The following is a 56,122-nucleotide window of genomic DNA, read 5'->3' as shown; positions in this document are numbered from 1 at the left end:
CCGCCCATCCTTCATGGATCTCCATGACAGAAAACCCTCAAGGCTTCTGGCGAAGGAAAGCGATCCTGGCAGCACTGTTCATTGCGGTGGTGCTGCCGGCGGGGGTCGTCTCCGCAACCGCGGCCTCTCCAGAGGTCGCCTGGAACGTGACGTTTAAGCTGGAGAATGAGAACAAGTTTGATGCCGTTGCACCCTCTGCAGACGGAGGTCTCATCGCCATCGGTTCAACCCTGTCAAGAACCAGCGGCAAGGAGGAGGACGTGATGCTCGTAAAGACCGACGGGGCGGGTAACCAGGTCTGGCTGAAAAGGCTGCCCGGGATGGCGCCTGCCTCCGTTGCTGCGGCCGCTGACGGCGGGTGCATCGCCGGTGTATACAGCGTCTCGATCAACGAGACGGATGGGGGGGGCGAATACCAGGGCACCTCGTTCCTGATCAGGCTGGACGCCGCGGGTGAGGAGGAGTGGCGGGAGGCTCTCCCGGGGATGAAGGTCTCGTCGGTTGCAAAGACGCCTGATGGCGGATATCTTGCCGCCGGCTGGCTCTGGAACCCGGCGGGCTCGGAGAACGAGACGACCGGGGTTCTGCTGAAGACCGACGGGAACGGGACGCCCATCTGGAACAGGACGTTCCCGGGCACCGCGGTGAACACCGCGATTGTGACCTCTGACGGCGGCTACCTCGTCGGGGGGACGTCATCGCCTTTCACCTACGATATGGGGGACGGATTCCTCATCCGGCTCGATGCCGACGGCAACACCCTGTGGTCGAGGAACTACCAGGTTCCGGTCATCTTCGATCTTGAGGAGACCGCGGACGGCGGATTTGTCTACTCCGGGAACTACTGGTATGGGCTCGTCGATCAGGACGGAGATGAGGCCTGGGCTAGGAAGATGGAGGGGTTCACCGGTTACGCTGTCGGCATCCAGCCCTCCGGCGGCTACCTGGTTGCAGGTACGAACGCAGCGAGTGGAGAGGGTTTTGTCTTCGGGACGGACGCTGACGGGGCCATACTCTGGAAGATGACGTTCCCCGGGAACCGGGTGTATGCCGCTGCCAGCGTTCCTGGCGGCGGTTATGTCCTGGCAGGCATCCAGTTCATCTCCACCGGCAACAGCACCGCCTGGCTGGCAGGGATCACGGAGCCTGGAGAAGAGACAGAAGAACCGGTGCCGACGGCGACCGCACCCGGGTTCGGTGCGGCGGCGGCCGGGGCGGCGCTGGTCATCCTGATCGCGACACGGTATCGTCGGGGGTAAAAACCCCGGTCATTTTTTCCCAGCGGGGGGACTCACAAAAATGGCGCCCCTTTCCAGATTTCTCAGTGCTGCCAATATGCAAAGATCTGCGATCTCTCGTAAATGCGAGGCCATCTCGCACCAGAACGATCAAACCAAAACAGGGATGCGATAGCCGGGAATCGAACCCGGGTTAGAGGCTTGGGAAGCCCCTGTCCTGCCGCTAGACTACTATCGCATTTGTGCTATCAGGTTTTGCCCTGAGAGCAGGTGAACTACCCCGCGCCTCTCGGGCGGGGGGCTTCCTGTTTCATCCCCCTCCCCACCGGGAGCGAGTCCACAGGCCCAACGGCGCGTCCCGCGCCTGGTATTGTTGGATGGATAAACAGAAAAACGTATCGTATTGAAATTGATTACGGGAAGGGCGGTTCCGCTTGCATCCCCGCTCCGCCCCTTCACCCCGCTGGAGAGTCCGATACTCTTAAGATTCTTCCCGGTAAACAATGTAGAGCACTGTATGTGCTGGCTATGGTAAGTCCGACGTGCTCCCGGAAGCACTGCCCGCAAGGGCTCGGGATTACAGAGAATAGTCAGGAAACGGACTCTTTTCTGGACTTACATAGTTAATACCTAACGGAGGTGCATGAATGGCAAGAATGTACGCTCGGCGCCGGGGAACCAGCGGTTCAGTCCGCCCCTATCGTAAAGAGGCGCCCGAGTGGTCAAACACGGATGCAGCGGAGATCGAGAAGATCATCATCGAACTCCGCAAAGACGGCCTCTCGGCCAGCCAGATCGGGCTTGTCCTGCGCGACAGGCACGCCGTCCCTGACGTCAGGCTCGCCACAGGCAAACGTATAACGGAGATTCTCCGTGAGAACGGTCTTGAATCAGAGATCCCCGAGGACCTCCGGAACCTGATGGAGAAAGCGCTCAGGCTCAGGAAACACCTTGCTGAGAACAAGAAGGACCACCACAACCTCAGGCAGCTTCAGATCGCCGAGTCCAAGGTCCGCAGGCTGGTAAACTACTACGTCAAAAGCGGACGGCTGCCGGCCGACTGGACATACAAACCGGAGACCGCGGAGATCCTGCTTACCCGCTGATCGACCCATGTCGCTTGACGCCGCTGCTGCAACCCTGGCCAACCGCCTGCTCGAAGACGAGTTTGTGGAGGTGCTGGCACACCACGATGCCGACGGCATAGCCGCCGCATCCATCCTCTGCCAGGCCATGTTCCGCGCGGGCGGTCGGTTCCGCCTGAGGATCCGCCCCGAGATCACGCCGGAAGAGATCCCCAGGGAGGGCAGCGTGCTGTTATGCGACTTTGGATCGGCGCTTCCGGACCTGCCAGACGACGTGATGGTGGTCGACCACCACCAGCCGCGTTTCGAGGGCGAACTCCACGTCAACCCGCACCTCGCCGGGATCGACGGTGACCGGAGCCTCTCAGCGGCCGGTGCCGCATACCTTGTCGCCCGGCAGATGGGGGACAACCGTGATCTCGCGGGGCTCACGCTCCTCGGGATCATCGGCGACGGCCAGGTTATCGAGGGGCCAAACCGGGAGATCGCAAACGAAGGGATCGCAAACGGGTTCATCACACCCGGCCGCGGCCTCCTCCTCGCAGGAAGAGGACTCGTCGAACAGATCACACTCGCGATCGACCCCTACCTCCCCGGACTCTCCGGAGAACCCGATGCCGCCCGCACACTGGTTGCAGCAGTCACCGGTGAGGACGAAGTGGATATGGAGACGCTCCTCTCCCGGATCGTCCTTACTGCCGCCAGGGAGGCGTCAGTCACCGCCCTCTGCAGCCTCTGGGGGACCACCTACAGCCTTGGCCGCGAGGTGATCGACGAGGCAGGTGACCTCACCGCCGTCGTCGACGCCTGCGGCAAAGCCGGAAAAGGTGATATCGGTGCATCGCTCTGCCTCCGCTCGAGCCACGCGCTCCAGGAAGCCCGGGAGATCACCGCACGTTACCGGCAGTCGGTCATCGCAGGCGTCCGCGAAGCGCGTCGCCTGGACGAACGCGTCGCCCTGTATGAGGTGGACGACGAGAACGTCGCAAGCGACGTCGCGGATGTGCTCGCCTACGACCTTCTCCAGGACGGCCCCGTCTTCGTCATCGGGATGAGCGGCGACCACTGCTCGATCTCAGCACGCTGCCCGCCGGGCGTCGACCTCAACCTGGACGCGCTCATGCGGACGGTTGCCCGGGCCTGCGGCGGCCACGGCGGCGGCCACCGCCAGAGGGCCGGTGCCCGGATCCCAGCCGGAGGCCTGGAGAGGTTCAGGCAGGAACTCCTGGAGGCGATCCTCGCATGATCCGTGTTTTGGGCGTCATAGAGACCCGGCACAACCACCCCGGGTGTGTGGCCGCGGCGCTCGAGCCCGACAACCTCAACCTCATCAGGACGATCCAGGTCGGAGGGGGTGTGCAGGCCCTGGTGGATGGAGCCAGGCTCCGGTCGATCATCGCGACGGTGGACGACTACCTCATGAACCTGGCAATAGCAGATGAGGTCTGCAACGCCGCCATGCGGCAGCAAAAGGGTCAGGAAGTGAATTCAGGCTCAAATGGGATGAAAAATTGATATTGATGAAGTGATACCATGGCAAAGAAGAAACAGGCTGGAAGAAGGCTTGAAGGCTGGAAAGCCAAGAAGTGGTACCGTGTCTACGTACCGGAGACCTTCGGCAAAGTCGAGATCGGCGACACCATCTCGGCCGACCCCGAGAACATGATCGGCCGCGTTATGACCACCACCCTCGGTGAGGTCGCACAGGACTACTCAAAGTCCCACATCAAGATGAAGTTCAAGATCAAGAACGTGGCCGGCGACGCCGCCTACACCGAGTTCGTCGGGCACGAGGTGACCCGCGACTACCTGCGATCGATGGTGAAGCGGCGGACGTCCCGTATCGATACCATCCTCCCGCTCCTCACCAGGGATGGCAAACTCCTCCGGGTCACGGTCGTCTGCCTCACGCTCACAAGGGCCGACCAGAGCCAGGTCCACGCCATCCGCCAGACGGTCGCACAGATACTCACCGCAAAGGCAGCGGAGAGCGATTTGGATACCCTGGTCAGGGAGATCGTATCCGGCGACCTCGCCCGGGATATCTTCAAGGCCGTCAAGACGATCTACCCGATGCGCCGGGTCGAGATCACAAAGTCCAGACTTGAGCAGATTGCGGCCGTATAGGGCCCACTGCTCAACCACATTTCACCCGCACCACTGGCAAGAGTAATCAGGTTTTAGATCATCATCTCTTCACTATGATTGCCCAGAAGGTTCTATTCCTGGTACTGGACGGGATCTCAGACCGCCCATGTGAAGCGCTGGACGGGAAAACGCCTCTTGCCGCTGCACGAACACCTGTCCTCGACCGGATCGCCGCTGGAGGCGTATGCGGGATCATGGACACCATATCCCCCGGTATACGCCCCGGATCCGATACATCCCACCTCGCGCTGCTCGGCTATCCGCCGCAGGACTACTACACCGGCCGCGGACCGCTCGAGGCAGAGGGAACCGGGATCCATATGACCGCCGGTATGATCGGGTTCCGCTGCAACTTTGCCACCGTTGACGAGAACGGTGCGGTCACCGACCGCCGGGCAGGGAGGATCTCCGGGACGGAGCCCCTGGCGGAAGCGATCCGGGATGGCGTCGACCTCTCATCGCTCGGTCTTGAGTTCCGGTTCAACTCTGGCGTCGGCCACCGGGCTGCCCTGGCCCTCGTCGGGGAGGGGCTCGGGGATAAGGTCTCCTCGAACGACCCGAAGAAGGAGGGTGTCCGCCCGCCAGAGATCCGGGCCTGCACCGACGACCCCGCCGACGCAAAGACCGCCCGCGCCTGCAACGAGTTCGTCCGCCAGTCGGCGGAGATCCTCTACCACCACCCCCTCAACATCCAGCGAATGAAGGAGGGACTGGCGCCCGCAAACTACCTCCTGATCCGCGGTGCCGGGAAGATGGGTGAGTTCCCGCAGTTCTCAGAGCGTTACGGGCTTTCCGGGAGCGTGATCGCGGCTGCCACACTGATCGTGGGGATCGGGAAGGTCGTGGGGCTTGAACACATCCCGGTGCCGGGAGCGACAGGGTCGGTCAACTCCGATGTGGCCGCCAAGGTGCGGGCAGCGCTGGCGGAACTCGGCCGGAAAGACTTCGTCCTGATGAACATCAAGGGCGCAGACGAGGCCGGCCACGACGGTAACGCCACCCAGAAACGGGATTTTATAGAGGTTATCGATGCGGCGCTCGAACCGCTGCTCGATCTCGACGAGACCCTGATCGTGGTCTGTGCCGACCACAGCACGCCCTGCCCGGTCAGGGATCACAGCGCCGACCCGGTGCCGGTCGTCATACGTGGCCCCGGAGTCAGGGTTGACCGGGTCAGACGGTTCGACGAGGTCTCGTGTGCGGAGGGTGGGTTGCACCGTATCCGTGGCTCTGACCTCATGCCGATCGTCATGGACCTAATCAATAAGAGTCATAAGTATGGCGCATGAAGGTTATACCGGGTAAATGGAATCCAGGGTAGACCACAACCGGATCAGTGGCTGCACCCTCCCCGACCGCACCGAACTCCAGGAGAGGACGCTCAAGACCGAACAGGATATCATCGTCGGCGAGAAGTGCCGGATCGATTACGGTCTCTCGGGAAAGGACGTCGTCGTCTGTGAGTTCAGCAGGATCAACGGCAGCATCGTTGCGGCAGGCGATGCCAGGATCGATAACTGGTGCGAGGTCAGCGGCGACGTTATAGTGGACGAGGACGCCTACCTTGGGGAAGGGGTGAAGATCCTTGGCAAACTGGTCGTCCGTGGAGACCTGGACATAGGCGACAACGTCCAGATAGAGCGCGGGTTTGAGGCGAAAGGCTGGATCTCCATCCGCAACCCCATGCCGGTCATAATCTACATCGTGATGTACCTGGTGGCCATACTCGGGATCGAGAGGGAGGACGAACTGAGTTCAGTCCTCGAAAAGATCTTCGGCGACGATGAGGCTCCTGCCGCCACGCCGCTTATGATCCCGGGCGGTTCCGTCCTGGATATGCAGACCTTCTCCGTCCCGGATAGGATGGTCATCGGCTCTGGCTGCCGGCTGCACGGGAACATCCGTGCGGCCTCGATCGTGGTGAGGGAGGATACGACCCTGTTCGGGAGTATCAGCCTTCGGGAGGATGGAAGCATCGCGAGGGGTTCGGTCATCCACGGAGATCTCCAGAGCGAGGGTGATCTGAGGGTAGAAGAGGGTGTGCACATCCTTGGAAACGTCTCCTGTCGCCGCCTCACGCTGCACGAGGACGCCCGCATCGATGGGGTCATCCGGGCACCGGGCGGACTGAAGATCGAGAGGGGGTCGGCATGAGGGTTGCGGATATTCTTGAGGTCGAGGGCTGCAGGCTCATAGAACCCTCTTTTGCTGACCTGACGCTGGATTCGTGCACGGACTACCTCTTCCAGATTCGGGCGGACGAGGCTCGCCTCCTGGTCGATGAGAATGAGGAGGTGATCGCGCTTGCGCTCCACGACAGGAGAGGCTGGCACGTCGCCTCGTTCCTCTACCGCGACCCGAACCTTGCCATCATAGAGTATTTCGAGGCGATCGGCGGGGAAATCTACCAGGAAAGACGGGAGACCTGGGCGAGTGCCGTCCGCGAATACTACAGCATGGAACTCCTGGAGACAACATCACCCGCCCTGGAAGACCTGCGCCCGGGCCGGGTAGAGTATATACGTGACCTCCTCCAGGAGGTCTGGGGCGACCGGAGCGGGGAACTCTGTCTCGACTGCTGCTGTGGCTCCGGGGTCGGCACCGCAGCGCTCCGTGCGGGCGGTCTGCGCGCGCTCGCCTACGACAACGACCCAACGCTCCTGGCGCTCGGCCTCTCGAAAGGGCGGCTCCTCCCATCCGATACCATCTGCATCGATGCACGGGAGGCTGACCGCTACATTACAGACGCTCCTCTCGGGATCATCCTCATGGCAGGGCAGATCTACCCCTACAACGCCAGTCTCTGGCAGGATATCATAACCACCCTCCTTGACCTCACCGACGAGACGCTGGTCACCCTCGGCACGGAGGAGGAGGCGACCATGGTGGAGTCGTGGTGCGCCGGACGGGATACCAGGGTCTTTGAGAACCGGCGTGACCCGTTATACGACAGGTGGTGCTGCGTTTCACGCTGCGAGAGCCCATCAAATCAACGATCTGGCTTATAAACTCTTCTCTCTTTTTCGGTAGTATGCGCGCCTCTGGCGCACCTTGCCAGTTTATCTGGTTTTTACCGGAGATGTACCAGGTCTGCTAATTTTTTTGCGCCTCGGTAAGAGGTGTTCCGTCAGGTATATATACCTGGCCCCAAAATGGTTCATGGCCTTTAACACCGAGTTTTTGGCAAAAGAAGACGGATTTGAAGAGATTGAACCAGGGTTCTCTCTCACGGAGTTCCTAAGTTCGCCCTATCTGGACACCATTGCACAGACTATTGAACGAGAATACTACTCCAGACAGGTCTCTCGGTTCCATTATCCGGTTATTCTTATGATCAAACTACTTGTCATCAAGTGTTTCAGGAAACAGTCCTATGTCCGGACAGTTCGTCTCCTGACAGAGGATGATTGTTTCAACCTTGGTGCAGAGAAGACTGAAGCAGGGTATCTATTGCCCAATCCTGCAACACTCCACAGTTTTGTGAAATATCGTCTCGGCGTCGAAGGTGTGGAACGGCTCATGCATCTTGTAGGTGAGGCAATTGTTCTCTGGGCACAGAAGGAGAGGGTTGGGATCATCGATTCAACTCCAATCGAAGCATCCCGGTATGACAGATATGCTCTTTTTCACCCGCATTACCAGGTTAAGATGGATAAAGCGCATATCTTCAATCTCGGACCATACCCACTCACCATGGTCTACTCGAATGGGACTGATGCGGATTTAACCCACCTTTTTCCACTTATCGAGAGAGTGGAGGCGCTGAAACCCAAACTCAGTCTTGTGCTGCTTGATACCGGATACGACTCATACGAGGCACATGCACACCTCTGGTATCATCTGAATGCTCGACCCTGTATTGATACCCGGGATGGGGCAGTGATCCAGGAAGAAGGGACGGAAACACGCATCCGGCATTGGGTCAACAAACTCTGGAGAGCAGGGGGAGATATCCATGCTCCCCTGACTCAACAGTTGCGATTCCTATACCAGCATGGAAGAGTTGAACAGGTCGGGATGCATTTGCGAAACAAGAATCTTCTCGACCCGGAATTCCCAACTCTCATACAAAGCCGCGGTGAGTGTGAACGGATACATGGCCGGATTAAGGCTTCTGTAACCTTTCACCTCAAAGGGATCCGACATGAGAGCCGGAAACTCTATATGACTCTCAACTTCGTTGCATATCAAATTCTCCTTCTGTTCGGGTTGCGTGCGGGACTGAAGAATCCAACGCACCTGAGTGCACTGGTCTGAGGGAATCTGATACTCAGTCGGAGTTGAGGGAACTTTCCCCCCCACAGAAATATGGGGGGACATGATGAGCGGGAGCTGTCTTCAGTTTTCCAGGTTCTGCCACAATTTGCTCTCAAGGCTCGAGGTATCGTCTCTATGAGAGGGTGGGAGATGAGGTGGAGGATTCTAATTATGCAGAGTGAGGGGGATGAGGGGGGATCTGCGTGGTCGCTGAAAGTTGCCATCAAACCAGTGAGGGCATTGGATTGATGGCCTCTTTACAACTCCCTCACGTTTCGACAGGATTTGGGACCGTATCCGGTTCTGTCATGTGGGGGAGCGCCGGCCCATCATACCATTAAGGAGATAAAAATGTAAGGGGTCGGGTAATAGAGTGCAGGGACCCGGGGAGGGCCCGAGGTTCTACGGCTGCAGGGTGGCGTAGAGGGTGCCGATGCCCTTGAGAGTCCTGTAACCCTTCTCGGTGATAATATAATCTCCCCGCTCGTGCCGCTGCAGGATCATCCCGGCATCCTGGAGTTTCTTGAGGTGAAAGAGCAGGTTGCCTCCGCGGAGACCGGTCAGGTTCGAGAGGGCCGAGAACGTCCGTGTTTCGGCGGCGAGCGACTGGACGATCCGGAAGCGGTGCCGGTTTGCAAGCGGCTCGAGGATATCCCTGACCAGGATCTCGTCCGAGAGGTCCGCAACGGACGAAGAAGTCTCCTTATTGCTCCGGTAGATCCCGAGCGAGCGCATCAGTTCGATCTGTTTCTCAAAGAGACGGTTCGTCTCGGTAAAGCAGGTGGAACAGGTGTCGAACTTCCCCCCCTTCCGCATCTCCGCGAGCCGGTCGCGGTAGGACCGGACGACCTCTTCGCTCACCTCCCCGTCCCGGATATGCTCTGCGGAACTCTTGAGAAACTCGTAGAAAGCGGCATAACACCTATCCCTCATCGGGCATTGGCGGATCATCCGCTCCTGGAGCCTCTGTTCTGCGTCGGAGAGGTGCTGCTCGACGAAGACCCCTGCATACTCTTTGCGGAGCCCGTCGATGGCCGTATCGACGTGCTGTCTGTTCGCGTACTCAATGAACCGCCGGAGTTCGCTCCTGAGTGCCGCAATCTCGGACTGGACTTCTTTAATCTCCTGGCTGTAGCGTTCTGTCCCGTCAGTCATTGGATCCTCCATGGTCGATCAAGACCGTGCTGTTACGGTTATGAGAGTGTAGCACGAGATTATTGTATAGTTTAATGACGGGTATCTATATTATTCTAACCGTCCAACGGGAGGATCGGCGAAACACGTTCCCGAACGGCGTCGCGCCGGAGCGTTCGTACCGGATGAGAACGCAGAGCAGGCAAGTGGCCTGTAAGAGCGCACGTTTCGGTTATGCCGATCACGGCAAAGGCCGCCGGGGATATCGCCAAGATGCTGGAGGCAAAGAAATGAACGTTAAAGAAGAGATCCATGCCCAGATTGCCGGCGCCCTCGTCGGCGCGAAGTTCCCGATCAGGACGCCCGAAGAGCTCCTTGCCGCATTCCCGGCGGGAGCGGCGACCAGGTGCAAAGCAGGCGACGTGGAGATGACCGCCGGTGAAGCGGTCACCCTTCTGAAGCCCGAGGACTTCCCCTTCACAAGCCCCGGACAGGTGGCCGACACCATCCTCTCCCGGGCGGGGATGTAACCCTTTTTTCCATGCCGGTTTCCGGGCAGGGTCATTCCGGTTGCGCGGGGGGAGCTCCTGCAGAGAGGACGTAGTCCCCGTCGATCCGCACCTGCCCACGGCCGCCGAACATGAGTCCTCCGTCGTAGGGGCGGAGCAGGCGGACGATGTTCGGGTTCTCCCGGTCCGGCCCCTGCTCGATGGCGAGCGTCTGGCTGGTCCAGAGGTTCTCCCGGACAAGGAAGTTTCCGAGGGCGGCGTTCCCCAAGCCGGTCGCCGGGTCCTCCAGATATCCGAACGTCGGGGCGAAGACCCGGGTATGCAGGTCGTTCTCCGAAAACGCCGTCTCGCGGGTATAGATGACGACCGCGTCGACGGAATGGGCGAGAGCGAACGCACGGAGCGTCATGTAGTCGGGAGAGCACCGGATGCAGGCGTCGAGCGAGGCCAGGGGGACGAGCAGGGTTTCGAGGCCGGCGTTCACGACGCCGGGGTGTATCGCGGGATCGATATCCCGGATGCCGAGACCGAGGGCGGCGGCGGTCTCTGCAGCGTCCGGGCGTGCGCCGGAGAACTCCGGTTCGGGAGCCCGGATATACACCATGCCGTCCTCGCCCGTCCGGTTCAGGACCGTGACGATACCTTTGTTCGTCCGGAGGAGCAGGCTCTCCCGGTCACGGAACCGGTCGTCGCAACGCACCACGTCGTCCATGATGGCTATCGTCGCATGGCCGCAGAATTCGACCTCCCGTTCGCAGGAGAAGTAGCGCATCGAGAGATCAGATTCGCCCGGCGTGCCCTCGCGGAGAAAGCCCACTTCCGAGACAAAACCCTTCAGTTCGCGGGCGATCTGCTGCATATCGCGGTTGGTGATCTGCTCCCCCGGGGAGAGGCGGACGTATCCCGCGGGGTTTCCCGACGACCCGGCGGCTGCAAAGGCATCGATCTTTTTGAACCGGTAGCGGTTCATGAGTCCATCCATTAATGTGCCGGCGATTCCAGCTATCGAGCGATTGTACTCCTCCGGAAGGGAAGAGTTTGCCATCTGCTCAGGGCAATACCCGGCCACAGCATGTAGCGACCCCCGGGACGGCGATCGTCCGGGCGAGGTTCACGAAAAAAAGTAGGGTTAGTTCTTTCTCCCCGCAACCAGCAGCAGCCCCGCAATCAGCAGGGCGCCGCCGGCAACGGCCGGAGAGAACGGTGCGGTCTGTGTGGGCGTCGTGATCGGGTTCAGCGTCACGTAGAGGTCGACCGTCTCACCCTTGCCGGGGTAGCGGTCGATGGTGCCGGTGTAGGTCTGATACCCTTCCTTTGTCACGGTGTAAGTCCTGTATGGTGTTCCGGTTGTGTAGACCTCCACAGAAAGGACGCCCTGGCTTGTGACACCCTTGACCTCGTTGTCGAACTGAACCGTTGCCCAATCAACGTTGACATGGACGGTGTACCAGCCGATATCCCCGCCGATTATCGGTGCTGTGGCGGGCTGGACGGGGTTGAGGGTCGCGTAGAGGTCAAATACCTCCCCTTTGCCCGGAACAGAGGTGACCTCCCCATTGTATGTTGTGTAGCCGTCTTTCTCCACGCGGAAGGTCTGGTAGGGCGTTCCTGTGGTGTAGATAGGGACGTAGAGCACACCGGCCTCGATCGTTCCCTGATACTCGTTGTCGAAGTAGACATCTGCTCCATTCACGTTGCAGTTCACCGCATACCATCCGTTGTCTCCGCCTATGGGCGGTTGGGCGCTCGAGGGCAGGAGAATAAAACAGCAGGCGAGAAGAGAAAAGATCATCAGGTTGCGTAAAACGCTCTGCATGCAGAGCCTCTACTTTAACTTGCGGGGGTGAAGGGGGCGGAGCGGGAAGTCCCCACCGTTCACGATGGGGATGAAAGCGGAGCCGCCCTTCCTTCCTGCGATAGATATATTCCTCTTAAGTATTCTATTATCATTCACCCAACATGAGGTATAAACTTGATAGGTCTGCACATTGGGTACAGGTACGTCAGGACAGGTAAGCCTCGATGCGCTGAAGGAGTATGTTGACTCGCAGATAGAGAATTAAATGATCGTTTCCTACAAGTACCGAGCGTATCCAGACGCAACCGTGGAAACACGGCTGAACACTGCACTTGATACCTGTAGGTGGCTCTACAACAAACTTCTCGAAGAATGCAACACGGCACGAGAGAATGGAATCTCTACGACGATGCAAGGAATGCAGGCGCGGATCGTCACGCTGAAAGAGGAGAATCCTGGCACTCAAGGACGTATACTCTAAAGTGCTCCAGATGGTCAACTACACCCTCTGGAGCAACATCGCTGCACTCTCGCAGACAAAGAAGAGAGGACGGAAGATCGGCAAACTCCGATTCAAGAGTGCAGCCCGGTACCGGACGCTCAATTATAATCAGTCGGGTTTCAAGATCGATCGCGAGCATAGTTCGATTACGTTCTCGAAGATCGGAACGATTCCGTTCAACATGCACCGACCCTACACCGGGAAGGTGAAGGGTGTCCTGATCACCCGTTCCGGCGATAGATGGTATGTGATCATTCAGACAGAGCAGGAGGTCTACAAGTCAAAGCGTGAAGGGCAGTCTGTCGGTATCGATGTCGGTCTGAACTCGTTTGCGGTCGATAGTGACGGTGCAGTGATCGAGAACCCCAGGTTCTATGAACATTCTCTGGGCAGGATCAAGAAGATCCAGCGGAGTCTTGCCCGGAAACAACGGTTCTCGAAAAACTGGAAGAAGGCAAAAAGGAAACTGGAGAAGGTCTATGATCATGTCACCAACCAGAAGAACGATTTCCTGCACAAACTCTCCCGTCAGTACGTTGACACCTATGCGACGATCTGTGTTGAAGACCTGAATATCAAGTATTTGAAAGAGAACGGCAAATCTCGCGGGCTCCGGAGAAGTATCCACAGTGCGTCGTGGGGACGATTTTATTCTTACCTCTCGTACAAGGCTGAAAGTGCTGGTACGGAACTCGTCAAAGTCGATCCCCGCGACACGACACAGATGTGTTCGAACTGTGGAAGCATCGTGAAAAAGACGCTCTCCGAGAGAGTCCACGAATGCCCATACTGTGGGTTTGTTGCCGATAGAGATTACAATGCTGCGGTAAATATCCACCGCGTGGGGATGGAACAGCCCTTTGAGCCTGTGGAGCCAAGACCTCTACGTCACATATCTGTGGTGCAAGTGTTGGCCATGATAGCCGGGAAGCCCCGCCCGAGAGGCGCGGGGTAGTTCACATATATCAGGTGTAATCTGCATGAAAACAGCCAGACGCATATATACCGTCTTATTCATCTCCGTCTTTGCCACGATGCTCGGGCTTGGTGTTGTCAGCCCGCTTCTCCCCCTATACGCGGAGAACCTGGGTGCGACCGGGATCTGGCTCGGCATCATCTTCTCAGCCTTCGCGCTCTCCAGGTCGGTCTTCATGCCGATCATCGGGAGGCTGTCCGACCGCCAGGGGAGGAAGTGGATCATCCTCATGGGGATGTTTGCGTATGCCGTCCTCTCCCTCGCCTACATCATCGCCGACAGCGTCTACTCACTCACGGTTGTCCGGTTCGCCCACGGTATCGCCTCAGCGATGGTCGTCCCGATAGCAATGGCCTACATCGCCGACCTCTCGGAGCATGGAAAGGAAGGGAGTTATATGGGGAACTTCTCCATATCGATGTTCCTCGGCATGGGCGTAGGGCCGCTCCTCGGTGGTTTCCTCAACGACGCTTTCGGGATGAACTCGGTATTCTACACCATGGCCGCACTCTCGGCGTTTGCCACACTCCTGGTCGCTGTCTCACTCCCCGAAGCGAAACGCGCTTCTTCCGCGATCAAGGGCGCGGAACCCGCCCCGATGAGGGATATCTTCAGGCTGCCGGTCATGCGGGGTGTCATGGTCTTCACCCTGATCAGCGCTCTCGGCCGTGGAGGGACGATGGTCTTCATCCCCGTCTTTGCCCCGCTGATCGCGATCAGCCCGTCCAGTGTGGGGGTCATCCTCTCAGTGAACACCTTCATCATGGCGCTCCTCCAGGTGCCGGTAGGAAGGTTCACTGACAGGGGGAACAAAGTCGCCCTGATCGTCGTGGGATCGGCCATAGCAGCGATTGCACTTCTCATAATCCCCTTCTCGAGATCGTTCTGGCACCTGCTCGTGATAACCTCGCTGATCGGTGTCGGCGGCGCCATCCAGCAGCCGTCGATCATGGCGCTGACGGTCGATGCCGGCCGGACGCTGGGGATGGGGACGTCGATGGGCGCCTACAACACCATCTTCGGGATAGGCATGATCATAGCCCCGTTGATTGGGGGTCTCTTCATGGACTACATTGGTATAGATGCCGTATTCTACGCAGCCGGCGCTATAAGCCTCCTCGGGACAGCGATCTTCGCGGTTATGATGCAGAAGGCAGCAGGCGAGATAAACGGGGGACAGAACGCCGGGATGGTGGCGGGCCCGGCCCCGGATGACCTGCGGGAACAGCCTTGATCGGTGCCGGGATGGGGCATAACCCGCCCCTGTCTCTTGCGTCTCTCGTTGAACGGTGTTCGTCGACCACCCCCCGGCGCGTTCCGCGCCTCCTCCCGCCCCTTCACCGGGGCGGGCAGTGCGTGATGATAGCCCCGGATACCGTGCCAAGGGATCGGGATCTCAGGGAGTCTCCGTTGAGACCGCGAATTAGTGGTCTCCTCCCCCCGAGACTGTATCGATGGGGAATCATCCCCACGTGGTGGGGCTCGCCGTGGCGGGGAGGCGGAGATGCTCCCGGGCACCTTCTTCCCGTGATTGACAAAACCCGATCAGAGCGCGCCTCGATCAATTACAGTTCTACCGCTCCTCATCGACGGCGCACTCGAGTTCCGCCACGATCCAGGCCGCATCGTCCGCCCGGCGGACAAGGTCCCTGATCTGGATCAACCGCTCAGCACCGATGAAGTGCTCTGCCATCACTCGAGCCATATCGGTGAGTTCGATACGCCCTCCCCGCCGCCTGACCAGTCCGTAGTCAAGGAGTGTCGGGAGGGCGGGTTCCAGCGTCCCGACCATCATGCGGTTCATCCGGATGATCTGCTGCTCGTCGCCGTCGCAGACAACGGCGTTTGCGACGAACTCCTCGGTGCTCTGTTCCAGGTCATACTCCGGCGCGACCTCCTCCATCTCGCCCCGCAGGAGGGCGATGGCAACCTCCTCCTCGGTCTTCCCGGACGTCCTGGAGTAAGACCCGCCGGGCTCCGCCAGGATGACCACCCGGCCAAGGTCGTGGAAGTCCGGCCGGCCGGCCCGGCCCATCATCTGGTGAAACTCCTGGACGGTCAGCCACTGGATCCCCATCGCAAGCGCATCAAAGATCACCTGGGACGCCGGGAAATCCACACCGGCAGCAAGCGCTGCCGTGGTCACGACAGCGGCAACCTCCCCATTTGAGAACCGCCGCTCGACCTCCCGGCGCTCCTGGGCGCTCAACCCCGCATGGTATGGCACAGCCATCTTACCCAGGGCGTCGGCGATGACGTGGCAGCGAGCCCGCGAGTTTGTAAAGACGATCGTCTGCCCCCGGTAGCCCTTCGAAGACCGCATCCGGTACTCCTCGGCGACCATCTGCTTTATGAACGCGATCTTCTTCTCCCGCTCGATAAATATGAGGTGGCGCTCAAGCGGAACCGGCCGTTCCGCGTAGCGGACAAGGTTCGCCCCGAGTTTCTCTGCCAGCAGCCCGGGTGCCCCGATCGTTGCCGAGAGGTAGAGGAACTGTGCGTCAGGGGCGATATACTTGAGACGTGCGATCAGCCCGTCGAGACGGTGGCCGCGCTCCGCGTCCTCGAGCATCTGGACCTCATCGATCACGACCGTCCCGATATCCTTCAGAGTCTTCCCCGTCCTGAGGAGGTGGTCTATACCCTCGTATGTCCCGACCACCACTGGAGCATTGACGTCACGGTCGCCGGCCGGCCGGGTCTCCGGGAGGTTGAGACGGCTCACCCCTACCTGGAGGGCGACACGGACAAGGTGACCGTATCGGTCCCGGAACCGCTGGTACTTCTGGTTCGCAAGCGCGACCAGCGGAACCAGGAAGAGCATCCTCCCCCGGCCCTCCAGGAAGTTCTTCATCCCGGCCATCTCCCCGATGAAGGTCTTGCCGCTCGCTGTGGCCGAGACCACAAGGAGATGCTGCCCCTCAAGGAGGCCGCTCTGGACGGCCAGGTGCTGGACGGGCATCAGATAATCGACGCCGGCGGCCTTCACGAACGCAGGAGGCAGCGATAGATCGGTGATATGCAGCGTCTTCTCGATCTCGTGAGCCTCAAGCCTGTCAAAGAGCGTCCGCCGCCGGTCAGGCCGCTCTGGCCCAACCGATGCCAGCACCCGGTCGAGATCCCGGACCTGGGCAAGGAGTTTCTCCAGATGGATGAGCACAGAACCGCCGAACCTCCCCATGTAGCCGAGTTCACGGCGCATCTCGCGTTTCGCGCACTCCATGCAGATCCACTCCCCGCCGCAGCGCACCCCGGTCGCCTTATCTACCGGGACAAACCTGTCCTCGATCTGGCAGAACCGGCAGATATCGATCCGTGAAAACGGGATCTGGAGATCGGCGAGGAACGACTCGAACTCCGGGCTCTCCGCTGCAAGGGCCACCGATGAGCGGCGCAGCATCGTGATCAGGTCACGCGTAGGGACGGGTGCCGGGTGTCTGCTGCCGCGGCGGCGCATCTTGAAGTTCTTCGGCCGCTGACCCTTCTGGGTCGCGGTGAGGGTGACGAAACCCGTCCCTTCAACGCGGTCGCCCTCGACAAAAAGCAGTTTGTACGCGCTTTTCTGCGGCTGGATGATGACCTTCATGACGGTATCAGGTCATGGATTGTGTAGGCGAGCCCCACCGTCTCAAGCCGTTTGAGAAAATCGGTAAACTCTTCATCGACGATAAGTATCGCACACTCAAGGCCGTGAAACGCCGCCTCGATGACACCTTCCCGGGCACCAAAGAACATATCCGGTTCGATACCCGCCTTTTTAAGGGCCACATACGACTCAAGCCCTACGGCGGCCACAGCCTCAGCATCCCGGACGACATCCCTGAGGAGATCCAGGTCGACCATGCGTGACCCGCCATGCTCCACCCGCGGGACCTTGCAGACGTGGACGGCCCCCTCCTTATGCTCGATGATGCCATTCAACCGGGCGACACCGAGGTCTTCACCGGCCATGGCGTCCATCGTCGCAACACCCATGGCGCTCTGCTCCCTCTCTGTCGCATACAGCCAGCCTTTCTGCATGAAGACGCCGACAGTATCCCCCTCCCGGATATCGTCCTCAGCGATGGCCGTCCAGACCGCCACCTGCTGGATGATGTCGCGGGTGATGTGGCGGGCATACGACTCGAGCGCCTCGGCATGCCGGAGCACCCACTCGACACCGCTCTTCGTGACCTCATACCGGCCCCGGCCGTGAGTGGTGACAAGCCCCTCATCCACCAGTTCCCGGATGTACTCCGAGACCGCCTGGGGGGTCACCCCGAGTTTCCCGGCGATCTCCTGCTGGCGGACGGCTGGCTGGTGTTCGGCGATCTCGACCAGGATCTGAAACCGGGTTGCCTCTCGCTTGCTGCGCAGGATGATGTAGAGCGGGTCCTCACTGGGTTCGGTCAAGCAAAACCATCCCCTGCCCTCTCACATCGAGACCGGGGATCCTCTTTGCAAGCCCCCTTATGAAGATCGGGCTGACCCCGTATTTGCGGGATATATCACCGATAGAGGTTGTTCCGGTCATGATCTCCTGTTGAACCGCATCGACTATGGAACGGAGACTCTCGTCGTTTGATATGGCGATATGAAGCAGATCCCCTATATCACCCATGGAACACTGAAAACTGGCCCGGAACTTGCTGTATGTTGCCCGGTACTCTTTCGTGGGTTTCTCGCCGGGTTTCGGCATCCGCCATTGCTCCTCGATAAGGTTGCCCTTCTTGAGGATCGCAAGACACTCGGCAACCGTGGACTTCCCCACGTACTCCGCGAGGTCCTCCTCGGTCATCCATGCCTTATTTAAGAGATCGTAGATCTTTTTATATTCTGCATTATTGAACGTTATGAGAAGAGGAACCAGTTCCACTGGATCGTTAAGAATTTTGATATGTCCCGTCACTGCGATACCCTATTGTTATATGGAGGTATAACTCCATAAATTTTTGCTGAAATCCCAATGCGCAGAAGTGGCACAATCATCATCCGGGGCATCGTTCAGGGAGTCGGGTTTCGTCCTTTTGTCTATGCCAAAGCCCGGGAATTCGGGATCACGGGCACTGTCAAAAACCTGGGGAGCGAGGTGGAGATCCATGCGTCCGGAGAGCGTTTCGAGGAGTTTCTGGAGGCTGTTTCCAGGGGTACACCCTTATCCCGCATAGATTCTGTAAATGTTTATAATCTGCGCGATGGGCAGGAGACGGCGGGGTTTACCATCCTCGAGAGCGGCAGGGGTAGTCTCACGGGATTCATCCCGGCCGATGTCGCCATCTGTGATGAATGTATCGCAGATATATTCACGCCCGGCAGCCGGTATGAGGGTTACTGGGCCACATCATGTGTCAACTGCGGCCCCCGTTACAGCATAATCACCGACGTCCCGTACGACCGGGAACGGACATCGATGGCAGATTTCCCGCTCTGCCCCGCCTGCCAGAGCGAGTACTCCGACCCATCATCTCGCCGCCACCACGCCCAGACGATTGCGTGTGCGGCCTGCGGGCCGCGTCTGAGTCTTCTAAAGGCCGACGGGATACCGCTGGCTGTGGACGATCCCATCCGGGAGGCCGCCGCCCTGCTCGACGAGGGTTCGATCGTTGCCATCCGCGGGATCGGAGGGTTCCACATAGCCTGTATCGAGGAGGCGGCTGAAGAACTCAAACACCGACTGGGGCGGACGGAGCAGCCGCTCGCGGTTATGGCTGAACCGGAAGAGGTGGAGCGGATCGCGGTCGTCTCTGCTGATGATCGGCGGATCCTGCACTCACGGGAGAGACCGATCGTGGTGCTCGAGAAGCGTGATCCGGAGTCGCACCGGACAATCTCAGGGCTTCATACCATAGGCTGTATGCTCCCCTACACCGGGCTGCACTATCTCCTCTTTGCGCACCTTGACCATCCCCTGCTGGTGATGACAAGCGCAAACCTACCGGGCTACCCGATGATAACGGATCTCGAGAGCGCCCTGGAACGCCTGCCGCGGCAGGTGGACTGCATACTCACGCACAACCGCCGGATCGTCAACCGCTGCGACGATTCGGTCGTGAGAGACGGCTGCATCATCCGCCTCTCCCGCGGTCTTGCGCCTAAACGGCAGGCCATAGATCTCGGCGATGCGTGCATCCTGGGCGTTGGCCCGGAACTGAACTCGAACATATCGGTCTACAAAAACGGGTTCTGCATAACGTCTCCGCACGTGGGGAATGTCAGGAACCCCCAGACTCTGGCCTACCTTACGGAGACGGTGGAGAAGATCGGAAAACTCACCGACGCAAGATACGATCTGGTCGTCCACGACCTTCACCCGCAGTTCCTCTCGACCCGTTATGCCGGGGAGGTTGCCGAAGCAACCGGGGCGGAACTCCTTGCCGTCCAGCACCACCGGGCGCATATCGCCGCCGCCACACGGGAGGAGTGTGTGGGGATCGCCATAGACGGTCTCGGATACGGCGATGACGGGACGGTCTGGGGCGGGGAGGTCTTTGCGGGAGAGGTTCCGCACCTTGAGAGGGTCGCTCACCTGGAGGTTGTTCCGATGCCCGGCGGCGATCTCGCCACCCGGTTCCCGGAACGGATGCTCTACGGCATCCTGCCAACGGCGGAGATCCGCGGCCTGCTCGCTTCGCGGGGCTGGAGCGATATGGAGCTCGCCGTCCTTGCAAAGCAGGTGGAGCGGGGGTTGAACGTCGCCGCGACATCGAGCACCGGCCGCGTCCTGGACGCGGCATCGGCACTGCTCGGGATCTGCCGGGAGCGGACATACGATGGTGAACCGGCAATGAAACTCGAGTCGGAGGCATACAGGGGCAGGGCTTCGGCCTGGGAGATCGAGTTCCGGCGCGAAGACGGCTGCGAGGTTCTATCGACCCGGTCTCTCCTGGCGGAGGCGTACAGGCGTATGGTTGCGGGAGAGAGGGTGGCCGATATCGCGGCGTCCATCCAGTTCAACCTGGCGCGTGGGATGACCACTATGGCAGTCCGGGCGGCAGAGGAGCGCGGGATCCCGCGGGTGGTGCTCTCGGGCGGCGTGGCCTACAACCGGGCGATCCGGGAGACGATCCGGGCCGAGGTGCTGGCCACCGGGCTCGAGTTCATCGTCAACCGGGACTACCCCCTTGGCGACGGGTGCATCAGCTTCGGGCAGGTAGTCTACGGGGGGAGCATGCGGCGGGAGTGAGGGGGAACCCGGTCTTCCAAAGAATACTCCGATCCAGATTTAGCAGTAATGACGAACGGATGATGACGACTGAAATACGATATCTCTACATATCAAAAACTCGTGATGACCCGTTGTTGGAGAACCAGTGGGCCAAGGATGCCTGAGGGCGTCCCAGACACGGATTCCGAGGGGATATCGCCATGAGGGGAGGGGCGATAGTTCCACGGTCCACTATACCGCGATATTTTCCCCGTTTTGACTACTCTTTGCATCCGGGTATACTTCTCATCAATCACCCGGCCGGGAATCGTGACTTTCACCACCCCGGTTTCACCAGGGTCATGGTCGGGCATCGGGAAATCCAATATCACCCACACAAAACTCTTTTCTAACTCATTTTCAGAACAGATCGCCTAAGTAAGCCATCCCCGTAGTCTGCGAGTTCCGGGAAATCTGCCAATGGAGATACCGCTCAACGAGTGACTACGGTGAAACAAGGATCGATAAAGAACCGGCCAACTACCGGCGAAAAAAAGGTTTAGCCGAAGAGGGCACCGAGACCGGCAAGACCGCTCTCTTCGTCCTCTTCCTTCTTCTCCTCTTCCGTCTCCTCTTCCTCTGCGGCGGGTGCTGCAGCAGCAGCCGGAGCCGCGGCGGCAGCGGGTGCAGCAGCAGCGACAGGTGCGAGGGCGGCCCTGTTGATGGCCTCCTCGATGTTCACATCCTCAAGTGCGGCGACGAGCGCCTTCACGCGGGCGTCCTGAACCTCGACACCGGCAGATTTTAAGACAGCAGTCACATTCTCTTCAGTAATTTCCTTGCCTGCGTTGTGCAGGAGCAGTGCAGCGTAGATATACTCCATTCTTGATTCACCTCGTTTTTGAAATATCAGCCGAAGAGGGCACCGAGACCGGCAAGACCGCTCTCCTCGTCCTCCTCCTTCTTCTCCTCTTCCGTCTCCTCTTCCTCTGCGGCGGGTGCTGCAACAGCAGCCGGAACCGCGGCGGACACGGCAGGTGCGGCGGCCGTTGCCGCCTTCAGGGTCTCCTCATCAAGGTCGAACCCCCTGGCCTGCGCCGCGAGCGCCACAGCCAGCATCTCGCGCCTGGCACGCCCGATGATCAGGTCGATGATATCCTTCTCGTAGACGCCCGCCTCAACACCAACGTTCCGCGCCTCACTTACCGCCCTGCCAATGATGGCCCCGATGGTAAGCCTGGTCGGGATAGCAGCGTTGACCGAGAGGTTGAACGCCTGGCTGGCCGCGAACGCGATCTTCTTCGCGCAGGCCTCCTCATCGATTGCAAGCATCTCCGGCGTGAAGACACTGCCGCGGTAGTACGCAGCCTGAAGGGCAAGCCCGACATCCATCGGCTTGATCCCGAGTTTCGAGAGCACCCCAGCGACCTTCCGGTTGATGACCTCGCCCTTCTTCACGACCGTCTTTGTCTCGCGAATCTTGACCTTGCCACCCTCAATGACCGCGGGTATGCCCACCTGCTGGAACTCGCCAACGATAGGGCCTGGCTTGAAAGTGGTCGGGCCCTTCGGGACAACGATATCCTCGGGCGCAATCTCGCCGGGCTTAGCGGCCATCTTCGTCTTGGTCTGCTCAAGCAGTTTAAAGAGCCTGAAAGGATTCTCGTTTGTGAAGATCAGTGCACTCTGGCCTTCAAAATGCTCTTTTAAGTCTGCAACGCTACCGCCGAGCTCGTTCAAGGCACGCTCGATGAGCGTGTTGCGGGACATCTTCACCCTCGCTGTGCCGCGGAGGTTCCGCCGGATATCCTGCACCTGCGAGGCGGGGATACCGTGCATATTCACGATACCGACGACCGGGTGCTCCTGGATGCCGCGCTTGATCTCCTCTACTTCATCCCTCTTCCATCGGGGCAGATGGTGCGTATAGAGTGCCATCAGATCACCCTCACTGCCGGCCCCATCGTCGTCTTCACGTAGACCGAATGAATATTCATCGCTCCACTCTCCAGGACGGACTCAACCCGCCGGAGAATTGTATCGATGTTCTCGGCGATCTCCGCAGGATCCATCGCGGTGGTCCCGACCTTGGTGTGGAAGACCTTCTTGTCCTTTGTCCGGATCTTCACGGAGTTCCTAAGCCGCTGAACGATGGGCCGGATATCGGTTCCCTGCGAGATCGGAATCGGCATCCTTCCACGCGGACCCAGCCGGACACCGAGATAGCGGCCAACAAGAGGCATCATTGCCGTCTCAGCCAGGAAGAACCGATATTCATCCGCGATCTTCCGAGCCTCCCGTGGTTCGCCACCGAGCCGTTCGATATCCTCAGGACCCAGGATGAGGTCGACATTTGCCTCTTTAGCCTGCGTAACGATATCCCCCTTCCCGAGAACAGCAATCTTGACGTTGTCAAAACCGTGCGGGAGATGAACCGTCTCGTCGATACGGTTCTTTGGCTGAGACATATCGATATTCCTGAGGTTGACTGTGAGATCCACGCTCTCCCTGAACTTCCGTTCCGGAGCCTTCTCAAGTGCCGTTTTCACGGCTTTCTGTATACTGGTTATGTCAACCATCCTTTGCCTCCATAGTACACGACCTCACGATCTTCTATGGTTGTCTGACATCTATGCGACGAGTACGTCGTCGTACTCCCCGTTATTGATGGCCTGGATCATATCGCGGGGTTTCTTCCCCTCGATGTTGACACCCACACTCATACACGTTCCGGCGACCTCTTTGACCGCCGACTTCAGGTCGTACGAGAGCATACCATCAAACTTCATACGGGCAATACGGACGACGGCCTCCAGCGGTATATCTCCCGCCACCAGAGCACCCGGCTCAGCCGAACCCTTCTCGATACCGGCCTCTTTCTTGATGAGCGCCGCGGTGGGCGGAATACCCACCTCGATCGTGAAGTTCCGCTTATCGTCAACCGTAACCGTCACCGGCACCTGCATGCCGTTGAATTCGGCCGTCTTTCTGTTGATCTCGTCGACGACAGCCTTCACGTTGATACCGAGAGGACCGAGCGCGGGCCCGAGAGGCGGGCCTGCAGTTGCCTTGCCGCCGGGTACCAATACCTCGACCGTTTCTGCCATACAAATTCACCAGCTTATTCCTCAGGGGAATAGTTGCCTGGGTTATCTAAGGTTAACCTGAGAGGATTTAAAGTACGGGGCATGACCCGGGGACGGTGGGCGCGCATGGCACCATCCCCTGCACCACAAAAAAAGACTGGAGTTCTTCTTCAGAAGACGTCTTCGGAGCGCTCCACAACGCGGACGGAATCGCCCCGGACAGTGATCGGAATTGGAACCATGCTCTCGTAGAGTTCAACCGTGATCTCTTCCTTTCCGGAATCGATACGTTTTACAACTGCCTTCTCACCCTTGAACGGCCCGGCGATGATCTCGACTATGGTTCCCTCGGTGATGCCGCTGACAACCGGCTTTGGCACCAGGAAGTGCTCCACCTCGGCAAGCGTGGTCGAACCGCGCACCACCGCGCGCGCGTGGGGGATCAGTTCCACCAGCTGCTCCATGCGGGCAAGGGAGTCCGGGCTCTCCACCAGGACGTAGCCTTTCAGCTCCTCGGGAACCATAACGGCCGTAACATGGATATCCTTCTGCTCCCTCGTCACCTTCTCTATATTGTCGGCTACCGTCCGCTCCTGCTTGGCGGTCGTCTTGACCGCGTAAACCCTGTTTGCACCCTCAGCCATATCCATCATCTGGGCAGTAGCAGCATGATCTCGTATATTATAAAGCCGATAAGACCGATAAGCAGGATACCTGCCGCCGATACTATAGCGATCTTGGTGAACTCATCACGGGTAGGCCGCCGTGCCAGTTTCAGCACGCGCCAGTACTTCTTGAAGAGCTCCTCCTCGATCTTGAACGACTTTGCGCTTTCCACTGTCTCCTTATAGTTCATATTAACGGCTCACTTCAGGAAGTCGATCTCAAACTGTCTCATCGTGCGAGGCATACTCTTCTCGCTTCTGCCATATATTTGTGGTGACCGGACACCGGTGACCACAAGCAGCGTCCGCATCTTGCCCTGCATCTCAGGATCAACCTGAGCACCCCAGATTATGCGGGCATCGGGATCGATCCGGTCGTATACCTCCTGAATGACGCCTTCCGCCTCGGACATGGTCATATCGGAGCCACCGACGACGTTGACGAGCGCCGCGGTTGCGCCTGAGATATCGACATCCAGCAGCGGGGAGCGCAGCGCCTTCTTGACCGAATCAGCGGCTTTATCCTCACTGTCACTCTCACCCATACCGATCATCGCGACGCCTCCACGCTCCATGACCGTCCGGACATCAGCAAAGTCCAGGTTCACAAGACCGGGCATCGTGATCAGCTCGGTTATGCCCTTGACAGCCCGCATCAGCACCTCGTCAGAGACCTTGAAGGCAGCATAGAGCGGGAGACGGGGCACCACCTCGAGCAGCCGATCGTTTGGCACGACGATGACGGTGTCTGCCACTTCACGGAGACGTTCAAGCCCTGCTTCCGCGTTCTGCGCCCTGATAGCACCTTCCGCGGTGAACGGCAGGGTGACCACCGCGATGGTCAGCGCACCCTCGTCTCTCGCGGCTTTTGCCACAATCGGTGCAGCACCGGTGCCGGTGCCCCCGCCGAGTCCGGTGGTGATGAAGACCATATCGCAGCCCTGAACGGCACGCCTGATGTCATCCTCGTTCTCAAGGGCAGCCTCCTCGCCGACCTGGGGGATCGAGCCCGCGCCAAGACCACGTGTTCTCTGCCGGCCGATCAGGATTCGACTATCGGCACGCGTCCGGACGAGGTGCTGTGCATCGGTGTTGATGGCGATCAGCCGTGCACCGTTGATGCCCTCCTCCCACATCCTGGTCACCGTGTTCGAGCCACCACCCCCGCACCCGATGACCGCGATCTCGGTCCGGAGTTCCATCAGGACCTCTTCGAGATCCCTCTCGACCTCCAGTGGCTCATCAAGGCGCTGCTCCGCCCCAGCCCGTGAAAGAGCTTCTTCTACGATGGATTTCATAAGTATCTCTCCAATCCCGGGATATGTATCCGTTTCACGCTGGTTGTCTGCACCGTATCAGGCGTGATCCTCCGTCCCTCGATCTCGACCGCTTCTCCGCTGGCAAGCCTGGCATAAAGCGGCCCCTTCGGCACTCCCTGCCTGCGCGCCTTCTCAGGGTCAAACCGCACCTTGCGGAGGACGAGGCGATCACCCTCGATAACAGCATTCTCACAGATAAGTAGGAGTTTTATACACTGGGTAGTTATATCACTTGCGAGTCGGGACGAATCGTTCTCAAAACAGATGAACCTTGATGAGACCTCCGTTGAGCCATGCGAGATATGGGCAAGGGGTAATCGTTCAAGCGCCTCAAGAAAACCAGGTCTGCTGGATTTGAGTGTCTCTCTGATCAGTTCGGGGGCAACCTGAATCGCAACGGGCTTCCCTTCACCTCTCATGCTGTGGATGTGAACGCGTGAGCCCGGTGCGATCTCTTCGGCAAGCGTCCTGACCTGGAGGTAGGTTGACCATGCAAGCCGCGACGCCTCCAGGATCTCCGACTCCGTGAGGATGGGGAGACCGGCGGCGGCGAGCATCCGCTCGATCCGCCTGCCCTGATCCGTGGATACCGATTTCCTGTCGATGTAGGCGGCCACCGCACCGCTTGCCTCCTGCATCCTCTGGAGGATCCCGGCGTCCACGGCATCGATCTCGCGGCCCGGCACGATGTGGCCGAAGGCGCCGCGGGATGATAGTGCGATCCCGGTCTGCCGGACGGCGTAGTGCGTCCCCCCGAACCCTATCAGGTTGATCGTCTCCTCCGGCACGGCAGAGAGTATGCTCTCTGCCACCGCCCGCCCGGCAACGGGGTCGGCCCATTCTGCGGCCCCGGACCCTATCTCGACGAAGAACGACGGGGTTGAGAGTTCGGTCGGGCCGTGGTGCGTAACCTCGTAGGAGACGCGGTAGCCCGGCGGAGCGCGGGCATGAAGGTTCCGGAGGACGGCGTGCATCCAGGCGGGGGCTGCCGGGGCGAGGCGGCGGGGTTCCCCGCCAAGGTCTGCACGCCCGTAGTTTCCGGTAACATGAACGGTGAGGGCTGGCATCGGCTGGACGCTCGAGTGCCTGGATATAAATATGATCAGGTCGGCATCGACCTCATCGTCGATCCCGTCCTGGTGGATCAACCGGCCATCGACCTCCAGGAGGTCCAGGTCGTGAGCCTCCGCAAGCGGCCAGTGCCCACCGGGTTCAAGCAGATTCTTGAGATTATTCCTGATGTTTACTCCTGCAGCGTCCTGTTTTGAGTTTACCAGCGTGATCTGCATCACGTATAGATGGGTTGCGGGAGCGCTAAATGATAGTGCCCGGCGCAGTAAATCCTATCATCCTGCAGGCAAACGATCTGGGTACCATGGACGAAGAAACCATACGCAGAGCGTTTCAGGCCTACGGTATAAAAGACGAGATCACGTGCCCCCAGGCCTTTGAGATAGCCGATAACTACAGTATCCCGAAGATGGATATCGCGCGCTACTGCAACCAGCACGAACCGAGAATAAAGATCCGCGGGTGCCAGCTGGGCTGCTTCAGATGAGCCTCTTTCTTGATGTCGTATCCGTCGATGCGGCCGTCGAGACGGTTCGGAGGATCACTCCTGCAGCGGGGTGCGAGGACGTTCCGCTTGAGAGCGCGCTCCACCGCGTGCTTGCAAAGGACGTCTGCGCCGATATCGATGTCCCGGGGTTTGACCGTTCAACGGTCGACGGCTACGCGGTCGCCGCGGCCGATACAATCGGCGCCTCCGAGGCCATACCGGCGATGCTCCAGTTCCTGGGAAGGGTCAGTATGGGGAGCACCGATCCGGGGAGCATCTCCCCGGGGTCGTGCCGCTACGTCCCGACCGGCGGGGCACTCCCGGCGGGTGCGGACGCGGTGGTGATGATCGAGAACGCCGAACAGATCGGTGACGATCTCCTGGTCCACCGGCCAGTGGCGCCCGGTGAGAACGTGATCCGCAGGGGCGAGGATTTCGGGGCCGGGAAGGTGGTACTGGAGCGCGGCCGCGTCCTCACGCCGAGGGAGATCGGTGTCGCCGCAGCGGTCGGGGCAGACCGCGTCAGCGTGGTGATGGTGCCCCGGATCGGGATCATATCCACCGGCAACGAGGTCGTCCCCATACTCGAGAGACCGGCGCCTGGCCAGGTGCGGGACGTAAACTCCTACCTTGCGGGTGCGTTTGTAACGGAACGGGGCTGCCGCCCGGTCTATTTCGGGATAGTCAGGGACGACCGCGCGGCGTTGATGCGGGCGGTCGCGTCAGCGCTAGAGCGGTGCGACGCTGTCCTGATCTCCGGGGGGTCGTCAAAGGATGAGAGGGACAACACCGCCGCGGTTGTCGCGGAACTCGGCGAGGTGCTGGTGCACGGGATCGCACTTGCCCCCGGGAAACCGACCATCATAGGGACGGCGCGTAAAAAACCGGTCATCGGGCTGCCGGGGCACCCGGCCTCAACATTCGTTGTGCTCGTCGCCATCGTGGACCACCTGATTGCGGCGATGAGTCAGACCACCGTCACCCGCCGGACACTCCGGGCCAGGCTGACGCAGAACATCCCCTCAACCCGCGGGAGGGAGGACTACATCCGGGTCAGCCTCGAGGATGGCAGGGCGACACCGATCTTCGGGAAGTCGGGGCTCCTCAACACCCTGGTGCAGAGCGACGGTCTTGTGCGGATCCCGGCCTCGATCGAGGGGCTTGAGGTCGGTGAAGAGGTCGAGGTGATCCTCTGGTGAAGCGCTACCTCTCGGTCATATCGCTTGAAGAGGCGCGGTCGCTGGTGGAGAGGTCGTTTCAAGCCGTTCCGCGGGTTGTCCGGGTTCCTGTGGGGACGGAACTGATAGGCCGGGTCACCGCCGAACCCATATTCGCCAGGTTCTCAGTCCCCGCGATCCACATCTCGGCGATGGACGGGATAGCGGTCAGGAGCGCCGATACCGTCGGGGCCAGCGAGCAGCACCCGGTGACCCTCCCGGACGCGGTGCCGGTCAACACGGGCAACATAGTCCCACCCGGCTACGACGCTGTGATCATGATCGAGGACGTCTGGCTGGAGAGCGGGAGATACACCATCCGCAAACCTGTCAGCCCCTGGCAGCACATCCGCCCGGTCGGCGAGGATATAGCCGAGTCGGAGATGATCCTCCCGCGGGGACACCGGATACGGCCACACGAACTCGGGGCGCTTGCAAACTACGGGGTGACAGAGGCTGCGGTCAAGCACCTGCGGGCAGGGCTGATCCCCACCGGGAGCGAACTTGTCCCGCCCGGCATCATGCCGCCGCCGGGGAAGGTTATCGAGAGCAACACGCTCCTGGCTGCTGCCATCCTCTCTGAGGCGGGGGTTGAGGCCTGCCGCTACCCCATCGTCCCTGACGACCACAACGCCATAAAGGGCGCTGTCAGGCGCGGCATCGAAGAGAACGACATCCTGCTCGTATCGGCTGGATCGTCGGCCGGGACACGGGACTACACCGCCGACGTCATCGGGGATCTCGGCGAGGTGCTGGCACACGGCGTGGCCATCAAACCGGGTAAACCGGTGATCATCGGCAGAGTCGGGGGGAAACCTGTGATCGGGCTCCCGGGCTACCCGCTCGCTGCGGTGACGGTTATGCGCGAGATTGTCATGCCGCTCGTTGCCCGGTATGGTCTACCCGTCCCCCGGCCGGAAGGTCTCAGCGCCAGGCTGACGACGAGTCTCCACTCGGATATCGGGACAGACGAGTTCGTCCTCCTCTCCGTGGGGATGGTCGGGGATCGCTGGGTTGCGGTGCCGCAATCCCGGGGTGCGGGGATCCAGATGAGCGCGGTGCGGGCGAACGGATACATGCAGATCCCGGCACAGAAGGAGGGTGTCGAGGCGGGTGAGATTGTGGACGTCCGGCTGACCGTTCCGCGGACGGAGGCGGAGGAGGCGGTGCTCATCACGGGGAGCCACGACCCCTCGCTTGACTACCTTGCCGATCTCGTCCGGCCGCGCGGCGTGGATCTCCACTCCACTCACGTCGGGAGCATGGGCGGCGTGATCGCCCTGAAGAAACGCGAGTGTCATGCCGCGCCGATGCACCTCCTCGCCCCCGACGGCACTTACAACACCCACTACCTGAGACGCTACGCCCCTGACGCCGACCTCGTCCTCCTCTGCGTTGCGGAACGCCAGCAGGGCGTCATCTCCCGCGAGGGTCTGGGGTTCGACGACCTGCCGGGGCGGCGGTTCGTCAACCGGCAGAAGGGGTCGGGGACACGGGTGCTCCTGGACCATCACCTGGCAGAACGCGGCATTGACCCGGCCTCCATCCCCGGTTACGACCGCGAGGTTACGACACACCTTGCGGTGGCGCTGGCCGTGAAGACGGGGGAGGCGGACGCCGGGATGGGCGTCTACAGTGCTGCAAAGGCGCTTGATCTTGCGTTTGTGCCGGTGGCAACGGAGCGCTACGAACTTGCGATGCACCGCCAGATGCTCGATGACCCGCGGGTCTCGGCTCTGGTGGAGACGGTCTCCTCGGAGACGTTCAAACAGATCCTCAACGATCTTGGGGGTTACGAGACCGCCGAGACAGGCGTGCTGCGCGAACTGCGAGGTTGACCGCTTCTTCGGGTGTTGTGCAGGCAAACACCCCATCAATCTCCCAGGTGCTAAGCCCGAAGACCGGTTTCCCGGTCTTGAGGGCGATGGCGATCTCAGAGAGGGTGCCGTAGCCTCCGCCGACGGCGATCACCGCATCCGCCGAGTTGACAAGGATGACGTTCCTCGCCTGGCCCATCCCGGTGCGGATGACCAGGTCCAGGTAGGGGTTCCCGTCCCCTGTGTCGGGGAGGATCCCCACCGTCGTCCCGCCAGCCTCTTTTGCCCCCCTGCAGGCGGCCTCCATCACCCCGCCGAGCCCGCCGCAGCAGACGGTCTCGCGGTTGCCGGCGATGAGGTAGCCTATGGTCTCTGCAGCTTCGTACTCCTCTGCGGAGCAGTCCCCTCTCCCGATGACTGCGATCTGCATGGATGAATCTTCCGGGGGCGGAGGATAAAAAGGACTGGGGTTCGACGACAGACGTTTATCGGAGCCAGCCTCTGGACAGGGGATGGGGGAAGCGTCTCCGCCACCCTCCCAGTCAGTCCAACCCCCAGGAGGCGATTCTCCATCGATACAGTCTCCTGGAAGAGATTCCACCATGTTCTCGGTGAGAAAATTCCCTGGATCCCTGTTTTCCGTCTCGTGCACGGCCGGAGATAGGGGTGCCCTGAGGAGAGACGCTCTCCTCGAATCACACCGAAACGCAGCGCAGCCCTGTGCCGTGGAACCGTCTCTTCGGTTATCGCTGAAACCTTCCTCGATATCCCCTCTTCCCCCGCGGCGACGAGGTTCAAACCCGTGCCAGGCGTCCCGTCGCGCAAAACGCTTTCTTCCATCAAGGACAAGAGGTACACCAGAGTGCTGACCATGAGGGATACGAGGTGAGAGAAGTCACCGGCAGTTACAACCCGCAGGAGATCGAGGCGGGTGTCCAGGATTACTGGAGACGGGAGAATATCTATTCACGTGTGCAGGAGATGCGAAAGGATGGAGATGCGTTCTTTTTCGTCGACGGGCCGCCCTACACCACCGGCAACATCCATCTCGGCACCGCCTGGAACAAGATCATAAAAGATGCTATCCTCCGCTACCACCGGATGCAGGGCAGGAAGATTATCGAACGGGCGGGCTACGACATGCACGGCCTCCCGATCGAGGTGAAGGTGGAGCACCACCTCGGGTTCACGTCCAAGAAGGATATCGAGGACTACGGCATCGCCGAGTTCATCGAGCAGTGCCGGACGTTTGCAGTGACCCACATGGAGGTCATGAGCGACCAGTTCCGGCGTCTCGGTGTCTGGCTCGACTTCGACAACCCCTACCAGACCATCAAGGAGGAGTACATCGAGTCCGCGTGGTGGACTATCCAGCGGGCGGAGGAACGCGGACTCCTTGAGCGCGGGCACCGGGTCGTGAACTGGTGCCCCCGCTGCGAGACGGCGATCGCCGACTCCGAGGTCGAGTACTGGGACGAGACCGATCCCTCCATCTTTGTCAAGTTCCCGATCGCCGGGCGCGATAAGGAGTACCTGGTCATCTGGACGACCACGCCCTGGACGCTCCCGGCGAACGTTGCGGTGGCGGTCAACCCGGCGTTCACCTACGCGCGCGTGGCAGCAAAGAAGGACGGAACGGAGGAGATCCTCTGGATCGCCGACGAACTCGTTGAGTCCGTCCTCAAACTTGGGCGCTACCAGGACTACAGCGTCCTCGAACGCCACAGCGGGACCGAACTCGTTGGGACGGAGTACACCTCCCCGCTCGCAAGAGATATCCCCCGCCAGGCCGAGATCCAGCACCGTGTCGTCGCCGCCGATTTCGTCGAACTCGAGAACACCGGTCTCGTCCACATCGCGCCCGGGCACGGCTGGGACGATTACCTGATCGGCATCCAGGAAGGGCTTGAGGTCTTCTGTCCTGTCGATGCCGGGGGCTGCTTCACTCCAGAGGCCGGGATTTTTGCCGATATGTACGTCCGGGACGCAAACGATATCGTCATCGAAGCGCTCGGCACCTCACTCCTCACCCGGAGATCGATCACCCACCGCTACGGTCACTGCTGGAGGTGCAAGACCCCCATCATCTACCGCGCAACAGCGCAGTGGTTCCTGAAGGCCACCGAGATCCGCGATACAATGCTCCAGGAGATCGCAAGGGTGAAGTGGTACCCCGCCTGGGCGGGAAGCGCCAGGTTCCACGACTTCGTCAAAGAGTCGCGCGACTGGTGCATCTCCCGGCAGCGCTACTGGGGTATCCCCATCCCCGTCTGGCAGTGCGACCGGTGCGGGGACTACACCGTCATCGGCACCATCGCCGAACTCGAGGAGCGGTCAGGAGAGCGCGTCCCCGACCCCCACCGGCCCTACGTCGACGACGTAACCATCCCGTGCCGCTGCGGCGGCGAGATGCACCGGGTTGCCGATATATTCGATGTCTGGTTCGACTCAGCGGTCGCCTCCTGGGCGACCCTCGGGTTCCCCCGGCAGCGTGAGGGTTTCGAACGCTACTGGCCGGCAGACTTCATCACCGAGGGCCAGGACCAGACCCGCGGCTGGTTCTACTCTCAGCTCGGCGCAAGCACCGTGGCGTTTGGCCGCGCACCTTACAGGAGTGTCCTGATGCACGGGTTCGCTCTCGATGCCGAGGGGCGCAAGATGAGCAAGAGTTTCGGGAACGTCGTGACCCCGGAAGAGGTCATGAACCAGTTCGGTGTCGACGTTCTCCGGTTCTACGTCCTCTGGGCAAACGCCCCCTGGGACGACCTGAAGTTCAACTGGGACGGCGTGAAGACCATACACCGGACGCTCAACATCCTCTGGAACGTCTACCGGTTCCCGCTCCCCTACATGATCCTGGACTCATTCAGCCCGGCATTCACAGACGGCGGCGGCCGGTGGGATGGGGCGTTCGTCCGGACCCATATCAGCGATATGCCGGATGAGGACCGCTGGATTCTTTCCCGGATAAACTCGCTTATCAGGACAACGAGCGCGGAGATGCAGGACTACAACCTCCATAAGGTTACACGGGCGCTTGCAAACTTCATCCTGGAAGACCTCTCCCGCTGGTATGTGCAGGTCGTCAGGCCCAGGATGTGGCTGGAAGAAGACTCACCGGAGAAACTCTACGCATACGAGACGTTCTACTACGTCCTGCGCCGCCTGATCGCACTCCTTGCACCGTTTGTCCCCCATATCACCGAGGAGATGTATGGCAACCTGCGCCTGGAGGGCGACCCGGAGAGCGTCCATATGCTCGACTGGCCGGTGGCAGACGAGCACCTCATCGACCAGGGGCTTGAGTCCTCCATGGAGGTCATCCGGTCGTTTGACGACGCAGTCGCCACAGCCCGGCAGGCCGGGAGACGGAAACTCCGCTGGCCGGTCGCCGAGACAGTGGTTGTCGCTGAAAACGAAGCGGTTAAGGCGGCCATGGAAGAGTTGAACGAACTCGCCAGGATCCGGGCCAACAGCCGCTCTGTCCGGGTTATCACCGGGGCGTGGGATCGGATCCGCTGGAAAGCCGAACCGGTGATGCGCGCCATCGGCCCGGAGTTCGGCAAGATGGCACCGAGGGTCAAAGCGCTGATCGAGCAGGCGGACGGCACCGCGCTGAAGACCGCCATCGAACGGGACGGAAAAGCCAGGCTCGACGGCTACGAGATCGAGGCGCGCCACGTCACCTTCTCGGAATCCCTGCCGGAGGGCGTATTTGCCGCCCCCATGAAAGATGCGACGGTATACGTCGATATCACCCTCACCCCTGACCTGGAGGCCGAGGGATACGCCAGGGAGGTGATCCGGCGGATCCAGGAGATGCGCCGCCAGCTAAACCTCAATGTCGACGACTATATCGTCGCGGCCGTGGATGTCGCCAACGAACGGGTGGCATCGCTCATCGGGGAAGAGAAGTGGAAGAAGGAGATAGCCGGCGAGGTGCGCGCATCCGATCTCGTCATCCGCCGCACGGACGGAGACCGGCCGGGAGAAGAGTCTTACACCCTTGATAAAACCTGGGACGTGGAGGGTGTGCAGATGCGGATCGGCATCTCACGCGCCGATGAGTGACCGGATCAGCGCTGCTCCCTCTGGATTGGAGAAGAGAGGCGTCTCCTCCAGTTCACGGATGCACATCCGCATGACCTGGACGGTCTCCCCCGTCACCGGGTTATACCCTTCTTTCGTGCACTCTTCCCGGTAGAGGAGCGTCCCGCGCCTCTGCCAGGCAGGCGTCGCTGCCAGGTTGATGCCGCGCTCAAACATCATCTCGTGCATCTCTTCTGAGCGCATCCCCCGGAGCGCCGCGGCAGCCTGCCGCGACGTCATACCATCCTCCATAAGCGCGTTCTGGCAGTAGGCGTTGATGTGGTTGCGCCAGGCCTCGTTCTGTCTTGAGACGAGATACTCGAGTGCAAACCCGCCGGCCGCCGGGATTGTCCGGGCATCGAACGCCAGCGGCCGGGTGCAGCCAACCTCGATCGTCAGTCTGCTCGCCGCGGCGGCGGCGGTCACGGAGTCGAGTTTCTCAATCCGCCCGGAGAACGGCAGCGTCTTGAAATAGAGGCTGATCTCGTCGGAGAAGGTGTAGGCGAAGACCGGGGAAAGCCCGCTCTCCCTGAGAAGGTATCGGCAGACCGCTCGCATGCTCGCGCTGAAAGAAGGGTCGAACGGTTTTTTGAGGTTGAGCGCACGTGCCACTCGGTGGAATGCACGGCCGTCGAGCCTGACGAAAACGGGGGGGAAGACAGTCAGGTTTGAGAAGATCTCCCGATCTCTGATATCCATATCTATAGGCAGGCGTTATCCGGGCGGGGCCGGGCAATCACGGTTGCTCTTCTTTTGCCGGCGACTTGAAGAGCCCGGGGATGTGACGGACGATTATGATATCCCCCACGCTCTTTACAATGCGAAAAGGTATCTGCAGCCCGGTGTAGCCCTTCACCTCCCCGATCTCGGGGTTGAGGTCGCCGATCGCAAGGGCAGCTATCTTCTTCTGGTCAACATCGAGCACAACATCGTCAACATTCCCGATAAAGACAGCCCTGTCGGTGTAGACCGGCAATCCGAAGATCTCTGTGACCTGTGTTCTCATCAGTATCCTCTGAAGGTATATTACTATAAATGATAAAAAGATACTCATTTTATGGAAACGTCGCTGCAGATCGGGAACATCGCTGGAATACCGGTCAAAATACACTGGAGTTTTCTACTGGTGATCCCCCTGTTTGCCTGGATCATCGGGAGCCAGATCGTGCTCACGACCGAGTTGATAAGGATCCTCTTTGGTGTCCCGATCGATGCGACGCTGATCACAACAGGGTTCAACCCCTACATCCTCGGAACCGCCGTCGCACTGGGTCTATTCTTTGGCGTATTCGTCCACGAGGTGGCCCACTCACTCATAGCGAAAGCGAGGGGGATCAAGATCCACAGCATCACGCTCCTCATCCTGGGCGGGGTCTCCCAGATGGAGGAGGTTGTGCCGGACCCGAAGGTGGAACTCCCGATGGCGCTTGCCGGGCCGCTCACAAGCCTGGCGGTAGGTATCATGTGCAGCGCCCTGGTCTACGTCTTCCCCCTCCTTCCTGACCCGGCCGTAGCCGGCGTCCTGATCTTTACCTTCGGCTACCTTGGGCTCTTAAACGTCCTGCTCTTCGCGTTCAACCTGCTCCCGGCGTTCCCGATGGACGGCGGGCGCGTGCTGCGGGCGTGGCTCGCACGGCGGATGCCGCTCTCCCGTGCAACCCAGATCGCCGCCGATGTCGGCAGAGCGTTTGCGGTCATCTTCGGAATCTTCGGGTTCCTGATGTTGAACCCCATCCTGATCTTAATCGCGTTCTTCATCTACATCGGGGCAAACCAGGAGGCCACATCCCTGCGCTACTACGTCCTGCTGCAGGACGTCACCGTGGCGGACGCTATGAGCAACTCTCTAGTCACCGTGGAGGCAGAGACCCCGCTCCCCCGGTTGCTGGAACTCATGTACGAGACGAAGCATCTCGGGTTCCCTGTGGTTGAGCGTGGGAATCTCGTCGGGATTGTTACACTCAGCGACATTCACAAGGTCTCACCGATCGACCGGGAGGCGATGCAGGTGCGTGACGTCATGACCCGGGACCCGATAACACTCCCGACATCGGCACCACTCATCGACGCGCTCCGGATCATGACCACCCATGGCATAGGAAGGATCCCGGTCGTTGATGACGGCGATCTTGTGGGGATTGTGACAAGGACGGACGTGCTCCGGGTTATGGAACTGCGAGAGAAGGCGTAAAGTGGGCAGCCCCTCCCGCGGCAATTCCCGCACCGGCCGGCGGGGGTCAGGCCCGTTTGATGGGCAGCAGCCTGGAACTCTTCACGCATGGAAGAGGTGTGGGGCTCTAAAACATGATCAGATCATCGAGCCCTGTCTCCCCCGCGACCGCCCGGAACTCCCCCAGGCTCGAAAACGGCCGGCGGGCGACGATGCTTGCGGCCCTCTTCCTGCCGATGCCAGGGATCCAGCGGAGCGCCGCCGGCGGGAGGGTGTTTATCTCCACGGGATACGGGAGAGCGGTCACTGACCGACTCCCCCAATCGACCACGACAGCGTCGATGACCGTTCTCACAGGGAGTTCGAGCGGGATCCCGACAAGGATGGGGTATGAACCCATCTGCCGCCCGAACGACGGTCTCCCGGAGACCTCGATGAGAACGCCGCGGAGGATGCTGCCGACCGGGAAGACCCGGCGCAGCATCGGTTCGTCGAACTCCCGCCTGACCCAATCCTTGAACGCCCTGAACCGGGCATCGTGCTTTCCCAGGGTGTTCTCCTCGTAGGCGGCCGTACCCTCAAAAGGCATCAACTGCCGGATGTTCACCCGCCGCACAAGCAGCCCGGCGTCGAGCACGCGGCGGAGGAACGCCTGGTTTGCATCGAACGTCGCCGGCGTCTCGCCGGCAAGACCGATGATGAAGTTCAGGCCCGGCAGGAGTTCGGGGATGCCGCAGGTCCGCCTCCCCCCGACCTCGTTCACCACCTCGATAGCGCGGAATACATCATCTGGCATGGCTTTGAGGTTGTTTGCCCTGACAACCGCCGGGTCCGCGGTCTCCATTCCGAACGCCGCGGTGTCGCCGGGTGTGTGCCCGGCCACTATCACCTCGAGCGCCGCCCGTGCCGCGTCCGGATGTCTGGCGATGGTGCCGGGGTTGATGTTGTCGATGTGGAGGGTCTTAAGGTCGGGTGCGTTCTCTCTTACCGCCGAGAAGAGGTCCTCGAGCGCCTCAAGCCGGGGAAGCGGGAACTCGCCACCACCGGCGCTCCGGTAGGAAAGAAGGTCAGGCTGGCGGCCGAGCCTGAAATGGCGGGCACCGGCGGCGTGAAGCGCCGCCACCTCGTCCGCGATCTCCTCGATGCTGCGGTAGCGCGGGAGGCCGTAGAACGGCTCGGTGCAGAACGAACATCCCCCGACCGTTGCACGGGGGCAACCTGTCGCGGTCTCCAGCTCGCAGATTACGTGAGGAAACGAGGGGTGCTGCGTTATGATCGCGGCACCAGCAGCGCACCATGGATCGCTCAGGGCGTAATCCCGCTCACCTTCCGGTTCACCCCCCGATAGCCAGGAATCCAGCGCAACCGCCGGAGAGCCGCGGAGCACTGCATCAAACCCGGCTATCGCCTGCCGGATTGCCCTCTCCCCACCCCCTGGAGCATACCCGAAGTTGATCGGGCCGCCGATCGCGGTGGCCGGTTCCCGGAGGGTAAGCCCGATCTGCTGGATCTCCGTCAGGGTTGCTGGTCGACCGCCTATGTAAGCGCCGGGCACGGTCAGCCCGGCGATCATCACCACCAGATCGCCGCGGCCGTGACCGGCGATAAGGGAGGGGTCGGCCCGGACCTGGTCGATGGTGGCGTAGCGTGGCGCGTAGCCATGCGCCAGGAGGACGCCGGCGACCTCGCGGATGTAGGGGGATACGTATGGCGGGACACCGAGACACGCGGGTTCATCGACGTAACCGTCGATTATAAGTGCCTCAGAGGTCATACCCCATCATCCTGAGGAGTTCGCCCGCCCAGTAGAGTTTTCCCCTCTTGAGGGGGTCGACATCCCGGTCGGCGAGATCGAACCCGATGATCCGGACGTCTGCCGCGCCGAGCTCCCTGGCGGCAAAGACCGCCCTGTCACCGTCGGTGAACCCCCCAAAGTTGTGGACGCCCGGAATGGGAGCCGCCTGGGTGGTTGCCACCAGCGGCCCGAGTATACGGGGGACCCAGTGGCGGAGGAGCGGGACGTTATCCCCGTGGGCGTGGACAACCATCACCGTTCCCCGCCGGGAAAGGTCTATGAAGATGTCTGTCGCCCCGTCCAGGTCTGTAAAGACCGCGTCCGGCCGCACTCCGTGGCCGGCGAGCACCTCCGCCGCGGCGTCGGCGGCAAGCACCGTCCCCTCGATCCGGTCAAGTTCTGCCGGGAGAGAGGGGGCGTTCCCGCAGACCGTAACGTTCCTGCCCCCGATCAGCGCTTCAAGCAGCGCGATATCATCCCTGCCGCCGGCAAGTTCCGCGAGCACCCGGGCGGCCTCTTCGTCTGCCTCGCGTTCAAACCCGAAATACTCCAGAATCGCAGTGTAGTGAGGCTCCCAGTCCTCAAACCTCATTCTTCACCCTCACCGTCCAGACCGACGATCTCGGAGAAACGTTTGAGGATGGGATCGATTATCAGGGTGAGCAGACCTTCTTTATCCTTTGCCATGGAGAAATAACTGAGGGGGATCATGGCGGCAGCCATCGTGGCATGCCCGCCGGCCTCCCCGATGGAGCCGAACGCCTCGGCCATAACGTTCCCGAGATGGAGCCTGATATCCTTGTTTCGGGCCGATATGATGATGTTCTGGTCTGTGATGCCATAGACCAGGGCGGTGTTCACACCCTCAAGGTGGATCAGCATATCGGCCGCCTGCGGGAGGGCGTCCCGGTTCCTGATATAACCTACGTTTGAGAAGAGGTAACCGCTATTGATCTTCCGGTTCCGGATGGCGTTGCCTATGATCTCGATCGTCTCCAGCGAGACCGATGGGGAGGTGATCTTATCCAGGAGATCCGCATCTGTGAGGGGGAGGAGGAACGCCGCGTAGTTGAGATCCTGGGGGGTGACGTTCCGCTTGAAATCTCGTGTATCGGCCCTGATACCGTACAGGAGCGCTGTGGCCACCGTTTTGCTCACCGGGATATCGAGTTCCATCAGGTATTGGGTCATGATGCTTGCCGTGGCTCCAACGCCTGGCCTGATATCGATGAAGTCTGCGACGGCGGACGGCGGTTGGGTGTTGTTCTTGTGATGGTCGATAATTATGTTGACACGGGTCGATTTTGGCAGATTGTTGTTCACGCCGGGCCCGGACGAGTCGACCAGAGCGATGTAGCCGCACTCCTCCAGCATCTGGGGGGTTAGACGCTCCATCTTGATGTCCAGGAGGTTTATAAACGCCCGGTTCTCCTGATGACCGATATCTCCTTCATAGACGATACGGCAGTTGAGTTTGTTGTGGCTTGCATGCCGCGCTATCAGTGAGAGCGCCATGGCGCTTGATATCGAATCGGGATCAGGGTTTAAGTGGGTGACGATGCAGAGCGTCCCTTCCCAGGAGGCAAGCAGATCGTAGAGCCGCAGGGCAAGCCGTGAAGAGTGGAGTTTCCTGATATGGTAGATGGCGGTTCGCGCCACCACCTCCTGGGGGTAGAGGACTACATCAGCGCCTTCCTGCTGGAGGAGATCGACGCTGACCGCGTCGATGGCGCGGGCGATGACATAGGTCGCCGGGTAGCGGCTCTTGATGGTCTTGAGGGCGGCCAGGTTGGCCTCCCGGTCGTTTGCCAGGATGAAGGCAACCTCGGGGACGGGCAGCCCATCCATGAAGCCAGGGTTGCTGAAGTCGCGAACAAGTGCATTGTACTTCTGGTCCCTGAGGTCTTCCACCCGTTTTTCGTCCTTATCGACGATGATGAGATCCTCGGTCTCCTTGGCGAGTTCCTCGGCCACGTTGTAGCCCGTCCTCCCGCACCCAAGGATGATGTACTTGACACCTTCCTTCGAAACGTTCTGGACCACCTCAGGCATGCGTACAATGGTGTAACGTTCCATGGTATTTAACTTGCGGGGGTGAAGGGGGCGGAGCGGGAAGTCCCCACCGTTCACGATGGGGATGAAAGCGGAGCCGCCCTTCCTTCCTGCGATAGATATATTCCTCTTGAGTATTCTATTATCATTTACCCAACATGAGGTATAAACTTGATAGGTCTGCACATTCGGTACAGGTACATCAGGACAGGTAAGTCTCGATGCGCTGAAGGAGTATGTCGACCCGCAGATGGAGGAAGTAAATGATCGTTTCCTACAAGTACCGAGCGTATCCCGATGCAACCACTGAAGTTCGGCTGAATGCCGCGCTCGATACCTGTAGGTGGCTCTACAACAAACTTCTCGAAGAATGCAACACGGCACGAGAGAATGGAATCTCTCCGACGATGCGGGGAACGCAGGCGCGGATCGTCACGCTGAAAGAGGAGAATCCTGCACTCAAGGACGTATACTCTAAAGTGCTCCAGATGGTCAACTACACCCTCTGGAGCAACATCGCTGCACTCTCGCAGACAAAGAAGAGAGGACGGAAGATCGGCAAACTCCGATTCAAGAGTGCAGCCCGATACCGGACGCTCAATTATAATCAGTCGGGTTTCAAGATCGACCGCGAGCATAGTTCGATTACGTTCTCGAAGATCGGAACGATTCCGTTCAACATGCACCGACCCTACACCGGGAAGGTGAAGGGTGTCCTGATCACCCGTTCCGGCGATAGATGGTATGTGATCATTCAGACAGAGCAGACAGTGTCTTCATCAAAGCGTGAAGGGCAGTCTGTCGGTATCGATCTCGGTCTGAACTCGTTTGCGGTCGATAGTGACGGTGCGGTGATCGAGAACCCCAGGTTCTATGAACATTCTCTGGGCAGGATCAAGAAGATCCAGCGGAGTCTTGCCCGGAAAAAACGGTTCTCGAAAAACTGGAAGAAGGCAAAAAGGAAACTGGAGAAGGTCTATGATCATGTCGCCAACCAGAAGAACGATTTCCTGCACAAACTCTCCCGTCAGTACGTTGACACCTATGCGACGATCTGTGTTGAAGACCTGAATATCAAGTATTTGAAAGAGAACGGCAAATCTCGCGGGCTCCGGAGAAGTATCCACAGTGCGTCGTGGGGACGATTTTATTCTTACCTCTCGTACAAGGCTGAAAGTGCTGGTACGGAACTCGTCAAAGTCGATCCCCGCGACACGACACAGATGTGTTCGAACTGCGGAAGCATCGTGAAAAAGACGCTCTCCGAGAGAGTCCACGAATGCCCATACTGTGGGTTTGTTGCCGATAGAGATTACAATGCTGCGGTAAATATCCACCGCGTGGGGATGGAACAGCCCTTTGAGCCTGTGGAGCCAAGACCTCTACATCACATCTCTGTGGTGCAAGTGTTGGCCATGAAGCAGGAAGCCCCGCCCGAGAGGCGCGGGGTAGTTCACTGGATCCCCTATCCCGGCGATATCACTGAATGATCCATAAGGCTTATACTGTTTTCACTACCATACTCTTAGGTCAGATACGTGGGCCTGTAGCTTAGCTGGCAGAGCGACGGACTCTTAATCCGTAGGCCAGGGGTTCAAATCCCTTCAGGCCCGTTGAACACTCAATTCTTGTTTCGCTTTCTGAGCGATCTATTCTGACAGGCAGGTAAGTCGCCGGGGCGGAGTGGTCTGGTCATCACGGTCAACCCCGGATCTCGCGTGCGGTCGCTTATCGTGAGAGGGATTTTTCCGCACAGGTGGTGAGGCTCAAAATTGCACAGTGTCGGGAATAGATCCTCAAAAGAGGAGAGTGGGAGGAGTAAGCCTCCTTCTGTTTGGTGCGGCATTCAGCTAAGCGCCATACCCGGGCGGACGCCAGACAGTCCATATGCCCTATTCTGGCTTGCACCCGCAGGGATTCACCGTTTCATCGTTTCCCGCCGCTACGTTCAACGAGTTGCGCGGGGATAAACCCGCGCCGCTCGCCCACGGTGTGGGTGGGGCTCGATCGTTTCATCACTGACGGCGGGCCGTGCCGTTTCTGTGCCATTGCCGTGACTCTCGCCACCCGCACTTGCGTGCGGCTGCGTGTCTGGCCGGTGGGAGGACTTTCCTCAGCGGCACGGGATGTGCCACCGTCGGCCGCGCTCTCCCTCTCTCCTATAATAGTTTTGCTGCGAGGGTATATATTTATGAGGGTGGGTCGCCCCCAGATCGGGGGCGCTTCGCGCGCCAGCACGCGATTGGATCAGGTCTCTGGAGGAGCGTCTCAGATGGACGCGATAACGCCTCCCGGTTTGCAGCGGAGAAACTCGTGGATGGTTCATCTGTATCAGCAGCAGCCTCCAGGTTGGGTTTACGCTGGTGACTGCATGCAGCGCATCTCACCCTCACCACCACCTCTCCCACGAAATGCTAAAAGTATTCAATATCATACAACCCACTCTGATGGAAATGCTGACCCCAGAAGAAGGCAGAATGGCGGTTCGCCTGGCGCGGATGGCCATCGAGAGAGCCGTCGATGGCGAACGGATGGCGCTGCCCCCCCTCCCCCCGGTCTTCGGGGAGAAACGTGGTGTTTTTGTCACCATCAAGCGGCACGGACTTCTACGCGGATGTATCGGCCTCCCATACCCGATAAAACCGCTCGGCGAGGCTATAATCGAGGCGGCCGCCTCGGCAGCACTCGAGGACCCCCGGTTCCCGCCGGTCTCACCCCCAGAGGTCAACGACATCGAGATCGAGGTGACGGTGCTGACACCGCCGAGGCCGCTCGAGTGCCCGCCGCTGGAGCGCCCGCAATACGTGGAGGTAGGAAGGCACGGCCTGATGGTCAGCGGTCTGGGGAGAGCAGGTCTTCTCCTCCCCCAGGTCGCAACAGAGTACGGCTGGAACAGCAGAGAGTTCCTCGACCAGACCTGTGCCAAGGCGGGGCTCCCGCCGGGGTGCTGGAGGCGTGGCGATGTGGCCGTGCTGACGTTTGAGGGCCAGGTTATCGAAGAGAAGGCGGTCTAACCTGAATGACAATCACGTTTGAGGTCATCCACAAAGACATCGCCGGGAGGGTCGGCAGGCTGAGGGTGAACGAAAAGAACGTCCGGACACCCGCTCTCCTGCCGGTGGTCAACCCCCACCTCCCGCTGGTCACACCCCGCGAGATGGGGAGGATGGGCATCGAGGCGCTGATAACAAACGCCTACATATTCAGGCGGAGCGCGGACTACCGCGACCGCGCACTCGCGGAAGGACTACATCGCGTCCTCGATTTCGACGGCGCCATAATGACTGATTCCGGTTCATTCCAGCTCTCGGTCTACGGTGAGGTCGAGGTGAACAACAGGGAGACGCTCGAGTTCCAGCAGGCGATAGGAAGCGATATCATCGTTCCCCTGGACATCCCAACACCCCCGGACGCAGGACGGCAGCGGGCGGAACAGGACCTCGGCGTCACGATGGAACGGATCCGGGAGGCGCACCGCCTCTTCCCCGATGCAAACCTGGCCGGGCCGGTTCAGGGCGGGATCTTCGCCGACCTGCGCGAAGAGTCAGGACGTGCCGTCAGGGAACTCGGGTTGACGTTCTGCCCGATCGGTGCGGTGGTGCCGCTGATGGAGACCTACCGATACCGTGACCTTGTCAGGGTCGTCCTCGCGGCAAAACGTGGGCTCTCCCCGGCAACCGCCGTCCACCTCTTCGGTGCCGGCCACCCCTCGATGTTCGCCCTCGCCGTTGCCATGGGCTGCGACCTCTTTGACTCTGCCGCCTACGCTCTATTTGCCAGGGAAGGCCGTTACATCACCACCCACGGGAGCCTCAAGATAGACGAACTCGCAGAACTCCCCTGCCCCTGCCAGGTCTGCCGCTCCATGACCGCCGACGAACTCCGGAAGTCCGAAGATCGCGAGCGGTTGCTCGCTCTCCACAACCTCCACGTCACCCTGGCCGAGATCTCCCGTATCCGGCAGGCGATCCAGGAGGGGACGCTATGGGAACTGGTCGATGAGCGGTGCCGGAGCCACCCGCGCCTGCTCGACGGCTACCGTGAACTCCTGAGAGACACTGCCGAACTGGAGGTCGACGACCCCGTCTCCAAGCGCCGGTTCTTCTACCGGGGGGCTGAGACCTGCCGGAGGACGGAGGTGCTCCGATACCACAGGGTCATCCCCCGCATCCCCCTCGGCGAGCGGGTGCTGGTCTCGTTCGACGGCAGCGGGACTCCAGGGTTTGATACCGTCCTGAACTTCAAACCGCCGTTCGGCCCATACCCCCCGGAACTCGCGGAGACGTTTCCGATAGGCCAGAGCGAGACCCCCGAGTGGGATGAGGAGATGGTCAGGGCAGGGTGCGCCGGTATCCGGTCTCTGATGGAGGCAAACCCGGGGAAAGAGTTTGCCGTCCGGTGCGCAGATGAGTGGGCGCGGGTGGTCCGGGAAGAGGTGCCGGGCGCGGAGGTGCTCCATGAGCAGGTATGAGGCTCGATGCCGCGACGGTCTTGCACGGAGATCCGCCTACGAGCATGGGGGAAAGACCGTTTCCCTCCCCGCCGCGCTCGATACTGATGCCCTGTTTCCCTCTCTCCGCGATAGATCTCTCTCAAACGTCCCGCTCACCGCCGATCAGGCCTTCGTGGAGAGATACTTCTCTCGGGGCGAGGGGGAGCCTGTTGCCGTCCACCCCCTCTCGGCATCGGCAGAATCGGGCGACTGCGTCCTTGTCGCGAACTGGCAGGCCGCTCTCTCGAATCCCCGGAACTACGCCGCCTGGCTTGCCGCTATAAAAGAGCGTCTCCCTCCCGACACCGCCTGGTATGCTCCGGCTGCAGCGCTTCCATCGACTGTCTGCCTCCTGATATACTCGGGGTTTGATATCTTCGACTATCGCGGGGTCGACCTCGCCTCCGCGCAGAAGAGGTTCTGCCTGCCGGAGGGCGAGTTCGCCGCCGGTCTGATGGATGGCGGTGTCTGCGGCTGCGAGGGCTGCCGGGCCGGCGACCTCCGGCGGCACAACCGTCTCGCGCTCGACCGCGAGATCGCCCTCGTCCGCCACCACATCGAGACCGGCAGGCTAAGGGAGCTTGTGGAAGAACGGTGCCGTGCGAACGCTGCAGAGGTGGCCGCCCTCCGGTTCCTCGACCGGAACTACACGTTCATGGAACGCTACCTTCCTGTTGCGCGGGCAACGCCGATGCTTGCGGCCACCGCCGAGTCGCAGAACCGGGCGGAGATCAGGCGGTTCGCCGATCGCGTGGTCGAGCGGTTCGTTCCGACCAGGACCGACGTCGCCGTCCTCCTCCCATGCTCGGCAAAGAAACCCTACTCTCTTTCGCGGAGTCACAAACTCTTCATGAACGTTGTGAACCGGCGGGCGCACGAACTGATCGTCACCTCTCCGCTCGGCCTCGTGCCACGGGAACTCGAACGGCTCTACCCGGCGGCGCACTACGACGTGCCGGTGACCGGCTACTGGGACCGCGAGGAGTGTGCGTTCATCGCCGATATACTGGCCCGCTACTTCTCCGCACACCCCTACCGCCGGGTGATCGCCCATCTGGACGGCGGGGCGCTCACCGTTGCCCGGATGGCGGCAAAGGCCTGCGGTATCGACCTCGAGGTGACCTGCCGCGGCCACCCGACGTCGCCGGGCTCGCTCCGGGCGCTCGACGAGGCTCTCGCGGGCGAACGAAGGGTGCAGACCGATACCATCCGGGGCACGGTCTCCTGGCAGTTCGCGACGGATATCAACACGAAAGGGCTCCAGATCCGGGGCAGGAGCATGCAGATGGCGGTGCTCCGCGGGAAGCAGCAGCTCTTCAGCATCGACCCCGGGACGGGGCTCTTCCGCCCGATGTTTGCGGGCTGGGACCTTATCCCGGAGGGCTACCGTGTCAGGATAGATGAGTTCGTGCCGCAGGGTGATGTCCTTGCTCCAGGAGTTGTTGATTGCGACCCCCGGATACGGGAGGGCGACGAGGTGCTGGTGGAAGGGCCTCTCGCGGTCGCCACCGGGCGGGCGATGATGGGGGCGGACGAGATGCTCCGGTCGAAGCGCGGGGTTGCAGTGCGGGTGCGGAAGGTGAAGAAGGTTGGGGAGTGAGTCCGGGGCTAGACTTTGCGATGCTCAAACTTAGACCCGCCACGGGACGTCGTCGTTCAGGTCCCCGTGGCACGCAAACTCCGGCTCATAACACTCTATCGAGGAGAAAGCCCGGTACAGTGGACGGTGGTGGCTATCGCCACTGGGGAGGGGCTGACGGGGAGGGGGCACGCCCCCCCGTCTCCAACTCATTAGGCTACACCTGCAACCCCCACCCCACCCGGCCTCCGGCCTCCTCCCCGCCCGGGGGGGGGGCGGGGGCAGTGCGTGGCGATACCCGGTGGAAAGCCGTGCTGTGAGTTTGCGTAACAGGCAGGAGTTTGAGCATCAACCATCTGAAAGATGATCTCAGGCGACGACTCCAGGTTAAAACCCCGCCAGAGGCCGTGCTTCTTCCTGCCACACACGGCCTCAAACCCACGCTGTAGACCCCAACAAAAAAAGACGGCAGGATCCCCTGCCCTGAAAAACCCAAAAGCCCTTACTTCCTCGGGACGAGCTTCACCGCCGTCCCGTAGGCCAGGAGTTCCGCCGCGGACCCCATCGTCTGGGACGTCGTGAACCTGATATTCACCACCGCTTCGGCCCCGAGATCGCGCGCGGCGTTGACCATTCGGTTGTATGCCTCAGTCCGGGCGTCGGCGAGCATATCGGTGTATTCCTGGAGTTCGCCGCCGACGAGGCTCTTGAGTCCCGCAGTGATATCTTTCCCTATGTTCTTCGCCCGTACCGTGTTCCCGAAGACCACACCCAGGATCTCCTCGATCTCGTGGCCAGGAACCTCTGCAGTTGTTGTCAGTATCATCTCTCTTCACTCCTTGATCTCTTCGATGGTATCCTCGCGCCCCCGCCAGATGAGCAGCGCGACGCCGACCGCGATGATCGGGAGGCCGCAGATCGGGATTATCAGTGCGACCACCGCGCCGATGACCGCCAGGGCAATCCCCCAGCCTACCTGGCTTTGCATGCATATCCCTGCGGCGGGTGCTGGGATAATCGTTCGTATCTTCACCTCAACTCAGGATCCGGTGCCGCCGGTTCCCGGGATACCTGCCCTGCGCAGAATAGCTGCAGTAAAGAGGCTGGAGCCACAATGTATACGAAGCGTTAACTGCATTTGAGGGCAGACCAACCAGGACCATTCAGGAGTGAAGTGGTTGTACAGGATAGAATCAGCGGCCAGGCTCGCCGACCGGGTCTACGAGTACTGGATCCACGCGCCACACGTTGCGCGGCACGCACGGGCAGGACAGTTTCTCATAGTTCGCCTGCACGAGAAGGGCGAACGGATACCACTCACCATCTCCGCGGCCCGGGGAGATGCGGTTAGGGTTATCTTTATGACCGTGGGCAAGACAACCGAGGAGCTTGCGACCCTCCAGGCCGGCGAGAGCATAATGGACGTTGCTGGACCGCTTGGAAGACCAAGCGAGATCGATAACTACGGCACATGCTGTGTGGTCGGCGGCGGTGTCGGGATCGCGAGCACGCCCCTCATCGCAGCGGAACTGAAACGCGCTGGGAACCACGTCATCGGGATCATCGGAGCGCGGAGCGCAGACCTTCTCATCCTGGAAGACGAGATGCGCGAGATCTGCGACGAACTCTACATAACAACCGACGACGGCAGCAGGGGCGTCCACGGTTTTGCAAGCGACGTCCTGAAGAGACTGCTCGAGGAGAGGACGATCGACCGGGTCTGGATCATCGGCCCCGCCATCATGATGAAGGTCACCTCCGCCGTGACGGCGCCAGCCGGCGTGAAGACCTACGTGAGTCTCAACCCGATCATGGTCGACGGGACGGGGATGTGCGGCTCCTGCCGGGTGAGCGTCGGCGGTGAGACAAAGTTTGCCTGCGTCGACGGCCCCGAGTTCGATGCCCACCAGGTCGATTTTGACAACCTGATGCAGCGGCAGCGGATCTACACCTCGCAGGAGAAGACCGCGTTCGAGCGGTTCGCAGAGCACCGGTGCCGCTGCGGCGAGGGGGGTGGCCACCATGGGTGACAGGCCGGCCGAGATCCGGATCCACGATTTTGAGGAGGTGGACCTCGGCCTCACCCCTGATGAGGCCGTTGCCGAGGCAGAACGCTGCCTCCAGTGCAAGAAACCGCTCTGCGTGAAGGGCTGCCCGGTCGGGATCGATATCCCGGGGTTCGTCCATCAGGTTGCGGAAGGCAATTTCCCGGCGGCCGCACGGTCTCTCAAGGACCAGAACATGCTCCCGGCCATCTGCGGCCGGGTCTGCCCGCAGGAGACGCAGTGCGAGGGGGTCTGCGTCCTCGGCAACAAAGAGACGCCGATACGGATCGGCGCACTCGAGCGGTTCGTCGCCGACTGGGAGAGGCAGAACAACCCGACCCTCCCCGACGTGGCGAGACCGACCGGAAAACGGGTTGCAGTTGTTGGCTCAGGCCCGGCGGGGTTGACCGCCGCGGCCGACCTCGCCCGTGCCGGCCACGCCGTAACCATCTTTGAGTCGCTGCACGAGGCGGGGGGTGTCCTGGCCTACGGCATCCCGGCGTTCCGACTCCCGAAGGATATAGTCAGGGCAGAGATCGACCAGGTGCTTGCTCTCGGCGTCAGGCTGGAGAAGAACCACCTGGTGGGAAGGAGCGTCAGTGTCGATGAACTCCTGGGCTACGACGCGGTCTTCCTCGCGACCGGGGCAGGGCTTCCTGCGTTCATGGGCATCCCCGGCGAGAGCATAAACGGCGTCTACTCTGCAAACGAGTTCCTCACGCGGGTGAACCTGATGCACGCCGACGCCTTCCCGGAGTTCGACACGCCGGTGCTGCCCGCGGATCGCGTCGCGGTGATCGGCGGCGGAAACGTCGCGATGGATGCTGCCAGGGTGGCGCGCCGGCTGGGCGCGAAGGTCTACCTGATCTACCGCCGCGGCGAGGAGGAGATGCCGGCACGGAGGGCGGAGGTTCTGCACGCAAAGGAAGAAGGGATCGAGTTCTTCACCTGCACGAACCCGACCCAGATCCTCGGTAAGCAGTGCGTCTCGGGGATTGAGTGCGTGAAGATGTCTCTCTGCGACCTTGATGCAAGCGGTCGCCCGTCCCCAGAGCCGATCGAGGGGAGTGAGTTCACTCTCGATGTGGACATGGTCATCCAGGCGATCGGCACGAGCCCGAACCCGCTCCTCGTCTCCCTGATCCCGGGCCTCGAACGCGGCCGGAGGGGCAACGTCGTAGTCGACGAGAACGGCCGGACGTCGATCCCCCACGTCTACGCCGGAGGGGATATCGCCACCGGCGCGGCGACGGTGATCGAGGCGATGGGCTCGGCGAAGCGTGCGGCGGCAGCGATCAACGCGATGCTGAAGGAAGAATAACTACTCTTTTTCGGGGTTGGCCCGGGTCTTCTGCCGGGACAAGACCGGGTCCAACCGATTCTTCAGATGTGCCGTCCGGAGCGTGAGCACCATCAGGTATGATTGGGCGTGCTCCTCCCGGTTGAGGAGTTTTGGGGCGAACTCTCCGATACAGCGAGCAACGTCTGGGTAAATGGGGTTTGAGGAGAGATTACCTCGCTGGATACCTTACTCCTGCCCTGCGTTCGCGTGAGGCTTTCTCCATGTTGCACTCCAGTCCCATGCCAGGTACATACCGAGAATCCGATCTCTTTACACGTTTGCCGGTCATTCACAAAAGCACAGCGCTCGATCCTGCTCTGGAGGACGGAGGGAGAGAAGAAGGGTTGTTTTATCGGCGGTGTTGGCCGACGAGCCGGTGGGAGAGGGCGCCGAGTTCGTTCCCGGCTCCGAATACTGTTTTCTTGCCGCCGGTGATCGTGGTGGCTGGGCTTGTGGCCTACGGTAAGACGGAGTTGTCGTCCGACTCCCCTCCCTGTAAAATGAGATGGTGGTGGTTTTCAGGGAATAGACCGCGCCACCCGGATCAACTCTTCGCGGTCGAGAGACCCACGCACGTGATACGTAGCGTTCTCGGCCGCTGTCCAGACGATCAGCCGGTCCGATTCGGTCTCGTAGATCAGCCCTGTATACCCGTTTATGTCAACGGGTTCCGGCTCATTGTGAATAATCCGATCTTTTGCATAGGGGTTATACCCGTATTTGCTCCAGGTGACGTCGAGAAGCGTCATATCGGTGGTCCACGATGCGTTCTGCATCGTGTCGTTGCGTGCGTAGCGCAGGGTCTCGCCGATCGTCGTGTAGTGGCCGTAGGACTCGTTCCAGGCGGTGGATATCAGGAGGCCGTAAAGAGTATACTCCTTGGGGATGTATGACGGCGGGGAGAAACTCGTGTATTCGGCGGGGTCCTCCCACGCTTCGATCCTGATGAAGGCTGAATCCCGGAGTGACGGTGCATTATCGGGGGGAAGTTCGGTTATGGGCGACGGCGTAACCTCTGCGGGATCGGTGGTCATGGGCTCGATGCACCCCGCGGTGAGGAGAATAAACGAGAGTATTACCATGATATAGTGAGGCTTCACGTGATTTTTCCTCCGTAAATTAAAAAATAGATATAATCTAAGATGAACCACTTCCACTACAGTAGGTGTGTGTATAGATTATACCCGACCCGGTTGAATACGACGTGCTCACATAAGAATCGTATTGTCGGTCGTAGTATGAGAATACGTCTGCTGGTCTGTTCCAGGTACTTCCCTGCCTGCACCATTCATCCATTATCGGCGATGTGCGTGCATCAAAGGAAAAGGTCGAGCTGTCCCAAAGGAATAACTCCGATGACCCTACATTTCGCTTGATGAATTGACTCGGATCGCTATCGTCATCGTAATAATAGTACCCCAGCCATTCTTCGGTTGTCGTATCCTGGAGCCAGATCTCATATTTTCCCAACGTAGAACCACTACCGATGGACACATAGTAATTATACTCGTGAGGGAGGGATGATCTGGATACGTCGATATACGGGTCGGGACCTGGATAAATCAGAGAACCTTCGTCATATACTACCGGATATAACTTGATGTTCCCCACTCCGGGAAGGGCGTCTTCGTACTCGACAACAATTTCAATTGTGTCAAGGGGTTCCCCTGATGCATCGAAACGGTTTAAATTTATTTCTCTCTCCTGGAAAATCGTGTATCTAGCTCCGGAATTTGAATAGTAATAAGGCCTAATTTTTCCTGTAAGGTATGTAATTTCGTTTCCTGAATCGGCCATAAACCTTACTCTGGAGAGGTATGGCTGCACATCACGTTCGATATTAACTTCAAGTGAATTAATCGCATCCAGATCGCTATCTGATAATTTGAATCGAGAGTTGTCTGCGGTGTTCTCCGGGTGCTGTCGATAGTAAGTACTGATATCTGTGTAATGCGAAAAGTATTCAAGCGGAAAACTCAGGTCGATGCGGTTAGGATCGTCATTCAATGACCTAAACATCGTATCGGGTATTGTTAAAACCATAACAGGATCATCTTCAGCAATTCCTACCTGTATCAGGTAGTCTGGAGATTTTTCTACAGAACAATCCGATTCTCCGAATGCGGAAAAGGGAAGAGATAATTCAACGATTCCGGGGGATTGCAGTCCTACCTGTTTTGTAACATATGCTTCGGATAGGATGATCGTCGTTAGGTCGGATCCTGTCATTGGCGACGCTGGCTCGACACCGCTCCAGTCAAAGAGGGGAGGTTGGACATTATCAACCAATCGAAACGTTGTATTATGGGGTTCTGCCTGAGGGGTTGTTCGTTGCACTCACCACTGACACAACACCCGCGCTCACCAACAGCACGGCGAGCAGCGCGGAGAGTGCCCGCATTCCAATGGTTCCGTTCATTTGCTTTTCCTCCTATAACGTCCCCGGAGGCAAAAGAAGCGTAATTTTAAATTCATGGAATGCAAGGTTACTTATTGCCTTCGGGCAGTGGGGGGTTCACCCGGTCTTGGACGGATGAGGTGAGCCTCCGCGGTTTTGCGAACGCATTTTGGGCATCCGCACAAGGACATAGGCGTCAAGCCATTTATGTTTTCTGTCACATCCCTCTACACGTCCGTCGGCTGTTCGCAAACGTGAGGCGATCAACCTGCTCTGAAGGAAGGGGACGGAGAAGAAAGGTCTTTCTTGCGGCGAGGCAGGCTGACAAACCGGGTCCCGACTGATCTGGATGGACGGGCACCACCGGATCCGGTGCTCCATCTATCCCCAGAAGAGCATCCAGACCCCGAATCCTATCAAAAGAATCCCGCTTCACGCTCGAATGAGATCCCTGTATTCCCGTATCCTGCTCGACGAGGCGTATCCACCGATGACCCCGACGCCGAGAAACGGCGTGAGCACTCCGGCTCCAAAGACCAGTAAGAGCGGGAGGTCCTGTACCGTGCCGTCAACCAGGATTTTGCTCAGCAGGATAAGGATCATCGGTGCGGCGCACGGAGCCTTGACGATCGAAACAGCATACCCAGAAAGAACAACCCGGCCAGATTGGCCGAATGTTTCCGTATAGCGGACTCAGTACTTCGCTAAATTCATCCTCCCTCTCGTTTTATTCAACGTCTTCTCACCCCCTTTTCTCTAAACCGGATTCCGTAGGATGGGAATTCCTTTCACCATCCTCATCGATGCCCGAATCGCTTCCCAGATTATGACAATGAAGTAGTCGAACCGGAAAGCGCGCATGTCGATGGTTCTGGGCCCTCGCTTCACCGGGGAGAAATGCATCCACAAAAGAGCGATCCAAACGTTCTTGAGGAGGAAGGAAATAATGGCATAGATATAGCGGATCACCGGATTCTTCGTGCTTGTCCGGGGTTTCACCTGGTTGCGCATCCGGTAGGACGATTCGATCGAGAACCGGGATCGGTAGGTCTGGTGCACCCGAAGCGGGTTCCACGCAAGGCTACCGACGACGTAACCCAGGTTCTCGACACCGTGCTTTCCTCGTTTGCCTTTCGCATACTTGACTGCGATCGCGATCGTCAGGAGAAGCGGCGGTTTGGCTTTCATCCGGTATTCGGCATACCGGGACTGCGTTCCTTCGAGTAATTCTTTCATCCGTTTACCGTGTTTCCTGACCGAGACGATGAACGGCACCTGCACCCGGGTCAGAAACCCGAAGACCTTCTTGGTGTAGAACTCCCGATCCAGGCAGAGGGCTTCGATCTCAAGGCCGATCTCGGCGATCCGGTCGAGGCAGCGGGCGATATACTCGACCTTGGAGATCCCCTGGCGCACCGGGTACATCGCCAGCGTCATCTGCCGATCTGTGGTGGTCACGTACAGGGTGACGTAGGAATAGAACTCGTTCGTCGACTATTTGCGCTTGCTCCGGATGATAAAGGGTTTGTTCTCATCGGTAGTCTCCCCGTAATAGGGGTCGTTAGTGTAGTCGATCGCGAACTGATACGCGTTCCCGGGCTTCAGGACGTGGTGTACGAAATGGGTGAGGATAGCAGTGCTCTTCTGCTCCAACTCGTCCATGTCGAGTTTCTTCAGGTGATATCGGAAGGACGTCTCACAGGGTACGTGCTCTAAAAGCCCGGTGATCGAGTGAATCGACTGGTTCATCGCGGCCATGCCAATCAGCGCCTGAAACAGGTCGGTTTGGGTGAGCCGTCCCTGGATTGGAATGGTCAGGTGCTGATTCAGTGCCGTGACCGCACAAGCACAACATTCTTTCGATTTCAGGGTGCTAATCTTCTTGCAGGTTGTCTTCTTCCTTTGGGCAAAAGGCATGAGGGGATGCCTGCAACCCATATAGATCTTTCGCTTTTGTGCTGGTTTCCAGATTTGGCACAGGATACGCCTACTTGAAAATTAGAGAAGTACTGAGACCGCCGAAAGTGCACAAAGTTACGCCGCCGTTGACAACGTCTGGCAGTGTTTACAGAAATACTGCTGATTCCCAGCACAATTCCTCCCATTCTTAATGAGATCTTTCCCTTCCTCAAGCTGGAAGAACCGGCATGCAGAATTCTGGCAGGTCATCGTGCCGGAACTGCGGGCACGGGACATGGGCAATACTATTCCTGATAGTAAATAAAAGTATGTGAATAATATGTGGAGACACCAGAAATGTGATACCAGTGATTTAATGGAGCACTACCCCGGTGTGAGAGAGAAAAACCGGGGACAGATAGTGATCTCGCGTTTCCGCTACCTTAACGTGAATTGTCCTGCTCTGCGCTTTCAGGAGAATGTCTCCGTACTGCCGTCTCTCCCACAACGTGTAAATAGCGAGCATAATGAGCATGGTCAGGAGCCCTACCATCGAACCCAGTTGCCCGTGACCGCCCCACTGCATGAGAAACAGCGCCAGTGTGACGGGGAACCAGAGCAAAACGCCAAAGAAGAGAATTTTAAGTTCAGCTGCGCCACGAGCGGCTTCGGTACCTCCTACTTTCCGCTGGTACATCAGGTAGTTCCCGGCGCAGACGAGGAACACCATGGGACCGATATAAAGCCAGTTGATGACGGGATTTTGAATGCCGCCGCCCTGATGAGGGAAGAAGATGCGTTCAACGAGCAATAGAATAAGAACGATCCATGTGATTGCCAATAGTAGCCCGAGTACTGCTCCCCTTGCCCTGCTCGGTCTCTCGTTTGAATCTGTCTTCATTTGAGCCGTTTTCCATTCGGTGTAATAAAATAGTTCTACGGATCGTCGAGAAGGCGTGTGTCAACAATATATGCTAAGTAGGCGTATGCTACGCCCAGGACCACTCCAAGTATGAACGTGACCTGGGAAAAACCGTGTTTCGCGCCTTCTTCCCAGATACCTATGAGCCTATAGAAAACAAACTGCAATATAATAAAACCTAAGATCGTGAATCCAATAATTATTTTTTTTCGGTTCATGGAATTCAACCCCAAAAAATGGGCTCATATTGGTTATATAAGCACCGGCACATCGTGCGATCCCAGTCTCACGACAATCGGTTGTGGTCCCGGCATCGCCAGGTACACAGGAATGAGTGCAAGAGTCAGATTACTGAAATACATGTCCAGACTTCCATCTAGATTCTTGTAGTACCAGGCGCCGAAGATTAACGCTCCTGCAATCGCCGTGGCCAAGGCTAGTGCGGGGAGAGTAGCTAGTCCCAATATTACGGCCAGTGCCGCTCCTAGACCTTCGATTGCTAAAAAACCCCTGGTGCGATCAAATTATCCATATCGTAAGTTCCAAAGTGTATGTGAAGATACGATACCCATGATTTTTCCTTTTTTCTGTATTTCTGCAGTCATTTCTATCACAGGGGGTTCGTTATGGGCTTCCGGCTCGGTTTTGTCCCAAGCATGCACCGCTTCATTTTAACCAGGGGCGTATCGGGATGACCTCGGGGAAAATCAAGTATTTTTTGCGGTTTTTTCACTGATGAATCGAATGATGAGGCTCGTGAAAAAAAGGGCAAAAAACACCCACTGCCTAAGAGAGTCATAATGACCGCTTTGTATAGTCTCATAAATGTTTGCGATGAGAAGAACTACTGCAAGAGTGAATACCAATTTCCATAATAACGGCAGATAATTACGAATCATAAGCATCA

General features: G+C 59.6%; 54 protein-coding genes, 2 tRNA genes and 1 other RNA gene (1 of these 57 cut by a window edge). 26 read left to right on the top strand and 31 right to left on the bottom strand.

Annotation, left to right across the window (positions count from 1 at the left end; translation table 11 throughout):
- The first annotated feature begins 23 nt into the window (after nucleotides 1-23).
- On the top strand, nucleotides 24-1,259 hold the full coding sequence (locus R6Y96_RS04165) for an outer membrane protein assembly factor BamB family protein (RefSeq protein WP_318622257.1): 1,236 nt from the start codon (nucleotides 24-26) through the stop codon (nucleotides 1,257-1,259).
- 146 nt (nucleotides 1,260-1,405) lie between these two features.
- Here the strand turns inward: R6Y96_RS04165 and R6Y96_RS04160 are convergent.
- Nucleotides 1,406-1,476, bottom strand: a tRNA-Gly gene (locus R6Y96_RS04160).
- Between the two features lie 409 nt (nucleotides 1,477-1,885).
- On the opposite strand from R6Y96_RS04160, the gene R6Y96_RS04155 reads away from it, so the two are divergent.
- The 8 genes from R6Y96_RS04155 (at nucleotide 1,886) to R6Y96_RS04120 (ending at nucleotide 8,728) form a co-directional block, all read left to right on the top strand.
- Nucleotides 1,886-2,344 (top strand): 30S ribosomal protein S15, encoded by a 459-nt coding sequence (locus R6Y96_RS04155; protein WP_318622256.1) that lies wholly within the window; start codon nucleotides 1,886-1,888, stop codon nucleotides 2,342-2,344.
- Between the two features lie 7 nt (nucleotides 2,345-2,351).
- The gene (locus tag R6Y96_RS04150) at nucleotides 2,352-3,569 is read left to right on the top strand and encodes a DHHA1 domain-containing protein (RefSeq protein ID WP_318622255.1); all 1,218 of its coding nucleotides are present in this window, start codon (nucleotides 2,352-2,354) and stop codon (nucleotides 3,567-3,569) included.
- On the top strand, nucleotides 3,566-3,838 hold the full coding sequence (locus R6Y96_RS04145) for a KEOPS complex subunit Pcc1 (RefSeq protein WP_318622254.1): 273 nt from the start codon (nucleotides 3,566-3,568) through the stop codon (nucleotides 3,836-3,838). The genes R6Y96_RS04150 and R6Y96_RS04145 overlap by 4 nt, the downstream gene beginning before the upstream one ends.
- 18 nt (nucleotides 3,839-3,856) lie before the next feature.
- The gene (locus R6Y96_RS04140) at nucleotides 3,857-4,450 is read left to right on the top strand and encodes a 30S ribosomal protein S3ae (RefSeq protein WP_318622253.1); all 594 of its coding nucleotides are present in this window, start codon (nucleotides 3,857-3,859) and stop codon (nucleotides 4,448-4,450) included.
- A 74-nt stretch (nucleotides 4,451-4,524) separates the two neighbouring features.
- Nucleotides 4,525-5,760 (top strand): 2,3-bisphosphoglycerate-independent phosphoglycerate mutase, encoded by a 1,236-nt coding sequence (locus R6Y96_RS04135; RefSeq protein ID WP_318622252.1) that lies wholly within the window; start codon nucleotides 4,525-4,527, stop codon nucleotides 5,758-5,760.
- Between the two features lie 16 nt (nucleotides 5,761-5,776).
- Nucleotides 5,777-6,625, top strand: a complete 849-nt coding sequence (locus R6Y96_RS04130; protein WP_318622251.1) for an acyltransferase — start codon at nucleotides 5,777-5,779, stop codon at nucleotides 6,623-6,625.
- A complete protein-coding gene (locus R6Y96_RS04125; RefSeq protein ID WP_318622250.1) occupies nucleotides 6,622-7,479 on the top strand; it encodes a class I SAM-dependent methyltransferase in 858 nt (285 codons plus the stop codon). Before R6Y96_RS04130 ends, R6Y96_RS04125 begins: the two co-directional genes overlap by 4 nt.
- A 151-nt stretch (nucleotides 7,480-7,630) precedes the next feature.
- Nucleotides 7,631-8,728, top strand: coding sequence for a transposase (locus R6Y96_RS04120; protein ID WP_318622249.1), 1,098 nt, complete (start codon nucleotides 7,631-7,633; stop codon nucleotides 8,726-8,728).
- Nucleotides 8,729-9,130: 402 nt separating this feature from the next.
- Here the strand turns inward: R6Y96_RS04120 and R6Y96_RS04115 are convergent, their stop codons facing one another.
- Nucleotides 9,131-9,883 carry a winged helix-turn-helix domain-containing protein gene (locus R6Y96_RS04115; RefSeq protein WP_318622248.1) on the bottom strand — a complete coding sequence of 251 codons (753 nt, stop codon included), beginning with the start codon at nucleotides 9,881-9,883 and terminating at the stop codon, nucleotides 9,131-9,133.
- Between the two features lie 269 nt (nucleotides 9,884-10,152).
- Between R6Y96_RS04115 and R6Y96_RS04110 the strand changes: the two genes are divergently transcribed.
- Nucleotides 10,153-10,392 carry an MTH865 family protein gene (locus R6Y96_RS04110; RefSeq protein WP_318622247.1) on the top strand — a complete coding sequence of 80 codons (240 nt, stop codon included), beginning with the start codon at nucleotides 10,153-10,155 and terminating at the stop codon, nucleotides 10,390-10,392.
- Between the two features lie 31 nt (nucleotides 10,393-10,423).
- On the opposite strand, the gene R6Y96_RS04105 is transcribed toward R6Y96_RS04110, so the two are convergent.
- Nucleotides 10,424-11,416 (bottom strand): PhzF family phenazine biosynthesis protein, encoded by a 993-nt coding sequence (locus tag R6Y96_RS04105; RefSeq protein WP_318622246.1) that lies wholly within the window; start codon nucleotides 11,414-11,416, stop codon nucleotides 10,424-10,426.
- An 84-nt stretch (nucleotides 11,417-11,500) separates the two neighbouring features.
- A complete protein-coding gene (locus R6Y96_RS04100; protein WP_318622245.1) occupies nucleotides 11,501-12,187 on the bottom strand; it encodes a PEGA domain-containing protein in 687 nt (228 codons plus the stop codon).
- Between the two features lie 247 nt (nucleotides 12,188-12,434).
- Here R6Y96_RS04100 and R6Y96_RS04095 point away from each other — a divergent pair, with 247 nt between their 5' ends.
- From R6Y96_RS04095 to R6Y96_RS04085, 3 genes are read left to right on the top strand one after another with little or no spacing between them, the layout of a single operon-like run.
- Entirely contained in the window at nucleotides 12,435-12,650 is a 216-nt protein-coding gene (locus tag R6Y96_RS04095) for a helix-turn-helix domain-containing protein (protein WP_318622244.1), read from the top strand.
- Nucleotides 12,651-12,660: 10 nt separating this feature from the next.
- The gene (locus R6Y96_RS04090) at nucleotides 12,661-13,626 is read left to right on the top strand and encodes an RNA-guided endonuclease InsQ/TnpB family protein (protein ID WP_318622482.1); all 966 of its coding nucleotides are present in this window, start codon (nucleotides 12,661-12,663) and stop codon (nucleotides 13,624-13,626) included.
- A gap of 25 nt (nucleotides 13,627-13,651) precedes the next feature.
- Complete coding sequence (locus R6Y96_RS04085) at nucleotides 13,652-14,881, top strand: MFS transporter (RefSeq protein WP_318622243.1); 1,230 nt, start codon at nucleotides 13,652-13,654, stop codon at nucleotides 14,879-14,881.
- Between the two features lie 339 nt (nucleotides 14,882-15,220).
- On the opposite strand, the gene R6Y96_RS04080 is transcribed toward R6Y96_RS04085, so the two are convergent.
- The 3 genes from R6Y96_RS04080 to R6Y96_RS04070 are packed head-to-tail and all read right to left on the bottom strand — an operon-like array spanning nucleotide 15,221 to nucleotide 18,535.
- Nucleotides 15,221-17,233 carry a DEAD/DEAH box helicase gene (locus R6Y96_RS04080; RefSeq protein ID WP_318622242.1) on the bottom strand — a complete coding sequence of 671 codons (2,013 nt, stop codon included), beginning with the start codon at nucleotides 17,231-17,233 and terminating at the stop codon, nucleotides 15,221-15,223.
- A complete protein-coding gene (locus R6Y96_RS04075) occupies nucleotides 17,230-18,039 on the bottom strand; it encodes a DUF7839 domain-containing protein (RefSeq protein ID WP_318622241.1) in 810 nt (269 codons plus the stop codon). Before R6Y96_RS04075 ends, R6Y96_RS04080 begins: the two co-directional genes overlap by 4 nt.
- The gene (locus R6Y96_RS04070; protein WP_318622240.1) at nucleotides 18,023-18,535 is read right to left on the bottom strand and encodes an ArsR family transcriptional regulator; all 513 of its coding nucleotides are present in this window, start codon (nucleotides 18,533-18,535) and stop codon (nucleotides 18,023-18,025) included. The genes R6Y96_RS04075 and R6Y96_RS04070 overlap by 17 nt, the downstream gene beginning before the upstream one ends.
- A gap of 57 nt (nucleotides 18,536-18,592) precedes the next feature.
- Between R6Y96_RS04070 and hypF the strand changes: the two genes are divergently transcribed.
- The gene (gene hypF, locus R6Y96_RS04065) at nucleotides 18,593-20,809 is read left to right on the top strand and encodes a carbamoyltransferase HypF (RefSeq protein ID WP_318622239.1); all 2,217 of its coding nucleotides are present in this window, start codon (nucleotides 18,593-18,595) and stop codon (nucleotides 20,807-20,809) included.
- A gap of 520 nt (nucleotides 20,810-21,329) precedes the next feature.
- Here hypF and rpl12p read toward each other — a convergent pair.
- From rpl12p to R6Y96_RS04025, 8 genes are all read right to left on the bottom strand, one after another.
- A complete protein-coding gene (gene rpl12p / locus R6Y96_RS04060) occupies nucleotides 21,330-21,653 on the bottom strand; it encodes a 50S ribosomal protein P1 (RefSeq protein ID WP_318622238.1) in 324 nt (107 codons plus the stop codon).
- 26 nt (nucleotides 21,654-21,679) lie between these two features.
- Nucleotides 21,680-22,708, bottom strand: a complete 1,029-nt coding sequence (locus tag R6Y96_RS04055) for a 50S ribosomal protein L10 (protein ID WP_318622237.1) — start codon at nucleotides 22,706-22,708, stop codon at nucleotides 21,680-21,682.
- Entirely contained in the window at nucleotides 22,708-23,349 is a 642-nt protein-coding gene (locus R6Y96_RS04050; RefSeq protein ID WP_318622236.1) for a 50S ribosomal protein L1, read from the bottom strand. The genes R6Y96_RS04055 and R6Y96_RS04050 overlap by 1 nt, the downstream gene beginning before the upstream one ends.
- 51 nt (nucleotides 23,350-23,400) lie before the next feature.
- Nucleotides 23,401-23,877 carry a 50S ribosomal protein L11 gene (locus R6Y96_RS04045; RefSeq protein ID WP_318622235.1) on the bottom strand — a complete coding sequence of 159 codons (477 nt, stop codon included), beginning with the start codon at nucleotides 23,875-23,877 and terminating at the stop codon, nucleotides 23,401-23,403.
- A gap of 149 nt (nucleotides 23,878-24,026) precedes the next feature.
- Complete coding sequence (locus tag R6Y96_RS04040) at nucleotides 24,027-24,500, bottom strand: transcription elongation factor Spt5 (protein WP_214022577.1); 474 nt, start codon at nucleotides 24,498-24,500, stop codon at nucleotides 24,027-24,029.
- Between the two features lie 5 nt (nucleotides 24,501-24,505).
- Entirely contained in the window at nucleotides 24,506-24,712 is a 207-nt protein-coding gene (locus R6Y96_RS04035) for a protein translocase SEC61 complex subunit gamma (RefSeq protein WP_318622234.1), read from the bottom strand.
- A gap of 9 nt (nucleotides 24,713-24,721) precedes the next feature.
- On the bottom strand, nucleotides 24,722-25,819 hold the full coding sequence (gene ftsZ / locus R6Y96_RS04030; protein ID WP_318622233.1) for a cell division protein FtsZ: 1,098 nt from the start codon (nucleotides 25,817-25,819) through the stop codon (nucleotides 24,722-24,724).
- Entirely contained in the window at nucleotides 25,816-27,129 is a 1,314-nt protein-coding gene (locus R6Y96_RS04025) for a D-aminoacyl-tRNA deacylase (RefSeq protein ID WP_318622232.1), read from the bottom strand. Before R6Y96_RS04025 ends, ftsZ begins: the two co-directional genes overlap by 4 nt.
- 86 nt (nucleotides 27,130-27,215) lie before the next feature.
- Here R6Y96_RS04025 and R6Y96_RS04020 point away from each other — a divergent pair, with 86 nt between their 5' ends.
- The 3 genes from R6Y96_RS04020 to R6Y96_RS04010 are packed head-to-tail and all read left to right on the top strand — an operon-like array spanning nucleotide 27,216 to nucleotide 30,453.
- The gene (locus R6Y96_RS04020) at nucleotides 27,216-27,398 is read left to right on the top strand and encodes a hypothetical protein (protein ID WP_318622231.1); all 183 of its coding nucleotides are present in this window, start codon (nucleotides 27,216-27,218) and stop codon (nucleotides 27,396-27,398) included.
- A complete protein-coding gene (locus tag R6Y96_RS04015; protein ID WP_318622230.1) occupies nucleotides 27,395-28,597 on the top strand; it encodes a molybdopterin molybdotransferase MoeA in 1,203 nt (400 codons plus the stop codon). The genes R6Y96_RS04020 and R6Y96_RS04015 overlap by 4 nt, the downstream gene beginning before the upstream one ends.
- Nucleotides 28,591-30,453 carry a molybdopterin biosynthesis protein gene (locus tag R6Y96_RS04010; RefSeq protein WP_318622481.1) on the top strand — a complete coding sequence of 621 codons (1,863 nt, stop codon included), beginning with the start codon at nucleotides 28,591-28,593 and terminating at the stop codon, nucleotides 30,451-30,453. The genes R6Y96_RS04015 and R6Y96_RS04010 overlap by 7 nt, the downstream gene beginning before the upstream one ends.
- On the opposite strand, the gene R6Y96_RS04005 is transcribed toward R6Y96_RS04010, so the two are convergent.
- On the bottom strand, nucleotides 30,392-30,862 hold the full coding sequence (locus R6Y96_RS04005) for a TIGR00725 family protein (protein WP_318622229.1): 471 nt from the start codon (nucleotides 30,860-30,862) through the stop codon (nucleotides 30,392-30,394). The genes R6Y96_RS04010 and R6Y96_RS04005 overlap by 62 nt on opposite strands.
- Nucleotides 30,863-31,317: 455 nt before the next feature.
- On the opposite strand from R6Y96_RS04005, the gene ileS reads away from it, so the two are divergent.
- Entirely contained in the window at nucleotides 31,318-34,503 is a 3,186-nt protein-coding gene (gene ileS, locus R6Y96_RS04000; protein ID WP_318622228.1) for an isoleucine--tRNA ligase, read from the top strand.
- Here ileS and R6Y96_RS03995 read toward each other — a convergent pair.
- Both R6Y96_RS03995 and R6Y96_RS03990 read right to left on the bottom strand, forming a co-directional pair.
- Entirely contained in the window at nucleotides 34,486-35,220 is a 735-nt protein-coding gene (locus R6Y96_RS03995) for a tRNA(His) guanylyltransferase Thg1 family protein (RefSeq protein WP_318622227.1), read from the bottom strand. The genes ileS and R6Y96_RS03995 overlap by 18 nt on opposite strands.
- Nucleotides 35,221-35,257: 37 nt before the next feature.
- Nucleotides 35,258-35,527, bottom strand: a complete 270-nt coding sequence (locus tag R6Y96_RS03990) for a PRC-barrel domain-containing protein (protein WP_318622226.1) — start codon at nucleotides 35,525-35,527, stop codon at nucleotides 35,258-35,260.
- Nucleotides 35,528-35,578: 51 nt separating this feature from the next.
- Between R6Y96_RS03990 and R6Y96_RS03985 the strand changes: the two genes are divergently transcribed.
- Nucleotides 35,579-36,712: a CBS domain-containing protein gene (locus tag R6Y96_RS03985; protein WP_318622225.1), complete on the top strand. Its 1,134-nt coding sequence runs from the start codon at nucleotides 35,579-35,581 to the stop codon at nucleotides 36,710-36,712.
- A gap of 106 nt (nucleotides 36,713-36,818) precedes the next feature.
- Here the strand turns inward: R6Y96_RS03985 and R6Y96_RS03980 are convergent, their stop codons facing one another.
- The 3 genes from R6Y96_RS03980 to R6Y96_RS03970 are packed head-to-tail and all read right to left on the bottom strand — an operon-like array spanning nucleotide 36,819 to nucleotide 40,538.
- Complete coding sequence (locus R6Y96_RS03980; RefSeq protein ID WP_318622224.1) at nucleotides 36,819-38,465, bottom strand: radical SAM protein; 1,647 nt, start codon at nucleotides 38,463-38,465, stop codon at nucleotides 36,819-36,821.
- Nucleotides 38,455-39,078, bottom strand: a complete 624-nt coding sequence (locus R6Y96_RS03975) for a 6-hydroxymethylpterin diphosphokinase MptE-like protein (RefSeq protein WP_318622223.1) — start codon at nucleotides 39,076-39,078, stop codon at nucleotides 38,455-38,457. Before R6Y96_RS03975 ends, R6Y96_RS03980 begins: the two co-directional genes overlap by 11 nt.
- Nucleotides 39,075-40,538, bottom strand: a complete 1,464-nt coding sequence (locus R6Y96_RS03970) for a DHH family phosphoesterase (protein WP_318622222.1) — start codon at nucleotides 40,536-40,538, stop codon at nucleotides 39,075-39,077. Before R6Y96_RS03970 ends, R6Y96_RS03975 begins: the two co-directional genes overlap by 4 nt.
- Nucleotides 40,539-40,801: 263 nt before the next feature.
- Here R6Y96_RS03970 and R6Y96_RS03965 point away from each other — a divergent pair, with 263 nt between their 5' ends.
- Both R6Y96_RS03965 and R6Y96_RS03960 read left to right on the top strand, forming a co-directional pair.
- Nucleotides 40,802-42,028 (top strand): RNA-guided endonuclease InsQ/TnpB family protein, encoded by a 1,227-nt coding sequence (locus R6Y96_RS03965; RefSeq protein ID WP_318622221.1) that lies wholly within the window; start codon nucleotides 40,802-40,804, stop codon nucleotides 42,026-42,028.
- A gap of 50 nt (nucleotides 42,029-42,078) precedes the next feature.
- Nucleotides 42,079-42,151, top strand: a tRNA-Lys gene (locus R6Y96_RS03960).
- 194 nt (nucleotides 42,152-42,345) lie between these two features.
- Here R6Y96_RS03960 and rnpB read toward each other — a convergent pair.
- An RNA gene (gene rnpB, locus R6Y96_RS03955) (RNase P RNA component) lies at nucleotides 42,346-42,695 on the bottom strand.
- Nucleotides 42,696-42,985: 290 nt separating this feature from the next.
- Between rnpB and R6Y96_RS03950 the strand changes: the two genes are divergently transcribed.
- From R6Y96_RS03950 to arcS, 3 genes are read left to right on the top strand one after another with little or no spacing between them, the layout of a single operon-like run.
- Nucleotides 42,986-43,552 carry a TIGR00296 family protein gene (locus R6Y96_RS03950; RefSeq protein WP_318622220.1) on the top strand — a complete coding sequence of 189 codons (567 nt, stop codon included), beginning with the start codon at nucleotides 42,986-42,988 and terminating at the stop codon, nucleotides 43,550-43,552.
- 5 nt (nucleotides 43,553-43,557) lie between these two features.
- The gene (gene tgtA / locus R6Y96_RS03945; protein WP_318622219.1) at nucleotides 43,558-45,009 is read left to right on the top strand and encodes a tRNA guanosine(15) transglycosylase TgtA; all 1,452 of its coding nucleotides are present in this window, start codon (nucleotides 43,558-43,560) and stop codon (nucleotides 45,007-45,009) included.
- On the top strand, nucleotides 44,996-46,630 hold the full coding sequence (gene arcS, locus R6Y96_RS03940) for an archaeosine synthase subunit alpha (RefSeq protein WP_318622218.1): 1,635 nt from the start codon (nucleotides 44,996-44,998) through the stop codon (nucleotides 46,628-46,630). Before tgtA ends, arcS begins: the two co-directional genes overlap by 14 nt.
- A gap of 481 nt (nucleotides 46,631-47,111) precedes the next feature.
- Here the strand turns inward: arcS and R6Y96_RS03935 are convergent, their stop codons facing one another.
- Both R6Y96_RS03935 and R6Y96_RS03930 read right to left on the bottom strand, forming a co-directional pair.
- Complete coding sequence (locus tag R6Y96_RS03935) at nucleotides 47,112-47,435, bottom strand: YbjQ family protein (protein WP_318622217.1); 324 nt, start codon at nucleotides 47,433-47,435, stop codon at nucleotides 47,112-47,114.
- 6 nt (nucleotides 47,436-47,441) lie between these two features.
- The gene (locus R6Y96_RS03930; protein ID WP_318622216.1) at nucleotides 47,442-47,597 is read right to left on the bottom strand and encodes a hypothetical protein; all 156 of its coding nucleotides are present in this window, start codon (nucleotides 47,595-47,597) and stop codon (nucleotides 47,442-47,444) included.
- Between the two features lie 181 nt (nucleotides 47,598-47,778).
- Between R6Y96_RS03930 and R6Y96_RS03925 the strand changes: the two genes are divergently transcribed.
- The gene (locus R6Y96_RS03925) at nucleotides 47,779-48,639 is read left to right on the top strand and encodes a sulfide/dihydroorotate dehydrogenase-like FAD/NAD-binding protein (protein ID WP_318622215.1); all 861 of its coding nucleotides are present in this window, start codon (nucleotides 47,779-47,781) and stop codon (nucleotides 48,637-48,639) included.
- Complete coding sequence (gene gltA / locus R6Y96_RS03920) at nucleotides 48,632-49,975, top strand: NADPH-dependent glutamate synthase (RefSeq protein WP_318622214.1); 1,344 nt, start codon at nucleotides 48,632-48,634, stop codon at nucleotides 49,973-49,975. Before R6Y96_RS03925 ends, gltA begins: the two co-directional genes overlap by 8 nt.
- Before the next feature lie 539 nt (nucleotides 49,976-50,514).
- Here the strand turns inward: gltA and R6Y96_RS03915 are convergent.
- The 7 genes from R6Y96_RS03915 to R6Y96_RS03885 form a co-directional block, all read right to left on the bottom strand.
- Entirely contained in the window at nucleotides 50,515-51,096 is a 582-nt protein-coding gene (locus R6Y96_RS03915) for a DUF4367 domain-containing protein (protein ID WP_318622213.1), read from the bottom strand.
- A gap of 37 nt (nucleotides 51,097-51,133) precedes the next feature.
- Nucleotides 51,134-52,285 carry a hypothetical protein gene (locus R6Y96_RS03910; RefSeq protein ID WP_318622212.1) on the bottom strand — a complete coding sequence of 384 codons (1,152 nt, stop codon included), beginning with the start codon at nucleotides 52,283-52,285 and terminating at the stop codon, nucleotides 51,134-51,136.
- A 541-nt stretch (nucleotides 52,286-52,826) separates the two neighbouring features.
- Entirely contained in the window at nucleotides 52,827-52,997 is a 171-nt protein-coding gene (locus R6Y96_RS03905; RefSeq protein WP_318622211.1) for a hypothetical protein, read from the bottom strand.
- 153 nt (nucleotides 52,998-53,150) lie between these two features.
- Nucleotides 53,151-53,831 (bottom strand): hypothetical protein, encoded by a 681-nt coding sequence (locus tag R6Y96_RS03900; protein ID WP_318622210.1) that lies wholly within the window; start codon nucleotides 53,829-53,831, stop codon nucleotides 53,151-53,153.
- 57 nt (nucleotides 53,832-53,888) lie between these two features.
- Nucleotides 53,889-54,311, bottom strand: coding sequence for a hypothetical protein (locus R6Y96_RS03895; protein ID WP_318622209.1), 423 nt, complete (start codon nucleotides 54,309-54,311; stop codon nucleotides 53,889-53,891).
- Nucleotides 54,312-54,666: 355 nt separating this feature from the next.
- Nucleotides 54,667-55,194 carry a hypothetical protein gene (locus tag R6Y96_RS03890; RefSeq protein ID WP_318622208.1) on the bottom strand — a complete coding sequence of 176 codons (528 nt, stop codon included), beginning with the start codon at nucleotides 55,192-55,194 and terminating at the stop codon, nucleotides 54,667-54,669.
- A gap of 909 nt (nucleotides 55,195-56,103) precedes the next feature.
- Nucleotides 56,104-56,122 carry the end of a hypothetical protein gene (locus R6Y96_RS03885; protein ID WP_318622207.1) on the bottom strand. It continues 815 nt past the right edge of the window, so only the last 19 of its 834 coding nucleotides appear in the window; the start codon falls outside the window, past its right edge; the stop codon is at nucleotides 56,104-56,106.

This window comes from Methanoculleus receptaculi (genome assembly GCF_033472595.1).
GTDB classification, from domain to species: domain Archaea; phylum Halobacteriota; class Methanomicrobia; order Methanomicrobiales; family Methanoculleaceae; genus Methanoculleus; species Methanoculleus receptaculi.
The sequence above is the reverse complement of the archived record's forward strand: the minus strand, read 5'-3'. Positions and strand labels throughout refer to the sequence as shown.

Coding starts and splice junctions, on each gene's coding strand:
- R6Y96_RS03950 (WP_318622220.1), top strand. CDS start 42,986: ATGGAAATGCTGACCCCAGAAGAAGGCAGAATGGCGGTTCGCCTGGCG.
- R6Y96_RS03930 (WP_318622216.1), bottom strand. CDS start 47,597: ATGCAAAGCCAGGTAGGCTGGGGGATTGCCCTGGCGGTCATCGGCGCG.
- R6Y96_RS04130 (WP_318622251.1), top strand. CDS start 5,777: ATGGAATCCAGGGTAGACCACAACCGGATCAGTGGCTGCACCCTCCCC.
- R6Y96_RS04095 (WP_318622244.1), top strand. CDS start 12,435: ATGATCGTTTCCTACAAGTACCGAGCGTATCCAGACGCAACCGTGGAA.
- tgtA (WP_318622219.1), top strand. CDS start 43,558: ATGACAATCACGTTTGAGGTCATCCACAAAGACATCGCCGGGAGGGTC.
- R6Y96_RS04135 (WP_318622252.1), top strand. CDS start 4,525: ATGATTGCCCAGAAGGTTCTATTCCTGGTACTGGACGGGATCTCAGAC.
- R6Y96_RS04125 (WP_318622250.1), top strand. CDS start 6,622: ATGAGGGTTGCGGATATTCTTGAGGTCGAGGGCTGCAGGCTCATAGAA.
- R6Y96_RS04120 (WP_318622249.1), top strand. CDS start 7,631: ATGGCCTTTAACACCGAGTTTTTGGCAAAAGAAGACGGATTTGAAGAG.
- R6Y96_RS04150 (WP_318622255.1), top strand. CDS start 2,352: ATGTCGCTTGACGCCGCTGCTGCAACCCTGGCCAACCGCCTGCTCGAA.
- R6Y96_RS04020 (WP_318622231.1), top strand. CDS start 27,216: ATGGACGAAGAAACCATACGCAGAGCGTTTCAGGCCTACGGTATAAAA.
- R6Y96_RS04045 (WP_318622235.1), bottom strand. CDS start 23,877: ATGGCAGAAACGGTCGAGGTATTGGTACCCGGCGGCAAGGCAACTGCA.
- R6Y96_RS03990 (WP_318622226.1), bottom strand. CDS start 35,527: ATGAGAACACAGGTCACAGAGATCTTCGGATTGCCGGTCTACACCGAC.
- R6Y96_RS03935 (WP_318622217.1), bottom strand. CDS start 47,435: ATGATACTGACAACAACTGCAGAGGTTCCTGGCCACGAGATCGAGGAG.
- R6Y96_RS04090 (WP_318622482.1), top strand. CDS start 12,661: ATGGTCAACTACACCCTCTGGAGCAACATCGCTGCACTCTCGCAGACA.
- R6Y96_RS03985 (WP_318622225.1), top strand. CDS start 35,579: ATGGAAACGTCGCTGCAGATCGGGAACATCGCTGGAATACCGGTCAAA.
- R6Y96_RS03890 (WP_318622208.1), bottom strand. CDS start 55,194: ATGAAGACAGATTCAAACGAGAGACCGAGCAGGGCAAGGGGAGCAGTA.
- R6Y96_RS03995 (WP_318622227.1), bottom strand. CDS start 35,220: ATGGATATCAGAGATCGGGAGATCTTCTCAAACCTGACTGTCTTCCCC.
- R6Y96_RS03895 (WP_318622209.1), bottom strand. CDS start 54,311: ATGCCTTTTGCCCAAAGGAAGAAGACAACCTGCAAGAAGATTAGCACC.
- R6Y96_RS04050 (WP_318622236.1), bottom strand. CDS start 23,349: ATGGTTGACATAACCAGTATACAGAAAGCCGTGAAAACGGCACTTGAG.
- rpl12p (WP_318622238.1), bottom strand. CDS start 21,653: ATGGAGTATATCTACGCTGCACTGCTCCTGCACAACGCAGGCAAGGAA.
- R6Y96_RS04100 (WP_318622245.1), bottom strand. CDS start 12,187: ATGCAGAGCGTTTTACGCAACCTGATGATCTTTTCTCTTCTCGCCTGC.
- R6Y96_RS03970 (WP_318622222.1), bottom strand. CDS start 40,538: ATGCCTGAGGTGGTCCAGAACGTTTCGAAGGAAGGTGTCAAGTACATC.
- R6Y96_RS03965 (WP_318622221.1), top strand. CDS start 40,802: ATGATCGTTTCCTACAAGTACCGAGCGTATCCCGATGCAACCACTGAA.
- R6Y96_RS04115 (WP_318622248.1), bottom strand. CDS start 9,883: ATGACTGACGGGACAGAACGCTACAGCCAGGAGATTAAAGAAGTCCAG.
- R6Y96_RS04025 (WP_318622232.1), bottom strand. CDS start 27,129: ATGCAGATCACGCTGGTAAACTCAAAACAGGACGCTGCAGGAGTAAAC.
- R6Y96_RS04140 (WP_318622253.1), top strand. CDS start 3,857: ATGGCAAAGAAGAAACAGGCTGGAAGAAGGCTTGAAGGCTGGAAAGCC.
- R6Y96_RS03900 (WP_318622210.1), bottom strand. CDS start 53,831: ATGACGCTGGCGATGTACCCGGTGCGCCAGGGGATCTCCAAGGTCGAG.
- arcS (WP_318622218.1), top strand. CDS start 44,996: ATGAGCAGGTATGAGGCTCGATGCCGCGACGGTCTTGCACGGAGATCC.
- hypF (WP_318622239.1), top strand. CDS start 18,593: ATGCGCAGAAGTGGCACAATCATCATCCGGGGCATCGTTCAGGGAGTC.
- R6Y96_RS04105 (WP_318622246.1), bottom strand. CDS start 11,416: ATGGCAAACTCTTCCCTTCCGGAGGAGTACAATCGCTCGATAGCTGGA.
- R6Y96_RS04005 (WP_318622229.1), bottom strand. CDS start 30,862: ATGCAGATCGCAGTCATCGGGAGAGGGGACTGCTCCGCAGAGGAGTAC.
- R6Y96_RS04015 (WP_318622230.1), top strand. CDS start 27,395: ATGAGCCTCTTTCTTGATGTCGTATCCGTCGATGCGGCCGTCGAGACG.
- R6Y96_RS04110 (WP_318622247.1), top strand. CDS start 10,153: ATGAACGTTAAAGAAGAGATCCATGCCCAGATTGCCGGCGCCCTCGTC.
- ftsZ (WP_318622233.1), bottom strand. CDS start 25,819: ATGAAATCCATCGTAGAAGAAGCTCTTTCACGGGCTGGGGCGGAGCAG.
- R6Y96_RS04040 (WP_214022577.1), bottom strand. CDS start 24,500: ATGGCTGAGGGTGCAAACAGGGTTTACGCGGTCAAGACGACCGCCAAG.
- R6Y96_RS03975 (WP_318622223.1), bottom strand. CDS start 39,078: ATGAGGTTTGAGGACTGGGAGCCTCACTACACTGCGATTCTGGAGTAT.
- gltA (WP_318622214.1), top strand. CDS start 48,632: ATGGGTGACAGGCCGGCCGAGATCCGGATCCACGATTTTGAGGAGGTG.
- R6Y96_RS04055 (WP_318622237.1), bottom strand. CDS start 22,708: ATGGCACTCTATACGCACCATCTGCCCCGATGGAAGAGGGATGAAGTA.
- R6Y96_RS03905 (WP_318622211.1), bottom strand. CDS start 52,997: ATGATCCTTATCCTGCTGAGCAAAATCCTGGTTGACGGCACGGTACAG.
- R6Y96_RS04080 (WP_318622242.1), bottom strand. CDS start 17,233: ATGAAGGTCATCATCCAGCCGCAGAAAAGCGCGTACAAACTGCTTTTT.
- R6Y96_RS04085 (WP_318622243.1), top strand. CDS start 13,652: ATGAAAACAGCCAGACGCATATATACCGTCTTATTCATCTCCGTCTTT.
- R6Y96_RS04035 (WP_318622234.1), bottom strand. CDS start 24,712: ATGAACTATAAGGAGACAGTGGAAAGCGCAAAGTCGTTCAAGATCGAG.
- R6Y96_RS04155 (WP_318622256.1), top strand. CDS start 1,886: ATGGCAAGAATGTACGCTCGGCGCCGGGGAACCAGCGGTTCAGTCCGC.
- R6Y96_RS04165 (WP_318622257.1), top strand. CDS start 24: ATGACAGAAAACCCTCAAGGCTTCTGGCGAAGGAAAGCGATCCTGGCA.
- R6Y96_RS04145 (WP_318622254.1), top strand. CDS start 3,566: ATGATCCGTGTTTTGGGCGTCATAGAGACCCGGCACAACCACCCCGGG.
- R6Y96_RS03980 (WP_318622224.1), bottom strand. CDS start 38,465: ATGACCTCTGAGGCACTTATAATCGACGGTTACGTCGATGAACCCGCG.